The sequence below is a fragment of the Rhizobium sp. 05L429 genome (genome assembly GCF_056397645.1).
Window position 1 is genome coordinate 173,015 of record NZ_JBFTNV010000009.1, and the last position, 44,994, is coordinate 218,008.

The 44,994-nt window shown below is 59.9% G+C and carries 38 protein-coding genes (1 of these 38 running past the window's edge); 28 read left to right on the plus strand and 10 right to left on the minus strand.

The features are described 5' to 3' along the window. On the plus strand, window positions 1-342 hold the 3' portion of the coding sequence (locus AC1DNW_RS12265) for an alkaline phosphatase family protein (protein ID WP_113311985.1). Its footprint begins 1,203 nt before the window's first position; 342 of the gene's 1,545 nt are visible here — the last part of the coding sequence; its start codon lies off the left edge, out of view; the stop codon is at window positions 340-342. 6 nt (window positions 343-348) lie between these two features. Here the strand turns inward: AC1DNW_RS12265 and AC1DNW_RS12270 are convergent, their stop codons facing one another. After that, window positions 349-852 carry a DUF1993 domain-containing protein gene (locus tag AC1DNW_RS12270; RefSeq protein WP_113311986.1) on the minus strand — a complete coding sequence of 168 codons (504 nt, stop codon included), beginning with the start codon at window positions 850-852 and terminating at the stop codon, window positions 349-351. Between the two features lie 388 nt (window positions 853-1,240). Between AC1DNW_RS12270 and AC1DNW_RS12275 the strand changes: the two genes are divergently transcribed. The 3 genes from AC1DNW_RS12275 to AC1DNW_RS12285 all read left to right on the plus strand — a co-directional run bounded on the left by AC1DNW_RS12275 (window position 1,241) and on the right by AC1DNW_RS12285 (window position 4,840). Next, a complete protein-coding gene (locus AC1DNW_RS12275) occupies window positions 1,241-2,170 on the plus strand; it encodes a sugar ABC transporter substrate-binding protein (protein WP_477852829.1) in 930 nt (309 codons plus the stop codon). 69 nt (window positions 2,171-2,239) lie between these two features. Continuing rightward, entirely contained in the window at window positions 2,240-3,781 is a 1,542-nt protein-coding gene (locus AC1DNW_RS12280; RefSeq protein WP_477852831.1) for a sugar ABC transporter ATP-binding protein, read from the plus strand. Window positions 3,782-3,814: 33 nt separating this feature from the next. Then, on the plus strand, window positions 3,815-4,840 hold the full coding sequence (locus AC1DNW_RS12285) for an ABC transporter permease (protein WP_477852833.1): 1,026 nt from the start codon (window positions 3,815-3,817) through the stop codon (window positions 4,838-4,840). Window positions 4,841-4,896: 56 nt separating this feature from the next. Here AC1DNW_RS12285 and AC1DNW_RS12290 read toward each other — a convergent pair whose 3' ends face one another. After that, complete coding sequence (locus AC1DNW_RS12290) at window positions 4,897-5,448, minus strand: NUDIX hydrolase (protein WP_113300765.1); 552 nt, start codon at window positions 5,446-5,448, stop codon at window positions 4,897-4,899. A gap of 216 nt (window positions 5,449-5,664) precedes the next feature. Between AC1DNW_RS12290 and AC1DNW_RS12295 the strand changes: the two genes are divergently transcribed. The 10 genes from AC1DNW_RS12295 (at window position 5,665) to AC1DNW_RS12340 (ending at window position 23,033) form a co-directional block, all read left to right on the plus strand. Then, entirely contained in the window at window positions 5,665-6,723 is a 1,059-nt protein-coding gene (locus AC1DNW_RS12295; protein WP_477852835.1) for a dipeptidase, read from the plus strand. Window positions 6,724-6,768: 45 nt separating this feature from the next. Beyond that, window positions 6,769-8,409 carry an ABC transporter substrate-binding protein gene (locus tag AC1DNW_RS12300; protein ID WP_477852836.1) on the plus strand — a complete coding sequence of 547 codons (1,641 nt, stop codon included), beginning with the start codon at window positions 6,769-6,771 and terminating at the stop codon, window positions 8,407-8,409. 21 nt (window positions 8,410-8,430) lie between these two features. Then, on the plus strand, window positions 8,431-9,498 hold the full coding sequence (locus tag AC1DNW_RS12305; RefSeq protein WP_113300762.1) for an ABC transporter permease: 1,068 nt from the start codon (window positions 8,431-8,433) through the stop codon (window positions 9,496-9,498). After that, window positions 9,495-10,430 (plus strand): ABC transporter permease, encoded by a 936-nt coding sequence (locus tag AC1DNW_RS12310; protein ID WP_113300761.1) that lies wholly within the window; start codon window positions 9,495-9,497, stop codon window positions 10,428-10,430. Before AC1DNW_RS12305 ends, AC1DNW_RS12310 begins: the two co-directional genes overlap by 4 nt. After that, the gene (locus AC1DNW_RS12315) at window positions 10,427-11,260 is read left to right on the plus strand and encodes an ABC transporter ATP-binding protein (protein WP_113311989.1); all 834 of its coding nucleotides are present in this window, start codon (window positions 10,427-10,429) and stop codon (window positions 11,258-11,260) included. Before AC1DNW_RS12310 ends, AC1DNW_RS12315 begins: the two co-directional genes overlap by 4 nt. Then, window positions 11,257-12,006: an ABC transporter ATP-binding protein gene (locus AC1DNW_RS12320; RefSeq protein WP_113311990.1), complete on the plus strand. Its 750-nt coding sequence runs from the start codon at window positions 11,257-11,259 to the stop codon at window positions 12,004-12,006. The genes AC1DNW_RS12315 and AC1DNW_RS12320 overlap by 4 nt, the downstream gene beginning before the upstream one ends. 162 nt (window positions 12,007-12,168) lie before the next feature. Continuing rightward, window positions 12,169-12,357: a hypothetical protein gene (locus AC1DNW_RS12325; RefSeq protein ID WP_113311991.1), complete on the plus strand. Its 189-nt coding sequence runs from the start codon at window positions 12,169-12,171 to the stop codon at window positions 12,355-12,357. 129 nt (window positions 12,358-12,486) lie between these two features. Continuing rightward, window positions 12,487-12,651: a hypothetical protein gene (locus AC1DNW_RS12330; protein ID WP_477852839.1), complete on the plus strand. Its 165-nt coding sequence runs from the start codon at window positions 12,487-12,489 to the stop codon at window positions 12,649-12,651. Window positions 12,652-13,190: 539 nt separating this feature from the next. Beyond that, window positions 13,191-21,710, plus strand: coding sequence for a glycoside hydrolase family 94 protein (locus AC1DNW_RS12335; protein WP_477852840.1), 8,520 nt, complete (start codon window positions 13,191-13,193; stop codon window positions 21,708-21,710). A 99-nt stretch (window positions 21,711-21,809) separates the two neighbouring features. Further along, entirely contained in the window at window positions 21,810-23,033 is a 1,224-nt protein-coding gene (locus AC1DNW_RS12340; RefSeq protein WP_113311993.1) for an OpgC domain-containing protein, read from the plus strand. Window positions 23,034-23,126: 93 nt separating this feature from the next. Here the strand turns inward: AC1DNW_RS12340 and AC1DNW_RS12345 are convergent, their stop codons facing one another. Further along, window positions 23,127-24,092, minus strand: coding sequence for a magnesium and cobalt transport protein CorA (locus AC1DNW_RS12345; protein ID WP_477852842.1), 966 nt, complete (start codon window positions 24,090-24,092; stop codon window positions 23,127-23,129). A 203-nt stretch (window positions 24,093-24,295) separates the two neighbouring features. Between AC1DNW_RS12345 and AC1DNW_RS12350 the strand changes: the two genes are divergently transcribed. Both AC1DNW_RS12350 and AC1DNW_RS12355 read left to right on the plus strand, forming a co-directional pair. Continuing rightward, a complete protein-coding gene (locus tag AC1DNW_RS12350; protein WP_113311995.1) occupies window positions 24,296-25,066 on the plus strand; it encodes an FAA hydrolase family protein in 771 nt (256 codons plus the stop codon). Between the two features lie 185 nt (window positions 25,067-25,251). After that, window positions 25,252-25,491, plus strand: a complete 240-nt coding sequence (locus tag AC1DNW_RS12355) for a hypothetical protein (protein ID WP_113300753.1) — start codon at window positions 25,252-25,254, stop codon at window positions 25,489-25,491. Window positions 25,492-25,616: 125 nt separating this feature from the next. Here the strand turns inward: AC1DNW_RS12355 and AC1DNW_RS12360 are convergent, their stop codons facing one another. Continuing rightward, entirely contained in the window at window positions 25,617-27,380 is a 1,764-nt protein-coding gene (locus tag AC1DNW_RS12360) for a glucan ABC transporter ATP-binding protein/ permease (RefSeq protein WP_113311996.1), read from the minus strand. Between the two features lie 320 nt (window positions 27,381-27,700). Between AC1DNW_RS12360 and AC1DNW_RS12365 the strand changes: the two genes are divergently transcribed. The 3 genes from AC1DNW_RS12365 to AC1DNW_RS12375 all read left to right on the plus strand — a co-directional run bounded on the left by AC1DNW_RS12365 (window position 27,701) and on the right by AC1DNW_RS12375 (window position 32,762). After that, window positions 27,701-28,441 carry a LuxR family transcriptional regulator gene (locus AC1DNW_RS12365; RefSeq protein WP_477852857.1) on the plus strand — a complete coding sequence of 247 codons (741 nt, stop codon included), beginning with the start codon at window positions 27,701-27,703 and terminating at the stop codon, window positions 28,439-28,441. Window positions 28,442-28,558: 117 nt separating this feature from the next. Continuing rightward, complete coding sequence (gene pyc, locus AC1DNW_RS12370) at window positions 28,559-32,023, plus strand: pyruvate carboxylase (protein WP_477852844.1); 3,465 nt, start codon at window positions 28,559-28,561, stop codon at window positions 32,021-32,023. Window positions 32,024-32,189: 166 nt separating this feature from the next. Further along, on the plus strand, window positions 32,190-32,762 hold the full coding sequence (locus AC1DNW_RS12375; RefSeq protein ID WP_113302049.1) for an NAD(P)H-dependent oxidoreductase: 573 nt from the start codon (window positions 32,190-32,192) through the stop codon (window positions 32,760-32,762). A 43-nt stretch (window positions 32,763-32,805) separates the two neighbouring features. On the opposite strand, the gene AC1DNW_RS12380 is transcribed toward AC1DNW_RS12375, so the two are convergent. From AC1DNW_RS12380 to AC1DNW_RS12395, 4 genes are all read right to left on the minus strand, one after another. Then, a complete protein-coding gene (locus tag AC1DNW_RS12380; protein ID WP_113311998.1) occupies window positions 32,806-33,567 on the minus strand; it encodes an amino acid ABC transporter ATP-binding protein in 762 nt (253 codons plus the stop codon). Further along, window positions 33,564-34,244: an amino acid ABC transporter permease gene (locus AC1DNW_RS12385; protein WP_113302047.1), complete on the minus strand. Its 681-nt coding sequence runs from the start codon at window positions 34,242-34,244 to the stop codon at window positions 33,564-33,566. Before AC1DNW_RS12385 ends, AC1DNW_RS12380 begins: the two co-directional genes overlap by 4 nt. A 104-nt stretch (window positions 34,245-34,348) precedes the next feature. Continuing rightward, the gene (locus tag AC1DNW_RS12390; RefSeq protein ID WP_113302046.1) at window positions 34,349-35,122 is read right to left on the minus strand and encodes an amino acid ABC transporter substrate-binding protein; all 774 of its coding nucleotides are present in this window, start codon (window positions 35,120-35,122) and stop codon (window positions 34,349-34,351) included. Window positions 35,123-35,276: 154 nt separating this feature from the next. Further along, on the minus strand, window positions 35,277-36,146 hold the full coding sequence (locus tag AC1DNW_RS12395) for a DMT family transporter (RefSeq protein ID WP_113312005.1): 870 nt from the start codon (window positions 36,144-36,146) through the stop codon (window positions 35,277-35,279). Window positions 36,147-36,356: 210 nt separating this feature from the next. On the opposite strand from AC1DNW_RS12395, the gene AC1DNW_RS12400 reads away from it, so the two are divergent. The 3 genes from AC1DNW_RS12400 (at window position 36,357) to ispG (ending at window position 39,742) form a co-directional block, all read left to right on the plus strand. Beyond that, window positions 36,357-37,133: a DeoR/GlpR family DNA-binding transcription regulator gene (locus tag AC1DNW_RS12400; protein WP_113311999.1), complete on the plus strand. Its 777-nt coding sequence runs from the start codon at window positions 36,357-36,359 to the stop codon at window positions 37,131-37,133. 72 nt (window positions 37,134-37,205) lie between these two features. Then, the gene (locus tag AC1DNW_RS12405) at window positions 37,206-38,399 is read left to right on the plus strand and encodes an MFS transporter (RefSeq protein ID WP_113302044.1); all 1,194 of its coding nucleotides are present in this window, start codon (window positions 37,206-37,208) and stop codon (window positions 38,397-38,399) included. A gap of 95 nt (window positions 38,400-38,494) precedes the next feature. After that, entirely contained in the window at window positions 38,495-39,742 is a 1,248-nt protein-coding gene (ispG, locus tag AC1DNW_RS12410) for a flavodoxin-dependent (E)-4-hydroxy-3-methylbut-2-enyl-diphosphate synthase (RefSeq protein WP_477852846.1), read from the plus strand. A 58-nt stretch (window positions 39,743-39,800) separates the two neighbouring features. Here the strand turns inward: ispG and AC1DNW_RS12415 are convergent, their stop codons facing one another. After that, window positions 39,801-40,715, minus strand: coding sequence for a polyprenyl synthetase family protein (locus AC1DNW_RS12415; RefSeq protein WP_477852848.1), 915 nt, complete (start codon window positions 40,713-40,715; stop codon window positions 39,801-39,803). Window positions 40,716-40,849: 134 nt separating this feature from the next. Between AC1DNW_RS12415 and mtgA the strand changes: the two genes are divergently transcribed. From mtgA to AC1DNW_RS12440, 5 genes are all read left to right on the plus strand, one after another. Further along, window positions 40,850-41,587, plus strand: coding sequence for a monofunctional biosynthetic peptidoglycan transglycosylase (gene mtgA / locus AC1DNW_RS12420; RefSeq protein ID WP_113302041.1), 738 nt, complete (start codon window positions 40,850-40,852; stop codon window positions 41,585-41,587). A gap of 98 nt (window positions 41,588-41,685) precedes the next feature. Further along, the gene (locus tag AC1DNW_RS12425) at window positions 41,686-42,408 is read left to right on the plus strand and encodes a DUF1868 domain-containing protein (protein WP_477852849.1); all 723 of its coding nucleotides are present in this window, start codon (window positions 41,686-41,688) and stop codon (window positions 42,406-42,408) included. 12 nt (window positions 42,409-42,420) lie between these two features. After that, window positions 42,421-43,068, plus strand: coding sequence for a glutathione S-transferase family protein (locus tag AC1DNW_RS12430; protein ID WP_113312003.1), 648 nt, complete (start codon window positions 42,421-42,423; stop codon window positions 43,066-43,068). A gap of 155 nt (window positions 43,069-43,223) precedes the next feature. Next, window positions 43,224-43,409, plus strand: a complete 186-nt coding sequence (gene rpmF, locus AC1DNW_RS12435) for a 50S ribosomal protein L32 (protein ID WP_003543812.1) — start codon at window positions 43,224-43,226, stop codon at window positions 43,407-43,409. Between the two features lie 143 nt (window positions 43,410-43,552). Next, complete coding sequence (locus AC1DNW_RS12440; RefSeq protein WP_477852851.1) at window positions 43,553-43,960, plus strand: hypothetical protein; 408 nt, start codon at window positions 43,553-43,555, stop codon at window positions 43,958-43,960. On the opposite strand, the gene phaR is transcribed toward AC1DNW_RS12440, so the two are convergent. Then, window positions 43,955-44,527: a polyhydroxyalkanoate synthesis repressor PhaR gene (gene phaR, locus AC1DNW_RS12445; RefSeq protein WP_477852852.1), complete on the minus strand. Its 573-nt coding sequence runs from the start codon at window positions 44,525-44,527 to the stop codon at window positions 43,955-43,957. The genes AC1DNW_RS12440 and phaR overlap by 6 nt on opposite strands. Window positions 44,528-44,760: 233 nt before the next feature. On the opposite strand from phaR, the gene AC1DNW_RS12450 reads away from it, so the two are divergent. Continuing rightward, the coding region (locus AC1DNW_RS12450) for a thiolase family protein (protein ID WP_477852854.1) at window positions 44,761-44,994 on the plus strand (234 nt) is incomplete at its 3' end.

Here is a 44,994-nt window from a genome sequence, read left to right on the forward strand (position 1 = left end):
AAGGCACAGAGGTGGCGGGATGCGGCCTTCTGGGAATTCGATTTCCGCGACATCGCCCATGGCGAAACGGAGCGGCATTTCGGCCTTGGGTCGAACGAATTGAACCTCGCCGTCATCCGGGACAAGCGGTTCAAATACGTGCATTTCGCCGCATTGCCGACGCTGCTCTTCGATCTGGTCACGGATCCGATGGAACTGCGCAACATCGCTGACGATCCGGCCTATGCGTCGGTAAGGCTCGGTTATGCAGAACGGCTGCTGTCGCTTCGGGCGCGGCATCTCGATCAAACGCTTGCCTATACCGAACTGACGGAAAAAGGGCCGGTGACGCACCGGCCCTGATCAGGCTCAGAAGTTTCCGAGGAAATCCCGCTTGCCAACGGGTGCACCCTGGTTGCGCAGGATGGCATGTGCCGTCGTCACGTGGAAATAGAAATTCGGCAATGCGAAGAGGGCGATGTATTCGAGGCCGGGAACAACCGAGCCGTTGCGGCCTGGCACGGTGATATCCTTGACGTCGCTTCCTTCCAGAGCCTCTGAAGAGAAGCCGGCGAGATAGGCTTCGGTTTTCGCCATACGTTCGCGCAATTCGGCGATCGTCGTTTCATTGTCCTCGAATTTAGGCGCTTCGGTTGCCGTCAGGCGGGCGAGCGCAAACTTGGCGCTGTCACTGGCACGCTGGTACTGGCCGGAAAGCGGCAGCATATCCGGTGCCAGCCGCGCGTTTACAAGAATGGCGGGGTCGATCTTCTTTTCCACGGCATAGGCTTCCGCCTTATCGAGATAGGTTTTCAGGCTGGCAATGCCGCGCTGGAACATGGGAACGGTGAGGCGATACATCGAGATGGACATTTGTTCTGTCTCCAAAAATCTTCAAATAAACGGCCGGTGTGCGCAAGCCGTTCTGGGCTCCGACTAGATGGGGATCTCTACGGCTTTCACAATAAGTGTCTGTGACGGTTCCTCTGCCATCATGGCCGGATTGCAACGGGCCGATCACGCCAAATCGCTGTTGGCGACGGCTTCCTCCAGCGATGGTGCCCGAAAACGGCAAAGAGGCTTGACGCCGTTTCGATAAAATGGAATGAATATTCCGCAAAACAAATTTTACGGTTTGTTTGTTCCGTTTTGGCGGAGCTGCCACGGGAGAGGCAGCGCGGGATTGAGGCCTGCGGACGGATGTCCAAGGCCCCGGCGTGAGGAGGTTGCAGCCGGGCACCGCTTTGTGGAGGGAATACACATGAAGAAGTTCATCCTGAGCACCGCAATGGCGCTCGTCCTGTCGACGGCCGCACATGCGGAAACCGTCGGCGTTTCAATGGCCAAGTTCGACGACAACTTCCTGACCGTTCTGCGCAACGGMATGACAGATTATGCGAAGACCTTGAGCGGCGTGACGCTGCAGGTCGAAGACGCACAGAACGACGTTTCCRAGCAGCAGAGTCAGATCCAGAATTTCATCGCTTCCAAGGTCGACGCAATCATCGTCAACCCTGTCGATACCGATGCGACGACGGCAATGTCGAAGCTTGCGGCAGATGCCGGCATTCCGCTGGTTTACGTCAACCGTCAGCCGGTCAATGTCGATACGCTGCCGGACAAGCAGGCTTTCGTCGCATCCAACGAGCAGGAATCCGGCACGCTGGAGACGAAGGAAATCTGCCGCATTCTCGGTGGCAAGGGCAAGGCCGTCGTTATCATGGGCGAGCTTTCCAATCAGGCCGCCCGCATGCGCACCCAGGACGTCCATGACGTCATCAAGACCGACGAGTGCAAGGGCCTGGAAATCGTCGAAGAGCAGACGGCGAACTGGGATCGTACCCAGGGCTCCGACCTGATGACGAACTGGCTGTCCAGCGGCATTGAATTCGATGCCGTCATCTCCAACAACGACGAAATGGCGATCGGCGCCATCCAGGCGTTGAAGGCGGCTGGCAAGGACATGACCAAGGTCGTCGTTGGCGGTGTCGACGCCACGCAGGACGCACTTGCGGCCATGCAGGCAGGCGATCTCGATGTGACGGTGTTCCAGGATGCCGCCGGCCAGGGCAAGGGCTCGCTCGATGCGGCGCTCAAGCTCGCCAAGGGCGAGAAGGTCGAGAAGAAGGTCTACATTCCCTTCCAGCTCGTGACGCCTGACAACGTCAAGGATTTTGTCGCCAAGAACTGAGGCGAACGCCAGGAGGGATGCGGGTAAAGCCCGCGTCCCTTTCACCTGCCCGTATCCGGAGGAGATCTTATGGCCGTCAGCCCGACAACCATGGCTGCCGTTCGCGCGAGCGGTGCAATTCCGAATGCGGAATATCTCTTGAGCGCCGAGGGCGTTCGCAAGGAGTTTCCGGGTGTCGTCGCACTTGATGACGTGCAGTTTCGCCTGAAGCGCGCCTCCGTGCATGCGCTGATGGGTGAAAACGGCGCCGGCAAATCGACATTGATGAAGATCCTGGCTGGCATCTATACGCCCGACAAAGGCGAGATTCGGCTGAAAGGGGTCGAAATCCAGCTGAACTCTCCGCTCGACGCGCTGGAAAACGGTATCGCGATGATCCATCAGGAGCTGAACCTGATGCCGTTCATGACGGTGGCTGAAAATATCTGGATACGCCGCGAACCGAAGAACCGTTTCGGTTTCGTCGATCACGGCCGGATGCACCGCATGACCGAGGAGCTTTTTGCCCGGCTCAATATTGCGATCGATCCCGAGATCGAAGTCCGATACCTCTCCGTCGCCAGCCGGCAAATGGTCGAGATTGCCAAGGCGGTTTCCTATAATTCCGACGTGCTCATCATGGACGAGCCGACTTCGGCGCTGACGGAGCGTGAAGTCGAGCATCTTTTCCGCATCATCCGCGATCTCAGAGCCCAGGGCATCGGCATCGTCTACATCACCCACAAGATGAACGAGCTCTTCGAGATCGCCGACGAGTTTTCTGTGTTCCGCGACGGCCGGTATATCGGTACGCATGCCTCGACCGAGGTCACCCGCGACGACATCATCCGTATGATGGTCGGGCGCGAGATCACGCAGATGTTCCCCAAGGAGGAGGTACCGATCGGGGAGGTCGTGCTTTCCGTCAAGGACCTCTGTCTCAACAGGGTCTTCCGCGACGTCTCCTTCGAAGTGAGAGCCGGCGAGATTCTCGGTGTGGCAGGATTGGTCGGCTCCGGGCGTTCGAATGTCGCCGAAACGCTTTTCGGTGTAACGCCGGCAAGCTCCGGCACGATCGAGCTCTTTGGCAAGCCCGTGACGATTTCTTCGCCGACTGCCGCCATTCGTCACCAAATGGCGTTCCTGACCGAGGATCGGAAAGATACGGGCTGCCTGCTGATCCTCGATATTCTCGAGAACATGCAGATCGCTGTCCTGCAGGACAGATACGTCAAGGGCGGTTTCGTGCAACAGCGCGCGCTCGAGGCGACCTGTGAAGACATGGCGAAAAAGCTGCGGGTGAAGACGCCCAACCTTTACGAGCGTGTAGAGAACCTTTCAGGCGGCAATCAGCAGAAGGTGCTGATCGGACGATGGCTGCTCACCAATCCGAAGATCCTGATTCTCGATGAACCGACACGCGGCATCGATGTCGGCGCCAAGGCTGAAATTCACAGGCTGGTCACTGAAATGGCGCGCAATGGCGTCGCGGTCATCATGATCTCGTCGGAAATGCCTGAGGTGCTCGGCATGAGCGACCGCATCATGGTCATGCACGAGGGGCGCGTGACCGGTTTCCTCAATCGCGACGAAGCAACGCAGATCAAGGTGATGGAACTGGCTGCGCAGTGATGCGCTCCAGCACCCGTCCAAGGGAGGTTTGACATGACAACCAAGGCAGCAGAGGGCACGGCTCCGCTCGCAACCCGACAAAGGCGACGACGCATGCCGCCGGAACTGAGCATATTCCTGGTGCTTGTCGGTATCGCGCTCGTGTATGAAATCCTCGGCTGGATCTTCATCGGCCAGAGCTTCCTCGTGAATTCGCAGCGCCTGACGATCATGATCCTGCAGGTCTCMGTCATCGGCATCATCGCCGTCGGCGTCACGCAGGTCATCATAACCGGCGGCATAGATCTTTCGTCGGGCTCGGTCGTCGGCATGACGGCGATGATTGCAAMAAGCTTTGCCCAGTCCTCCACCTGGGGAAGGGCCGTCTTTCCCTCGCTGACGGACCTGCCTGCTTTCGTGCCGATCGTCGTAGGCCTGCTGATCGGGGCGACAGCCGGTCTCGTGAACGGCGCGCTCATCGCCTACACGAAGATCCCGCCGTTCATCGCAACGCTTGGAATGTTCGTTTCTGCGAGGGGCGTGGCGAAGTGGTACACGAAGGGACAACYGGTCTCCGGGATCACCGAGCAGTTTCATTTCATCGGAACGAAAGCATGGCCGGTTGTCGTCTTCCTGGTCGTGGCTCTGATCTTCCACATTGCGCTCCGCTACACCCGCTATGGGAAGTTCACCTATGCCATCGGCGCCAATCCCCAGGCGGCGCGCGTTTCCGGCATCAATATCGAGGCGCATCTCGTCAAGGTCTATGTGATCGCGGGATTGCTGGCCGGCCTTGCCGGTATCGTCACGGCGGCGCGCGCTGAAACCGCACAGGCGAGCATGGGCGTCGGTTATGAACTCGATGCGATCGCAGCGACCGTCATCGGTGGCACGTCGCTCACCGGCGGCGTCGGGCGAATTACCGGCACGGTCATCGGCACGGTCATTCTCGGAGTAATGACCTCGGGCTTCACCTTCCTGCGCGTCGATGCCTACTATCAGGAGATCGTCAAAGGCGTGATCATCGTCGCTGCCGTCGTGGTCGACGTCTACAGGCAGAAGAAACGGTCCAAGCACTGATCCGGAAAAGGGGGCTTCGGCCCCTTTTCACTGACTTAGATATGGAATGCCCGTCGTCAGGGCGATGGATCCCCGGTTTCCGATTTTCTCAAATACCGTGTGAGTTTCTCGCGATCACCCAAAATCATCTCGGAAGGAATTTCCGCCGGGTAGAAGAGGCAGGCTTCCAGTCCTTCCGCGACAGCATCATCTGTTGGCTCCGGGAGTTCTTCCTCATGCATCCGGGCTTCAAAGACGGCGAGAAGGAAGTCGAAGGTTTCGCCTTGTGGTGAGATAAACTTTTTCCGCTCAACTTCGGTCAGATAAGGCACATCCAGAGACACGCCGATCTCTTCGACTATCTCACGTCGAAAGGCGACCGAGAAATCCTCGCCTTCTTCGACCGTTCCGCCGGGCAGAGCCCAGCCTGCATGCATACCGCTTCGCTTGACCAAGACGATCTCGCCTTTGGCGTTGCTGATGATGCCGATCGCTCCACCCAACGCCCGGCGGGAAAAATGCTTGTGTTTCTGCGCCTGAAAATCGGCCTCCGATAATGGTTGATCGGCGCCGGTCAATCGAACATTCGGGTATTGCCGAGTAAGGCCGTCGAGAATTTCTTGATCCATATTGATGCCTTTGGGATCGTTGGCAAAAAGGGCATTCCGCCGAGATTAGGCCGGCGGAGCGCAAATCACGAAGACATTGCCGATTTCACCACTTTCTGCATCAAGAAATTGCAGTGCATCCATATTGCGCATAGGTGAAAAAATAGGTGGCGCTTTCTGTCAGCTTTTCTATTCTTGCCGCTTCGACCCGCCCGTTCGGGCAGCGCAGGAAGACAAATGCAACTCGTATTCGACGGCCACAACGACGTTCTCCTTCGGCTCTGGACACATGCGAAAGACGGAAGCGATCCGATTGCGGAATTCGCCAACGGCACGACGGCAGGCCATATAGATGCTCCCCGTGCGAAGGCGGGTGGTCTGGCGGGCGGCCTCTGCGCCATCTATATTCCATCGGGCGATCTGGTCTTTGCCGATCCCGATGCGAACGGCCATTACGCGACGCGGCTTGCCGCTCCTCTCGATCCACTGCCGTCGCTTGCGATCGGCACAGAAATGGCAGCGATCGCGCTCAGGCTCGACCGTGCCGGTGCCTGGCGGCTCTGCCGCTCGGTGAAGGACATCCGCAAGGCGATGGCGGAGGGCATTTTCGCTGCCGTCATGCATATCGAAGGCTGCGAGCCGATCGGCGCCGATCTTGCTGCGCTCGAAGTCTTCCATGCGGCCGGCCTGCGCTCGCTCGGCCCAGTCTGGAGCCGCCACAATATTTTCGGCCATGGCGTGCCCTTCGCCTTCCCAAGCTCGCCGGATACGGCGCCTGGCCTGACGGAGGCCGGGTTCGCGCTGGTGCGCGAGTGCAACCGTCTCGGCATCATGATCGACCTCGCCCATATCACCGAAAAGGGTTTCTGGGACGTAGCGAAGACGAGCGACCAGCCGCTCGTGGCAAGCCATTCCAACGTCCATGCGCTGACACCGGTCGCGCGCAACCTCACCGACAGGCAGCTCGATGCGATCCGCGAAAGCCGCGGTCTCGTCGGCGTGAATTATGCCACCGCGATGTTRCGGGCGGACGGCCGTTCCGACGTCRCCACGCCGCTTTCCGACATGGTCAGGCATATCGACTACCTCGTGAACCGGGTCGGAATCGATTGCGTGGCGCTCGGTTCGGACTTCGACGGCGCTACCATTCCGGAGGAAATCGGCGATGCTGCCGGTAATCAAAAGCTGATTGTCGCTCTTCGGCAAGCTGGCTATGGTGGGGAGGAACTGGCGAAGATGGCCAGCGAAAACTGGCTTCGCATCCTGGCTTCGGCGTGGAGGGAAGAGGACGTCTGAAACCAAATAACACTTTGTAATCAATCAAAAACAGGGGAACAGACCATGATGATTACCAAACTGAACCGCAGCTTCCGCCTTCTTTCCGCCGGGGCTGCCCTTTCGCTCCTGATGGTGGCGGCACCTGCTGCCTTTGCAGAGACGCCGAAGGATACGCTCGTCGAAGGTTTTGCCATCGACGATATCATCTCGATGGATCCGGGCGAGGCTTTCGAGCTTTCGACAGCTGAGGTTACCAGCAACACCTATAGTCTGCTCGTTCGTCTCGACATGAACGATACGTCGAAGATCAAGGGCGACCTCGCCGACAGCTGGACCGTTTCCGATGACGGCCTGACTTATACATTCAAGCTGAAACCGGACCTGAAGTTTGCTTCCGGCAACCCGATCACCGCCGAAGACGTTGCCTGGTCCTTCGAACGCGCCGTCAAGCTCGACAAGAGCCCAGCCTTCATTCTCACCCAATTCGGCCTGACCGGCGACAACGTGACCGAAAAGGCAAAGGCTGTCGATCCGGCCACCTTCACCTTCACCGTCGACAAGCCTTATGCGCCGAGCTTCGTGCTGAATTGCCTGACAGCAACCGTTGCCTCCGTCGTCGACAAGAAGCTGGTTCTCGATCACGTGAAGCCGGTGACCGTCGATGCCGACCACAAGTACGACAACGATTTCGGCAATGAATGGCTGAAGACGGGTTATGCCGGCTCCGGTACCTACAAGCTGCGTGAGTGGCGCGCCAACGAAGTCGTCGTCCTGGAGCGTAACGACAATTATTACGGCGATAAGGCGAAGCTTAACCGCGTCATCTACCGCTACATGAAGGAAAGCTCTGCCCAGCGCCTGGCGCTGGAGGCCGGTGATATCGATATCGCCCGCAACCTCGAGCCTGGTGATCTCGACGCCGTTTCCAAGAATGAGGATCTGGCGACCACCAGCGCACCGAAGAGCACGGTCTATTACGTCRGCCTCAACAGCAAGAACGAGAACCTGAAGAAGCCTGAGGTCCAGGAAGCCTTCAAGTATCTGGTCGATTACGATGCGATCGGCGCAACCCTCATCAAGGGCGTCGGCGAGATCCATCAGACTTTCCTGCCGACCGGTCAGCTCGGTGCGCTGAACGACACGCCTTACAAGCTCGACGTCGCCAAGGCGAAGGAATTGCTTGCCAAGGCTGGCCTGCCGGATGGCTTCTCCGTCACTATGGATGTACGCAACACCCAGCCGGTCACCGGCATTGCCGAATCCATCCAGCAGACGCTCGCCCAGGCCGGCGTGAAAATGGAAATCATCCCCGGCGACGGCAAGCAGACGCTGACGAAGTTCCGCGCCCGCACCCACGACATGTATATCGGCCAGTGGGGATCGGACTATTTCGATCCGAACTCAAACGCCGATACTTTTACCTCCAACCCGGACAATTCCGACGCGGGCACGGTGAAGACGCTAGCATGGCGCAATACGTGGGAAGCGCCCGAGCTTGACAAGGAGACGAAGGCTGCCCTGCTCGAGCGTGACGCCGCCAAGCGCGCTGCCATGTATGAGGATGTCCAGAAGAAGTTCCTGGCCAACAGCCCCTTCGTCATCATCTTCCAACAGATCGAAGTGGCCGGCTATCGCAAGAGCCTTAACGACTTCAAGCTGGGGCCTAGCTTCGACACGAACTATGTAGGCCCGATCGCGAAGTGATGAGCCAGCCAGGCTGATCCCGTGAGCATCATTGAAACAAGACAGGAAGCGCGGCCCCGCAAGGGCCGTGCACTCTCCTTTGCGAAGGCGCTGGGGCGTTTCCTCTTCGCCGCCGCTACCACCTATCTCGGTCTTCTGGCCGTCACTTTCTTCATCGGCCGAGTCGTGCCGATCGATCCCGTGCTCGCCATTCTCGGCGATCGCGCGCCGACCCATGTCGTGGAACGTGTTCGCCGGGAGATGGGCTTCGACCTACCGCTCTACGAACAGTTCTACATCTATCTGAAAGGCATTCTATCGGGCGATTTCGGCAATTCCGTCCTGACCACCAATCCGGTCATGGTCGATATTCGCCGCGTTTTCCCGGCGACTCTGGAGCTTGCCACCGTCGGCACGATCATCGGTTCCATCATCGGCGTGCCGCTTGGCGTGCTCGCCGCCGTTCGCCGCGGCAGCATTGCCGACCAGGTTGTGCGTGTCGTCGGTCTTGTCGGCTATTCGGTGCCGATCTTCTGGCTTGCGCTGATTTCGCTCGTCATCTTCTACGCGCAGCTGCGTTGGGTGGCCTTTCCCGGCCGTATCGATATCGTTTATGAATACAGTTTCACGCCGGTCACCGGTTTCTATCTCCTCGACAGCGCGTGGCAGGGGCAGTGGGATGTCTTCTATGACGTCTTCCGACACATCATCCTGCCGGCCTCGCTGCTTGGCTATTTCTCGCTCGCCTATATCAGCCGCATGACCCGCAGCTTCATGCTGAACGAGCTGTCGCAGGAATATGTGGTGGCAGCCCGCGCCAAGGGCCTGTCGGAGACGCGGGTGATCTGGGGCCATGCCTTGCGGAACGCGGCGGTGCCGCTCGTGACCGTCATCGCGCTTTCCTATGCCGGCCTGCTTGAGGGCTCGGTGCTGACGGAGACGGTCTTCTCCTGGCCCGGCATCGGCCTTTACATCACCAACTCGCTGCAAAACGCCGATATGAACGCCGTGCTCGGCGGGACGATCGTCATCGGCACGGTCTTTGTCGGCATCAACCTTATCTCCGATCTTCTCTATCGGATACTCGACCCGAGGACGCGAAACCGATGACGGTTCCGACCACGCCTTCCATGCCCCTGAGCCGCCGCGAGTGGTTGCTGTCCGATCGGCCGCAGTCGCGCATGCAGGCCCGGCTGGGCCGCGCCTATATCACCTGGCGGCAATTTACTGCGAACCGGCTCGCCGTCGTCGGCCTGCTGATCATCGTGGCGCTGCTGTTGATTGCCGCCTTTGCCAATGTCATCGCCACGCACAATCCCGTTGTCGGCGATCTCAAGAATGCGCGCCTGTTGCCGCCCGGCAGCACCGGCTACCTGCTCGGCACCGACGATCAGGGCCGCGACATCTTCTCGCGTCTGGTCTATGGCTCGCGGCTGACGCTGCTCGTCGTGGTGCTGGTCGCCGTCATCTCTGCGCCGGTCGGCCTCATCGTCGGTACGGTATCGGGCTATACCGGCGGATGGGTGGATGCGACGCTGATGCGCATTACCGATATCTTCCTTGCCTTTCCGAAGCTCGTGCTGGCGCTTGCCTTCGTCGCGGCCCTCGGCCCCGGCATCCAGAATGCCATCATCGCCATCGCCATCACCTCCTGGCCGCCTTATGCGCGCATCGCCCGCGCCGAGACGCTGACCGTCCGGCGGTCCGACTATATCTCGGCGGTCAAGCTGATGGGGGCTTCGCCGCTACGAATCATCGTCCGGCACGTCATGCCGCTCTGCATCTCCTCGCTGATCGTGCGCGTGACGCTCGACATGGCGGGCATCATCCTGACAGCGGCCGGCCTCGGTTTCCTTGGTCTCGGCGCACAACCGCCGTTGCCGGAATGGGGTGCGATGATCGCTTCCGGCCGCCGCTTCATCCTCGACCAATGGTGGGTCGCCGCCATGCCCGGCATCGCCATCCTCGTCGTCAGCCTCGGCTTCAACCTTCTGGGCGACGGCCTGCGCGATGCGCTCGATCCGAAGGAGGCCGGCCAATGAGTTCGCTTCTGACCGTCGACAACCTTCGCGTCAGCTATCCGACCCGCACTGGCGTCATCGAGGCCGTGCGCGGCGTCTCCTTCACGCTCGGCAAGGAGCGTCTCGGCATCGTCGGCGAATCTGGCTCCGGCAAGTCGCAGACCGGCCGCGCCATAATGGGGCTGACGCCGAAACACGCTGTTGTCACCGCCGACACGCTGGATTTTAGTGGCCTCGATCTGACGAAGGCATCAGCCTCGGAGCGGCGCAAGCTGCGCGGAAAACGCATCGCCATGATCCTGCAGGATCCGAAATATTCGCTCGATCCCGTCATGACCATCGGCAAGCAGATCTGCGAGACGCTACGCACGCATGAGAGGGTCGGCAGAGGCGAGGCGCAAGACCGCGCGCTCGACATGCTGGAAGCGGTGCAGATCCGCGATCCCAAGCGTGTGTTCGATCTCTATCCGCATGAGGTTTCGGGCGGCATGGGCCAGCGCGCAATGATCGCCATGATGCTGATCGCCGGGCCGGAGCTTTTGATCGCCGACGAGCCTACTTCGGCGCTCGACGTTACGGTTCAGCTCGATGTGCTCAGGATCATGGATCGGCTGGTGTCCGAACGCGGCATGGGGCTGATCTTCGTTTCCCATGATCTGAGGCTCGTCTCCTCTTTCTGCGACCGCGTCATCGTCATGTATGCCGGCCGCATCGTTGAAGAGATAGCCGCGTCCGAGCTTCACAATGCGAAGCATCCCTATACGCAGGGCTTGCTCAATTGCATGCCGCAGATCGGCCAAAACCGCCATCCTTTGCCGGTTCTCGACCGCAAGCCGGAGTGGGCAGCATGAGCACAGCTCTATCCGTCGACCATCTCGGCGTCGTCTACGACCATTTCCATGCCTTGAAGGATGTGAGCGTTTCGATTGAAGGCGGTGAGTCCTTCGGTCTCGTCGGCGAGTCCGGCTCGGGCAAGTCGACGCTGCTGCGCACCGTTGCCGGGCTTGCACCTGTTAGCGAGGGGGCGATCCACATCCATGGTGAGGTGCTTAAAGGTTCCAAGCGCAGCAAAAGCTTCTACCGGAGCGTGCAGATGGTTTTCCAGGACCCTTATGGCTCTTTGCATCCGCGTCAGACCATTGATCGGCTGCTTCTGGAGCCGCTTGCCATCCACGCTATCGGCGACAGCGAGAAGCGTATAGCCCGCGCGCTCGATGAAGTCGGCCTCGGCAACGGCTTCCGCTTCCGCTATCCGCACCAGCTTTCCGGTGGCCAACGGCAGCGTGTGGCGATTGCCCGCGCTCTCATCGTCGAACCGTCGATCCTGCTGCTCGATGAGCCGACTTCGGCGCTCGATGCCTCCGTCCAGGCAGAGGTTCTCAATCTTCTGGAGCAGATTCGGCGGGACCGGAAACTCACCTTCGTTATGGTCAGCCACGATCTCGGGGTCATCACCCACATGTGCGAGAGGCTTGCGGTGATGCGCGGCGGTGCCGTCGTTGAACGGTTGACCTCGGCCGAACTTGCCGCCGGGAGCGTTCACGAGGACTACACGCGAAATTTGATGGTGGCCAGCAAAGGTTTCGTGAAAGCTTGAAAGCCAGTGTTTTCAAGCCTTTGAAAAATCTCGCGCAGCGACGGCGTTAAGGATAATGATTCCCTAAAAGACGACCATTCGACTAGACTATTGACAGCTGCCTTGGTTCTGTCATGATCCCGTTAACGACCGTTAGCTTTCGTGATCGATGGAGGTTGAGGCATGTTCTTTCTCGGTGGGATGACCATGGGTTACCTCGATCCGCCTATTAAGGCCGAGCGGAGGGAAACTGCCTCCGTCACCATTCCGGCGGAAAAAGATCGCCGATTGATCGAAACATCCCCTAATGCACCCCAGGGCGAAAACGCCGCCGAGCGTTCCTGGATCTGGGCATGGCGTACGCTCTGCTGAGCGAAAGCCTGGGTGGATTTTCTCTTCCGTCTGCTCTGGACGGAAATTTATCTCTACCTACCTTATAGAGAATAAGAATAAGAATGCGAGCTGGCAGTCCGGCCGCAAACAAACAGACGGAGGCGACACATGGCAAATCTGGGTATTTCGCATACTCATGTGCACCAGTACKGATCCGTGCCGGCCAAGAAGCCGGTCACCACGCGGCACAAAATCCAGACCGCGGTCCACGCAACGATTTTCACGGCGGCATTTCTTTTCGTCGTCGCAATGGTGTGTGGCGTCGTCGGCTGAGACCAACGACCTTCATTTGATCGATTATTTCTCCATACGGAACAATTGGAGTGCGCCGGCATTCTCCTGACGCTTTGGTGTTCACATAAGGAGAGTGGCCTTGCGGGGGTACCCTACTTTGGCCGATCGGTATCCGATCCCGGTCCTCATCCTTCTCTATCTGTTCCATGCAATCTTACCCATCACGAAATCTAGGCGTGAGGCGTTGATGACGCCGGGAACGCCGTTCAGGCGCATGGATATCGTCCATGGGCCTTTTCATGMGGCTGATCTAGAGCGCGGAAACGGATCCTTTCACTTGAATTATCGCTGATGTGTCCAACTTTTCTGAATGGCTTCGCAGGGGCTCGGGCAACCACGACCATTCGAAAATTCACGTCCGAAACGGGTCTGTCCGTTGCTACAAAGCGCGCCGACCGTCCGTTTATCTCGCTTTTCCCGGGCTTCGAGGATGACTGGTCTGTTCATGCGAGAGTCATCACAAGCAGTGCAGAACCTAGCTAAAATCATAGTGTTTTTTTGGATCCAGAACCGAACCCATGGCCATTTCCAGTCCGTCTCCGAGCCTGTCGCGCGCGCCCGAGAAGAAGCAGATCGACCATAGTGACTCGATCCGTTCGACCTACCTGTCCAACGAGGACATCAGGGTCATGGGTGAAAGCGTCGCCTGTCGCACCGTGAGTGAACTGCCAGGCTTCGCACCGTTCGATTTCTTTGCGCGCCACAAGGAGAATGAGAAGGAAATCCTGCGCGTCTATCGCACGACCGCGACCGACGTCGAGGCCGGAGAGACGATCACGCCAGCCGCCGAATGGCTGCTCGACAACCATTACATCGTCGAGGAAGCAATTCAGGAAGTCCGCCGCGACTTCCCGCGCCGATTCTACCTCGAGCTGCCGCTGATGAAGGTTGGCGGTGTCGACGTCCCGCGAACACTCGTGCTTGCCTGGCTCTATGTTGCCCATACCCACGGCACCATGTCGCAGGAAAGCCTGACTACGCTGGTTGAGGGTTTCCAACAGCACGAAACTCTCAAGATCGGTGAGCTCTGGGCGCTGCCGTCTCTGGTGCGCTACGTGCTGGTTGAAAACCTTCGCCGTATTTCGAGCCGCGTCGAGCGTAGCCGCCATATGCGTCGCCGTGCCAATGAGGCGGCCGATGAACTGGTGCGCCTTGCCGACACGGCAAAGGCTGCGGCCTACCTGAAGACGCTGGAGGAGCTTGCCGAGGACAACACCTTCTCGACCCAATTCCTCTATCGCATGCGTGACGGCTCGCAGACATCGAGCTTGGCGATCTCCTGGCTMGACGAGCGCTTAGAAAAGCTCGGGCGTGATAGCGAAGAAGTGACGATGGCGGAGCATAGCCGCCTCTCCGCCGGCAATGTCACGATGGGCAACATCATCCGCAGTCTGCGGGAGATCAACGATGCGGAATGGTCGGTCTGGGTCGAGCAGGTCAGCCATGTCGACAGGCTGCTCTGGGATCAGTCCGACTACGGCGACCTCGACTCCGGTTCGCGCAACAGCTATCGCAGACAGATCGAAAAGCTCGCCAGGCGCTCGCCGTTGAGCGAGGTGCAAATCGCCCAGCTCGCCGTCGACATGGTGGCTGAGGTCAGGCATTCCGGCGAGGCGCAACCGCATGAGCCTGATATCGGCGGCTTCATTACGGGTGCTCAACGTCTGAAACTCGAAGCGCGCGCGAATTACCGCCCAACATTGCCGCAGCATGTCGTCCGCGCCGTACGCAAGTTCAATTGGATGGCGATCGCCGTTCCGGTCGCGCTGATCACCATCATCGCCATGGCTGTTGTCGGCGGGTTCATGGCCAATGCCGGAATGGCACCGATTGAAATCGCCCTGCTGCTCATCCTGTTCTCTTTGCCGGCCTCGGAAGGTGCGAGCGGCCTCTTCAATACCGTGCTCTCCTTCTTCGTCACGCCGGCGCGGCTCGTCGGCTATGAGTTCAAGCGGGGTGTGCCGGAGGATGCGCGCACGCTCGTCGTCGTGCCTTGTCTGATTTCCAATCGCGACAGCGTGGACGAGATGGTGCGCAATCTCGAGGTCCATTATCTCGCCAATCCGCGCGGCGAAATCCACTTTGCGTTGCTCAGCGACTGGCCCGACAGCGATGTGGAGGAAAGCTCCGCTGATCTGGAAGTGCTGGAATATGCGCGCCGCGAGGTTGCCAATCTCTCAGCCCGTTATGCCTATGACGGCAGGGCGCGCTTCCATCTTCTGCATCGCCGCCGCCTCTACAATCCATCCGAAGGCGTATGGATGGGCTGGGAGCGCAAGCGCGGCAAACTCCACGAGCTGAACCTGCTGCTGCGCGGCGACCGCGACACGACCTACCTGCCAGGCGCCAATACCGTGCCTGCCGATATCAAGTACGTCATGACGCTCGATGCCGATACCCGCCTGATGCGCGATACCGTCACCAAGCTCGTCGGCAAGCTCTATCACCCGATCAACCGCCCGGTCATCAACCCGGAAACTGGTCGAGTCGAAAGCGGTTATGGCATTCTGCAGCCGCGGGTGACGCCGTCGCTGACGACGGGCAAGGATGCGTCGGTCTTCCAGCGCGTCTTTTCAATCAACCGCGGTCTCGACCCCTATGTCTTCACGGTTTCGGATGTCTATCAGGATCTTGCCGGCGAGGGCACGTTCACCGGCAAGGGCCTCTATCACGTCGATGCCTTCGAGGCTTCGCTGAAAGGTCGCATTGAGGAGAATTCGGTGCTCAGCCACGACCTTCTCGAAGGCTCGATGGCGCGCTGCGCGCTCGTCACCGATCTCGAACTCGTCGAAGACTTCCCGGTCCGCTATGAGGTCGAGACCTCGCGGCAGCATCGCTGGGCCCGCGGCGACTGGCAGCTCCTGCCCTATATGCTCAATCCGAAATCCGGCGTCACCGCGCTCGGCCGCTGGAAGATGTTCGACAATTTGCGCCGGTCGCTGACACCGATCGCCTGGTTCTTCGCTTCCGTGCTCGGCTGGTATCTGATGGAGCCGTTCGGCGCGCTGATCTGGCAGATTCTGCTGATCTTCTGCCTGTTCGTGGCGCCCACCCTGTCGCTCATCAATGGCATCATTCCGCGTAGCAGCGATATTGTTGCCAGCGCTCATCTCCATAACGTCTGGTTGGATATCACGGCCGCCAATGCGCAGGTGGCGTTGCGTATCATCTTCATCGCCGACACTGTCTGCATGATGACGGATGCGATCAGCCGTTCGCTGTATCGCCTGTTCGTCAGCCACAAGCTGATGCTCCAGTGGCGTACCGCGGCCAGCGTCCAGGCGGGCAAGCAGGGCACCATTTTCTCCTATTATGGAGCGATGTGGCATGCGCCGGTCCTTGCGGTCCTGGCGATAGGTTTCGCGGCGCTGTCAGGTAACGACGCCTTCCTCGTCGGCATTCCTTTCGCGTTGCTCTGGATCCTTTCGCCCGCCGTCGCCTGGTATGTAAGCCAGTCGGCCGAAACTGAAGATCGTCTTGACGTGCCGGATGACGTCTCCAGCGAGTTGCGAAAGATCGCGCGCCGCACCTGGCGCTACTTCGAAATCTTCACGACGGCGGAGCAGAACTACCTGCCGCCTGACAACGTGCAGGAAACGCCCCATGTCATCGTAGCGGCGCGTACTTCGCCCACAAATATTGGCGTCTATCTCCTGTCCGTCATTTCCGGGCGTCATTTCGGCTGGTTCTCCTTCGAGGAGACGATCGAGCGCCTGGAGCAGACTATTGCCACGGTCGACCGTATGGAAAAGTTCCGCGGCCACCTCTTCAACTGGTATCACACCGATACGCTGCAGACGCTGGGGCCCCGCTACGTTTCGGCGGTCGACAGCGGCAATCTCGCCGGCCACCTGATTGCCATTTCTTCAGCTTGCCGCGACTGGGCGGAAGCACCCTCGGCACATGTCCAGGGCAACCTCGACGGCGTTGGCGACACGGCCGGCATTCTCGATGAAGTTCTGGCCGACCTGCCTGACGACCGCAAGACCGTGCGGCCGTTGCGCCGCCGTCTCGAAGAGCGTATCGCCGGCTTCCAGAATGCACTTGCCGCCGTCAAGCGCGAGCACGAGTTTGCCTCGATCCGTGTCATCAACCTTGCGGTCCTGGCGCGCGACATCCAGAACCTTGCAGGCAACCTGCATCACGAGGTGAAGTCGAAGCAGACGGAAGAGGTCACGTTGTGGGCGGCCTCGCTGGTCAAGGTCTGCGAGGCACACATTTCCGATAGTACCTTCGACCTTTCCAATATCGATGCGCTGCGCCCCCGCCTGGCCGCGCTTCGCGACAAGGCCCGCGATCTGGCGTTTTCAATGGATTTCGCCTTCCTGTACCGCCCGGAGCGCCGCCTGCTGTCGATCGGCTACCGTGTGGAAAGCGGCGAGCTCGACGCGGCCTGCTACGATCTTCTGGCTTCAGAATGCCGGCTTACCTCGCTCTTCGGTATCGCCAAGGGCGACCTGCCGACCGAGCATTGGTACAAGCTTGGTCGCCAGGTCGTGCCGGTCGGCTCGCGCGGGGCACTGGTCTCCTGGTCCGGCTCGATGTTCGAATATCTGATGCCGCCGCTCGTCATGCAGGAGCGCGGCGGAGGCATTCTCAACCAGACCAATAATCTCGTCATCATCGAACAGATGAATCATGCCCGCAAGCTTGGTACGCCGTGGGGCATCTCGGAAGCGGCTTTCAATGCCCGCGACCATAACCTCAACTATCAGTACACGAATTTCGGTGTACCGACGCTCGGCCTTAAGCGCGGTCTCGGCCACAATGCCGTCATCGCGCCCTATGCCTCGCTGCTCGCCAGCCAGTATCGTCCGGAGGCTTCKCTTGAAAACCTCCAGAGGCTTCGCGAGCTCGGTACTCTCGGCAAGTTCGGCTTTCATGACGCCGTCGACTTCACGCCGACACGCGTACCTGACGGCAAGAAGTGTGCAGTGGTCTACAACTACTATGCCCACCACCATGGCATGTCGATTGCGGCTGTCGCCAACGTCGCCTTCGACGGCATGTTGCGCGAACTCTTCCACGCCGATCCGGTCATCGAAGCGGCCGAACTGCTGCTACAGGAAAAAGCGCCGCGCGACATCCCGGTGATGAGCGGCAAGGATGAATCCGATACGCCCGCCAGCATCCAGGACGAATTGATGCGGCCTGTCATCCGCAAGATCGCCGATCCTGCATCGCGCGACCGTGAGCTCGTTTTCCTGTCGAACGGCCACTATTCCCTGATGCTGACGGCGACGGGGGCGGGTTATGCCCGCTGGAACGGTCTTTCCGTTTCCCGCTGGAAGCCCGATCCTACCGAAGACCGCTGGGGCAATTTCATTTTCCTGCGCGATACGGTGACCCACGAGTGGTGGTCGGCAACCGCGGAACCGAAGAGCGTCGACGGCGAAAAGACCTGGGTGGAATTCGCTGACGAGAAGGCCGTCTTCAGCAAGGTACTCGGCGATCTCATGAGCGAGGTCGAATGCATCGTCGCCACCGAGCATGATGCCGAAGCCCGCCGCCTGACACTGTTCAATATGGGCGCGGAAGACCGTTTCATTGAAGTGACCTCCTACCTCGAGCCGGTCATAACATCCGACGATACGGACAATGCGCATCCGGCTTTCGCCCGCATGTTCGTCAGGACGGAGATCGACAAGCGTGGCGACGTCGTCCGCGCCGAGCGTAACAAGCGCGATCCGAACGAGGCGAACATGAACATCGCGCATTTGATCGTCGACAATGCCGGCGATACGCGCCACACGGAATTCGAAACCGAGCGGCGCAAGTTTCTCGGCCGTGGCCGCAGCCTTGCGAACGCCGCCGCCTTCGATCCAGGCATGACTCTTTCAGGCACCGACGGCTTTACGCTGGATCCCGTCCTGTCGCTTCGCCGCAGGGTGCGCGTGCCGGCCGGCAAGAGGGTCAGCGTGATCTTCTGGACGATCGCAGCACCTGATCGTGCCGAGGTGKACAAGGCCGTCGACCGTTATCGCCATCCGGACGCTTTCAGCCACGAACTCGTGCAGGCCTGGACGCGCACCCAGGTGCAGATGCGCCATGTCGGTGTCAGCTCACGACAGGCGGCCGCCTTCCAGCATCTCGGCCGCTACCTTGTCTATCCCGACATGCAGCTTCGTGGCGACGATGGTGTCGTCCGGACTGGCCTGCAGTCGCAGTCGGCGCTCTGGCCACTGGCGATTTCGGGCGATTTCCCGATCTTCACGCTGCGCATCGATGACGACATGGATCTCGGAATCGCCCGTGAAGCACTGCTGGCACAGGAATATCTGCGTTCACGCGGCGTGACTGCAGATCTCGTTATCATGAACGAACGGGCCTCTTCCTATGCACAGGATATGCAGCACGCGCTCGACGCCATGTGCGAGGGCGTGCGCCGCATGGGCCAGGCTGACGGGCTGCGCCAGCATATCTTCGCGGTCCGCAAGGACTTGATGGAAGACAGCACCTATCAGGCGCTGATCGCCGCTTCGCGCGTGACGCTGCATGCCAAGAATGGCAAGGTGATCGATCAGATCAATCGCGCCCTCATGCTGTCTACGCCCGTCAAGGAAGAACCGGAGGACGCCGACAGGGCCGAGCGCGCGATGACGCCAGTCAAGCGCTTACAGCCTCTGTCGGCGCCGGCTATCCAGACCGTTGCCATCGAGGAGGAAGGCGATCTCGACTTCTGGAATGGCATCGGTGGCTTTGCCCGCGACGGCCGCGAATATGTCGTGCGCCTGCCGGGCGGACACGCGACGCCGCAGCCATGGATCAATGTCATCTCGAACGACCGGTTCGGCTTCCATGTGTCGGCGGAAGGTGCCGGTTTCACCTGGAGCGTCAATTCGCGCGATTACCAGCTTACCCCCTGGTCGAACGATGCAGTCATCAACCGTTCCGGCGAAGCCCTCTATATAGCGGATCGCGAAAGCGGTGCGATCATGACGCCATTTGCAGCGCTTTCCCGCCGCAACGACATTCGTTTCGAAGCACGCCACGGTCTCGGCTACTCTACCTTCTCCAGCACGCAGGACGGGATCGTGCTGGAAGTGACGCAGACGGTGCATCGCGAGAAGCCGGTAAAGCTGCAGCGGCTGCGCCTGCGCAATGCCGGTTCGGCAAGCCGCAAGCTCCGGCTCTACGCCTATGTCGAATGGATCCTTGGGAATAATCCACAGAAGACCGCTTCCTTCATCCTGTCGAAACGTGACGAGGAGACAGGGGCGTTGTTTGCGACAAATCCCTACAGTATCGACTATTCGGGCCGAACTGCCTTCTTTGCCGCAAGCGAGCCGATTTCGAGCTTCTCGGCAAGCCGTCGCGAGTTCATCGGCAAAACCGGAACGATTGAGGCGCCTGTCGCAGTGACTGCAGCAGCTGCTCTTTCGGGCTCCGCGGACCTCGACGGCGATCCGGCAGCTATCCTTGCGATCGATATCGAGCTCGGTGCCGACKAAGAGCACGAGGTCACTTTCCTCTTGGGTGATGCGCCCACAGAAGAGGAGGCGCGCGCCCTGCTTGCCGATATTCGAAAAGGCTCGTTCGATGAGGCAGTACAGGCGAACCGGGGCTTCTGGCAGGAATTCATCGGCAAGCTGCAGATCTCGACGCCGGATCACGGCATGAACAATCTCGTCAACACCTGGCTGCCCTACCAGAGCCTCGGCTGCCGCATCATGGCCCGCACCGCCTTTTATCAGGCGAGCGGCGCCTTCGGCTTCCGGGATCAGTTGCAGGATACGCTCGCCTTCGTGCTGCAGCAGCCAGACATCGCGCGAGGCCAAATCATCAATGCCGCCTCGCGCCAGTTCCGGGAGGGCGACGTGCAGCACTGGTGGCTGCCGGGAACGGGCGCCGGCGTGCGCACCATGATTTCCGACGATGTCGTGTGGCTCGCCTATGCGATCGATCATTATTGCAACGTCAGCGGCGACAAGAGCGTGCTCGACGAGCAGCTGGCCTTCCTCGAAGGCCCGGCTCTTTTGGAAAGCCAGCATGATTCCTTCTATAAGCCCGAGATTTCCGAGGATACGGCGAGCGTCTACGAGCATGCCGCGCTGGCGCTCGATCTTGCCATTGGCCGCAAGGGAACGAACGGCCTGCCGCTCTTTCTCGGCGGTGACTGGAATGACGGGATGAATCGCGTCGGCATCGACGGCAAGGGCACGAGTGTCTGGCTCGGCTGGTTCCTTGCCGGCGCGCTGCGCTCCTTCATTCCTTATGCTGAGGAGCGGGGCGACAAGGACCGCGCCGAGCGCTGGAAGATGCATCTCGTCGAGCTCAAGAAAGCGCTTGGGAGCGCGGCCTGGGATGGTGGCTATTATCGCCGCGGCACATTCGACGACGGCACGCTGCTCGGCTCGAAGGAAAGTCTGGAATGCCAGATCGATTCGATCGCTCAGTCCTGGAGCGTCCTGTCAGGCGAAGGCGATCCAGAGCGAGTTACCAAGGCGATGGATGCGGCGCTCGATCAGTTGGTGGATGAAGACGCGCGGATCATCCGGCTCTTCACGCCGCCTTTCGAGAAGTCGCCCAGGGATCCCGGCTATATCAAGGCCTACCCGCCCGGCGTTCGCGAGAATGGCGGCCAATACACACATGCCTCGGCCTGGCTGGTCATGGCGCTGGCCGAATTGAAACGCGGTGATGATGCCCTGCGTTGCTTCCAGATCCTCAATCCGATCACCCATTCGCTGGACAAGGCGGCAGCCGAACGGTACCGCGTCGAGCCCTATGTCGTGGCGGCCGATGTCTACGGACACGAGCCCTATGTCGGGCGCGGCGGCTGGACCTGGTACACGGGCTCCGCCGGCTGGCTCTACCGCGCGGCGGTAGAAGGCATTCTCGGTATCCGGCTAAAGGGTGGAAAACTATACGTTCGCCCGTCGCTTCCTTCCAATTGGGACGGGTTTGCGGCAGAGATCGAACGCGGTGGACGCAAATACCGCATTTCGGTCTCAAAAGCGTCCAATGCTGACGGTTACACTCTGTCAATCGACGGCATCGAAGTCGCCAATCCCCACGAGGGATATCCGGTCGGATAACAGCAATCTCCAAGCTGACTTTCCGGCGATTCGCGCGGCCAAAGGGGGAACCCTTTTGGCCGGCGTAGCGTTTGCAAAACGGATAACAGGAGAGACACCATGGCAGGTATGCCGACCAAAGCCATTGGCGCCCAACGAAACTCCATATCAGTGGCGGCGTCCAAGCGTGACACGAGGCTTGATGTGATTCGTGGTCTTGCTCTCATCACGATCTTCATCAATCACGTTCCGGGGCAGATTTTCGAATATATTACGACGAAGAACTTCGGCTTTTCGGACGCCGCGGAAGCCTTCGTGCTGATCTCGGGCATTGCGGTCGGCCTTGCTTACGGCTCGCGCTTCAAGGCGGGCAAGCGGCTGGAGATGGCGATCAAGGCGGCAAAGCGTGCTTTCACGCTCTACCTCGCTCATATGATCACCACCTTCGTGACGCTGGCGCTCTTCATCTGCGGGGCCTGGCTGTTCCACCGGCCGGGGTTGTTGGTCGAGATCAACATTCTGGCGGTGCTTATGAATCTGAAGGAGGGCATTCCGGCGCTGCTCCTGCTCGGTCATCAGATCGGCTACAACAATATCCTGCCCATGTACGGCGCGCTCATGCTGATGGTGCCGTTGATCCTGCTTCTGAACGAGAGAAGCACGCTGCTGGCGCTTGCCGTCTCCGGTACGGTCTGGCTGCTTGCGGGCATCTACCAGATTGCGCCGCAGAACATGCTGTTCGAGGGAGACTGGTTCCTCAATCCCTTCTCCTGGCAGTTCCTGTTCACGATCGGCATCGTCTCGATGATGCATGTCAAGCGTGGCGGCACGCTTCCCCGGCATCCGCTGCTTTTCGCGCTGGCACTGGCCTATGTCGTGCTTTCGTTTGTCTGGGTTACGGCTCGCCTCTGGGATCTCGGAAATTATCTTGCAGCTCTCGGCCTGCCTGCGGTGCTGACCGGTTTCGACAAGACCTTCCTGTCGCTGCCACGCTTGTTGCATGTGCTGGCGCTCGCCTATCTGGTGATCAATATTCCTGTCGTATCGCAGGCTTTTCGCCGCCCGGCCGATCACCCATTGACGATCCTCGGCAGGCACTCGCTGAACATCTTCGTCGCCGGCACCATCCTTGCGATGGCCGGGCAGGTACTGCTCTACATCACCAATCGCGACCAGATCATCGGCCCGATCTTCGTACTTGTCGGCATCGCGGCACAGTTCGCCTATGCCTATTACCTGGAAGATAAACGTGAGCAGGAGAAGGCTCGGCCTCTCGCCGGCGGTGCCGTTCCGGTGCCGGTTCGCGTCAATCGCGCGATGGATAGCCAGGGCAAGCGTCAATAGGCAACGACATCTTTACGATATTGTTAAGCTGGCGGCCGAGGAGGCAGCCGGCTTTCCTTTTATGCGCGGGCCCGGCTTTTGATTGTACAAACTTTACAGCCAGCCTGATTTTCTGAATCGCCAGAAGAGGATGCTGCACAGGCCTAAAATGACGGTGATGACGACGTAATAGCCGTATTCCGTCTTCAGTTCGGGCATGTTGGCGAAGTTCATGCCGTAGATGCCTGCGATGGCGGTCGGCACTGCCGCAATGGCAGCCCAGGCTGCGAGCTGGCGAGTGATCACGCCTTGCCGCTGCTGTTCMAATAGATTGCTGGCTTCGAAGACTGAGGTGATGACGTCCTTCAGCCCGCCAGTCGTGGTTTCGACGCGCCTGATGTGATCGTTCACGTCTCGGAAATATTTTCGCGTCTCGCTATCGATGCAGGGCAGATCGAGATGGACCAGCTTCCCGCACACTTCCGACATGGGTCMGAGTACGCGTTGGAAGCGGATAATCYGGCGCCTCAACTGGAAGAGCCTCTTGATTTGCTCGCGGCTGAGGAAGGCATCCAGCATTCGCCGTTCCATCTCCAGCACCCGATCCTCGATCGCCTGGACGATAGGAAGATAGCCGTCGACGATGAAATCCAGCACGCCGTGAAGCACATAGTCGGGACCGTTCTTGAGCGTCTCGGGTGCGGCTTCGAGCTGTTTGCGAAGGGCGCCATGACCGCGATCGGAACCGTGCCTGACGGTGATGACATGATTGTCACCGACGAAGATCGCTGTCTCGCCATATTCGATAGCGTCGTCCTCCAGATGGGCGGTTTTGGTGATGAGGAAGAGCTGCTTGTCGTAGATATCGAGCTTCGGAACCTGGCTGGGGTTCAGGGCATCCTCTACCGCCAGATGATGGAGACTGAAGGTTTTCTGCAGAGCAAAAAGTTCTCGCTCCTCCGGATCGTGGAGGCCGACCCAGACAAACTCGTTTTTTCCCGCTGGTACGGTGCCGGTTTCGATGTCGAAGGATCCTGCCCGCTGACCATCGCGGTACAAGTACGAGGCAACAATGCTCATTTACACTCCGCTCGATCATGCGTCTGCGATCCCGGTCATCTCGCGGCGCTCCAGGAGGAATGTGCAGCCCCAGGCCGGAACGACAAGACCTCGCGCATCACTATGAGATTTTGATTTTTTAGCCGCCCATCACGAATGGAATGGCTACGTGTGTCGATCCATTTTTGCTCCCAAAGGCAACGCCAATGATAGGGAGCACGAGGATGTACTTCGAACTCAAGGATGCCACAGCAGATATCCTTGCCAAAAGCCGTCGGCACAACGAACTCTGCGATCTGCCGCTCGACCTGATTTCCTCCGATCGCGAGGCCTATGACATACAGGCGACTGCGCAGGACGCGCTGGGTTTCGAACGCAAGGGTTATGCGCTTGTCGGAACGAGCGAGGAATCGCGCCGCACTCTCGGTCTTGCAAGACCGATTTATTCCGACATTCCCGCCTCCGCGCTGTTTGCAGGCACGAAGGAATTCCGGCTGCCGCAGGGCACGATTGGTGTCCAGTGCGAACTGGTCTTCACGATGCTGCGGTCCTATCCGGACGCTGGCGAGCCGATCAACCTCACCACTGCCGCCGACGCGGTGCTCAATTGCCGCCCTGCTATCGGCATCCTCGGACGGCGCACGCGGCGGGTCTTCACGGGAGACAGAGCAGCGATTGCCGATTTCGGTCTGCATGTCGCAACCATCTGCGGTGATCATGCCGGTGCGATGACATCAGCTGATCTCGCCGGCATCGACATCACTACCTTCCTGTTCAAGCAGACGGTCTTTGCCGGGAGATCGGCCTCGGTCATGGGCAATCCGCTCAATGCCGTCGTGTGGCTGGCGGACCAGCTTTCGGCGAACGGCAGCCAGCTTCAAGTCAACGATATCGTCGCGACGGGATCGTGCACGACCATCCTTCAGGTCTGGCCCGGCCAACATCTGGCGGCCGATTTCGGACCACTTGGACAGGTCGAATGCATCTTTAAGTGACATGCATTTCAAACGGAAGGACAGATTATGAGGCCGCAGCGAAAGCCATTCATTGTCGAGATCAAGAGGACGAAACCGTTTTGCCGCAAACTKGCTCCGGTTGAAGCCAATCCTCGGGATGCCGCGATGCAGGGAGGGACGAAGACGACTGTCGGCTTGGCCATCCGGCGCGAGGGGCGTGGCTGATGGTCAGCAGGAACGTCCCTCACGAATATTTCCTGCTCGCCATCGCAAAGGCAGAAGGCCCTGTCGTCGGTCATTTTCGCGGCAAACCGATTTCTGCCGTGGTCATCGACCGGAACGGTGGCCGCTATCGCTTTGTCGGCGTTGCCGCCAGAGACGGCCGCGGCAGGCTGGATGTCATGTCGCTCAAACAGGGCGAATGGATCCTTGCGCCTGATCTGGTCTATACGGAAGCGGCTTAGAGGATCGCTTCTTGCCGAGAATGACAAGCGGGCCTGCCCACGGCGATCCACAGGCAAACCCACGCAACAAAAAAGCCGGAAGAGCGGTGCCCTTCCGGCTTTTCATCGTGTTCTTGCGACGCCGATCAGGCGGCTTCGGTCGTATGGGCCTTGCGGACTTCGTCGTCCGTCAGGATGCCGCTGGCGCGCAGCAGGGCGGCGAAGCGACCATTGGAGTGGCTCAGTTCATCGAAGCTGCCATGCTCGACGATGCGGCCATTGTCGAGGAACAGCACCATATCCGCCTCGCGGACCGTCGAGAGACGGTGAGCGATGATGAAGGTCGTGCGGTTCTGGCGCAGGTTGTCGATCGCGGCCTTGACGCGGGCTTCGGTCTCGACGTCGAGCGCGGAGGTCGCTTCGTCCAGCACCAGGATCGGCGCATCCTTGAGAATGGCGCGGGCGATCGCGATACGCTGGCGTTCACCGCCGGAGAGCTTGTTGCCGCGTTCGCCGACATGCGTGTCGTACTGCTCGTCGCGGTTTTCGATGAAGTCGGACGCGGCGGCGGCTTCGGCGGCGCGGCGCATATCCTCTTCCGAGGCATTCTCGCGGCCGAGGCGGATGTTGTCGCTGATCGAGCGGTTCAGAAGGCCGGCATCCTGGAAGACGGTGGCGATATAGCGGCGCAGCGACTTGCGCGTGACCTTGCTGATATCCGTACCGTCGACGAGGATCTTGCCACCCTGCGGATCATAGACGCGCTGGAGCAGGTTGACGAGCGTCGTCTTGCCGGCACCGGTCGGGCCGACGATGGCAACCGTCTGGCCAGCCTTCACCTTGAAGGAGACGTTGTGCAGCCCCTGCGAGCTATTGGCGAAGCCGAAGGAAACGTCACTGAACTCGACGTCGCCCTTGACGTCCTTGATCTCGCCGTTGCCGGCCGGCTCTTCGCGCTCCCGAACGGAATCCTCCAGGGCGTAGAAGTCTACGAGCTTGGAACGGGCCTCGAAGATCTGCGTGGCGAACTGGCGCATCAGGTCCAGGCGGGCGATCAGCAGATTGGCGAAGCCGATGAAGGCGATGACGTCGCCGACGCGCAGTTCGCCATTCTGGACAAGCAAGGTGCCGATGACGAGCACGATCATCATGGCGATCGTCGAAGCCATGCGGTTCAGCGCACTGGCAATTGCCCACCAGTCGAGCACCGGATACTGCGCCTGCAGCAGACGGTCGGCGAAGGACTTCAGCGCACGTGTCTCGGCATCGATGCGGTTATAGCTATGCAGCACCGAGACGTTGCTGATGGAATCGCTGACGTGGCCGAAGACGGTATGATAGTGGTTTTCGACCGAAGCCTGGCCGTCCTTGGTTCGGCTCATGACCACACGGCCGATGAGCCAGTAGGCAATACCGAGCACGATCAGGACCGCGGAGAGACGCAGATCCATGGACATGGCGGTCGGGATGAGCAGGCCAAGCGCAATAACCGTCGAAAGATGGTTGCGCATGAACTCCAGCCACAGGCCGAACAGGGTTTCGCAGGCGCGCAGCAGCGTGTGCAGCGCATTGGACGTACCCCGCTGCTGGTGCCAGGCGAGCGGCATGGAGATGATACGGCCGAACGCCTCCGTCAGAAGCGTCGCGCGACGGCCATGGGCCAGCCTGTCGGCTTCGCGTGCCACGAGGACGAAGGCAATGGTGTTGAAGACCGCAAAGGCGGCCCACATCATGAGGATTGGCTTGACCTCGCCCTTGCCGGAAATCGCATCGATGATACGGCCGAACAGGATCGGCTCGGCGATGGTAATGGCCGCCAATACGATGTTCGCGATAACGACGAGGGATACGCGGAGCTTGTAGGCGCCGAGATAGCGCAGAGCCCTTGCATAGACCTTGAATAATGACACGTCGGAACCTCTTTTTGCATCTGCGAAAAACGGGATGGTGCGATGCTACGAAAATCTACCTGAACCGACGATTAACAGGATATTCAGTTTTGGAATCCGGCTTCGAAATTCGCGTGTCTGGCGCGATCGTAAAGTGCGATAAATGACCATGGTTTTGAAATTGTTGCTTAGGCATACATCGCGACAATTTGCGCTTGCATTCGCTGGAGGGTCTAGCGCACCATCCAATTTGCGGACTGCAATTTTTAGGAAAGACCGTTCAACGGCGGGTTAACGGACCTGCTCCGGCGGTCTCGTTGGTCCGGGCAAGGGGCATTTTTGTGCAAATTCATTCTTTAATTCAATTGCTTATTATTCTTGAGGAAACTTCCGACAGCCAACACGTGGTCGACGAACTTGAGCAGGTGATCCGCTCGAGCGGATTCGATTTCTACGGCCTGCTTCGCCACCCCAAACAGGGAGACAACCCGTGGGGTGTGACTATGGCCAGCCGGTGGCCGGACAGCTGGCCACACGTTTACGCGGTAAAAAAATACGTGCTCGTCGATCCGACCGTGCGGTATCTTGCCCATGCGCAGCGGCCTTTCCGCTGGCGCGACGGCATGGCGGCTTTCCGGGATGATCCGCATCAGCGCCGCATGGAGCAGATGATGGTCGATGCCTATGGCCATGGACTGGAGGACGGCTATATCTTCCCGATCTATGGGCGAAACGGTATCCTCGGCAGCCTCAGCATCGGCGGCAAGCCAATTGAGCTTTTGCCGGCAGAGATCGCGCTTTTCGAGGCGATCGCCCGCAAGGCTTTCTGGCGGCTGCTTGATATGCAGGGCGAGGCTGCGGCGCTGGAAACGGTGCCGTTCAGCGACACGCAGCTGACCCGGCGCGAAATGGAAATTCTCCACTATCTCGCCGAAGGCATGACCTCGATGGAGATCAGCAAGCATCTGAAGATCTCCAACCATACGGTCGACTGGTATATGAACGGCCTGCAGGACAAGMTGAAGGCTAAGAACCGGCAGCAGGCGGTGGCTCTGGCCTTCCGATATGGGTTGATCACCTGAGATCCAGAGAAATTCTATTTCGTCACGGCAAGGGAAATTGAACTTTCTGTAACAGCGCGTTAAGAATTCTTTTCGCGGGTGCAGCATGGCCCGTTTCCGTGCTTTGAGGAGAGTACATTGCCCATATCGAAGATCCTTGTCGCCAACCGTTCCGAAATCGCCATCCGCGTATTCCGCGCGGCTAACGAGCTCGGGATAAAAACGGTCGCGATATGGGCTGAAGAAGACAAGCTGGCGCTACATCGCTTCAAGGCCGACGAGAGCTATCAAGTCGGCCGCGGTCCGCATCTCGCCCGCGACCTTGGGCCGATCGAAAGCTATCTTTCGATCGACGAGGTGATCCGTGTCGCCAAGCTTTCAGGCGCCGATGCGATCCATCCGGGATACGGCCTGCTTTCGGAGAGCCCGGAATTCGTCGATGCCTGCGATGCTGCAGGCATCACCTTCATCGGCCCGAGGGCCGATACGATGCGTCAGCTCGGCAACAAGGTGGCGGCGCGCAACCTTGCCATTTCCGTCGGCGTTCCAGTCGTTCCGGCCACGGAGCCACTGCCCGACGACATCAAAGAAGTCGCGAAGATGGCCGCTGCGATCGGCTATCCCGTGATGCTGAAAGCCTCCTGGGGCGGCGGCGGACGTGGCATGCGTGCCATCCGCGCCGAAGCCGATCTCGCCCGCGAGGTGACTGAGGCCAAGCGCGAGGCAATGGCCGCCTTCGGCAAGGACGAGGTCTATCTCGAAAAGCTTGTGGAACGCGCCCGCCACGTCGAAAGCCAGATCCTTGGCGATACGCACGGCAATGTCGTGCATCTCTTCGAGCGCGACTGCTCCATCCAGCGCCGTAACCAGAAGGTCGTCGAGCGTGCTCCGGCTCCTTATCTGTCCGAAGCGCAGCGGCAGGAGCTCGCTGCCTATTCGCTGAAGATCGCCGAGGCGACGAACTACGTCGGGGCCGGCACCGTCGAATACCTGATGGATGCCGACACCGGCAAATTCTACTTCATCGAAGTCAACCCGCGCATCCAGGTCGAGCACACGGTCACTGAAGTCGTGACCGGCATCGATATCGTCAAGGCGCAGATCCATATCCTCGATGGCTTTGCCATCGGCACCGAGGAATCCGGTGTGCCGAAGCAGGCCGACATCCGCCTCAATGGCCATGCGCTGCAGTGCCGTATCACGACGGAAGATCCCGAGCACAATTTCATTCCGRATTACGGCCGCATCACCGCCTATCGTTCGGCATCGGGCTTCGGCATCCGCCTCGACGGCGGCACATCCTATACCGGCGCAATCATCACCCGCTACTACGACCCGTTGCTGGTGAAGGTGACGGCCTGGGCGCCGAACCCGCTGGAGGCGATTTCGCGAATGGACCGCGCACTGCGCGAATTCCGTATTCGCGGTGTTGCCACCAACCTGACCTTCCTCGAAGCGATCATCACGCATCCGAAGTTCAGGGACAACACCTATACGACGCGCTTCATCGACACGACCCCGGAACTCTTCCAGCAGGTCAAGCGCCAGGACCGCGCCACCAAGCTTTTAACCTATCTCGCCGATGTCACCGTCAACGGCCATCCCGAGGCGAAGGATCGCCCGCGGCCATCGGAGGATTCCGCCAAGCCGGTCGTGCCCTATATCGATGGCGGCAAGATCCCCGATGGTACGAAGCAACTCCTCGACCAGCTCGGTCCGAAGAAATTCGGCGAGTGGATGCGCGAGCAGAAGCAGGTGCTGCTGACCGATACGACGATGCGCGACGGTCACCAGTCGCTGCTCGCCACCCGCATGCGCACCTATGACATTGCTAGGATCKCCGGCACCTATGCTCATGCGCTGCCGAATCTCCTGTCGCTGGAATGTTGGGGTGGCGCGACTTTCGACGTCTCCATGCGCTTCCTGACGGAGGATCCGTGGGAGCGTCTGGGGCTGATCCGCKAGGCGGCTCCCAACCTTCTGCTGCAGATGCTGCTGCGTGGCGCAAACGGTGTCGGCTACAAGAACTACCCTGACAATGTCGTCAAATATTTCGTCCGCCAGGCGGCCAAGGGCGGTATCGATCTCTTCCGCGTCTTCGACTGCCTGAACTGGGTGGAGAACATGCGCGTGTCGATGGATGCCGTTGCCGAGGAGAACAAGCTCTGCGAGGCGGCGATCTGCTACACGGGCGATATCCTCAATTCCGCCCGGCCGAAGTATGACCTGAAATATTATACGGACCTCGCCGTCGAGCTCGAAAGGGCCGGTGCGCATATCATCGCGCTCAAGGACATGGCGGGCCTGCTGAAGCCGGCTGCCGCAAAGGTGCTGTTCAAGGCGTTGCGCGAAGCGACCAGCCTGCCGATCCATTTCCACACGCACGATACGTCGGGCATTGCCGCCGCTACGGTTCTTGCTGCCGTGGATGCCGGCGTCGATGCCGTCGATGCGGCGATGGATGCGCTGTCAGGCAATACGTCGCAGCCCTGCCTCGGCTCCATCGTCGAGGCGCTGCGCGGCTCCGAGCGCGATCCGGGCCTCGATCCCGAATGGATCCGCCGCATCTCCTTCTATTGGGAAGCGGTTCGCAATCAGTACGCGGCCTTCGAGAGCGATCTGAAGGGGCCGGCTTCGGAGGTCTACCTGCACGAAATGCCGGGCGGCCAGTTCACCAACCTCAAGGAACAGGCCCGTTCGCTCGGTCTCGAAACCCGCTGGCACCAGGTCGCTCAGGCCTATGCGGACGCCAACCAGATGTTCGGCGATATCGTCAAGGTGACGCCGTCGTCCAAGGTCGTTGGCGATATGGCATTGATGATGGTCTCCCAGGATCTGACGGTGGCCGACGTCGTCAGCCCGGACAGAGAGGTCTCCTTCCCTGAATCGGTGGTCTCGATGCTGAAGGGCGATCTCGGCCAGCCGCCGTCAGGATGGCCGGAAGCGCTGCAGAAGAAGGCGCTGAAGGGGGATCAGCCCTATACGGTGCGCCCAGGCTCGCTGCTTGACGACGCCGATCTCGACGCGGAGCGCAAGACGATCGAGACCAAGTTGGAGCGTGAGGTGAGCGACTTCGAATTCGCCTCTTACCTCATGTATCCGAAGGTCTTCACTGATTTCGCATTGGCTTCGGATACCTACGGCCCGGTCTCGGTGTTGCCGACGCCCTCCTATTTCTACGGCCTCCGGGATGGCGACGAACTCTTTGCCGATATCGAAAAAGGCAAGACGCTCGTCATCGTCAATCAGGCGATGAGCCAGACAGACAGCCAGGGCATGGTCACCGTCTTCTTCGAGCTCAACGGCCAACCGCGCCGCATCAAGGTGCCGGACCGGGCGCATGGTGCGTCGGGCGCCGCTATCAGGCGCAAGGCGGAAGCCGGCAGTGCGGTTCATGTCGGTGCGCCGATGCCAGGCGTCATCTCGCGCGTCTTCGTCGCAGCTGGACAGACGGTCAACGCCGGCGACGTGCTTGTTTCCATTGAGGCGATGAAGATGGAAACGGCGCTGCATGCGGAAAAGGACGGCACGATCTCGGAAGTCTTGGTCAAGGCCGGCGACCAGATCGACGCCAAGGATCTGCTTGTCGTCTATGCCGGATAAGAAATGGACGGACGATCGTTTCCGACATCACCCGATTGTGTGCGATCGTGTCGTTAAAGAGCTGATTTTTCTATGAGTTAGCAGCCTTCTCACCTTGCCGGGTGAGGAGGCTTTCTCATAGACTCAGCTCCCATCATCGCCCCCAAGACCAATCAGGGATCATCTCATGAGCAAATTGAAGATTGCCGTCGTCGTCGGCAGCACGCGTATTGGCCGTTTCGCCGAACATCCGGCCAAGTGGATCGCCGAGCTCGTCGGCCAGCGTTCCGATCTCGAGGTCGAAGTTCTCGATCTTCTCGACTACCCGATGCATTTCTTCGGCGAAGCGCGCGCCACCACGGCGGAAAGCGAAACCGCCGAGCGCTGGAAGAAGAAGCTGCGCGAATTCGACGGCTTCATATTCACGGTCGCCGAATATAACCATGCTCCGACGGCTGTTCTGAAGAACGCGATCGATCTCGGCGATTTCATCCAGAAGCCGGTCGGCTTCGTCGGTTACGGTGGCGTCGGCGGCGCACGCGCCGTCGAGCAACTTCGTCTGGTCTTCGTCGAAATGAGTGCAGCTTCTGTCAGGACGGGGGTTCACATCGCGTTCAGCGAATATCTTGCCGTCCTGAAGGAAGGCAAAAGCCTCGGCGATTATGCCCATCTGAATGAAGCCGCCAAGAACCTGCTCGATCAGCTGACCTGGTGGGGCAATGCGCTGAAGGCAGCACGTGCCGTCGTCACAGCCGCCTGATCGCAGTTTCAGCAATGCCGGGATCTCGCATCCCGGCATTGCCTCAGATATCGTAGGTGTGGGCGGCGTTGATGGTGGAGATGAAGCGCTTGGTGCGTTCCTTCTCCGGCGTATTGAAGATCGCCCTGGCACTGCCCGTTTCCACCACGCTGCCGGCCTCCAGAAAGACCACGTCATTGGCGATCTTCGAGGCGAGGCGGAGATCATGGGTCGCCATGACCATGGTCGTGCCTTCGCGGGCAAGCTGGCCCAGCACGTCGACCACTTCCGCTGAAAGTTCGGGATCGAGCGCCGAGGTCGGTTCGTCGCAGAGCAGGACGCGCGGCGAAGGCGCCAGGGCGCGGGCGATCGCCACACGCTGCTGCTGACCGCCCGAAAGAGTCGAGGGCCAGGCATCGGTCTTGTGCGCCATGCCGACCTTCGTCAGCAGCTCCATGGCGTGTTCGCGGGCCTTCGCCTTCGGCCATTTCAGGACCGTGACCAGACCTTCCATGACATTTTCGATCGCCGTCTGATGCGGGAAAAGCTGAAAGTTCTGGAAGACCATGCCGGTCTGCCGGCGGATCTTCTGGATTGCCTGCCAGCCRACACGCTTGCCGGGGGAGAAAGAGAGCGTTTCCTCGCCGAGGCGGATGGTGCCCGCGCTCGGGATTTCCAGGAGGTTGATGCAGCGAAGCAGCGTGCTCTTGCCGCCGCCGGACGGGCCGACGAGAGCCGTGACGCTGCCTTCTGGAATGCGGATGCTGATGTCCTTCAGGATGATTGCGTCGCCGAAGCGCTTTTCGATCTTGGAAAGCTCGATCATGCATTTGCCTCCAGCATGCCGCCGTAGCGCGCGAAACGGCGTTCCAACCTCTGCTGCAGCGTCGAAAGCACGGAACTCAAGGCGAGATAGATCAGCGCCGCTTCGATATAGAGGATCAGCGGCTCGTAGGTGGTCGCGACGATGCGCTGGGCGGCCTGAAAAAGCTCAGGCACTGTGATGGCAGCTGCAAGCGAGGTATCCTTGACCAGCGAAATGAAAGTGTTCGACAGCGGCGGCACTGCAACGCGGGCGGCCTGCGGCAGGATGGTGCGGCTCATGGCCTGGCGCCAGTTCATGCCGATCGAATAGGCCGCTTCCCACTGGCCCTTGGGCACGGAGGAGATGACGGCGCGGATGATCTCGGAGCTGTAGGCGCCGATATTCAGCGTGAAGCCGATCAGGGCCGCCGGAAAGGCATCGAGCAGGATGCCGATGCTCGGCAGGCCATAGAAGATCACGAAAAGCTGGACGAGCAGCGGCGTGCCGCGGATGACCCAGACATAGAAGCGGGCGATGGCCGCAACAGGTCCCGGCCCGAACAGACGCCCAATCGCCGTGATCAGCCCCAGAATCAGGCCGAAGGCGAAGGAAAGCAGCGTGAGGGGGATGGTGAAGATCAGCCCCGCCCAGAGGAGCGAGGGGAGCGATTCCGCCATCAGTTGGAGCCAGTGCGGCAAGGGCGTCTCCTCAAGAAAAGACGCGTCCGGCGAGGGTCCGCCGAACGCTTTTTCATGCAGCTATAAAGGATATGGCGGCGGCGCGAAACCGCCGGTATCGGGACTTACTTCGAAACGTCCTGGCCGAAGTATTTGTCGGCGATCTTCTTGTAGGTGCCGTCAGCCTTGATGTCGGCGAGCGCCTTGTTGATCCCTTCGAGCAGTTCCGGCTCGCCCTTGCGGATGATGATGCCGGAGTAATCGGCATTTTCCTGCTGGGCGACGATCTTTACCGGAGCGTCCGGCTTGTGCTTCTTGAAGTCGAGGAAGGACAGGCTGTCGTTGATCGTGGCATCGGCACGCTTGGTCAGGACGAGCTGGATCGACTGGTCGAAGCCGTCGGTCCCAACCAGTTCGGCGCCCGCTTCCGTGGCGATCTTGCCGAAGTTGCTGGTCAGCGACTGAGCGGACTTCTTGCCCTTGAGATCGGCGAAGGACTTGATGCTGTCGTCGCCGTCACGAACGATCAGAACTGCCTTCGAAGCGATATAGGGCTCGGAGAAGTCGTACTTCTGCTTGCGGGCGTCGGTGATGCCGACCTGGTTGATGACGGTGTCGTAGCGTTTGGCGTCGAGGCCGGCGATAAGGCCGTCCCACTTGCCTTCGACGAACTCGGCCTTCACGCCGAGCTTGGCTGCGACTGCTTCGCCGATCTCGACGTCGAAGCCGACGAGCTTGCCGCTTTCGTCATGATAGGTGAACGGGGCGTAGGTGCCTTCCGTGCCGATCTTGAAGACGCCGGCAGACTTGATGGCGCTGAGGTTTTCGCCGGCATGAGCAGGCAGCAGGGCTGCGGCCTGAATGAGCGCGGCGGCGGCGACGGTTTTCAACCAGTTCATTGTTTTATCCATCCTTGGGAAGATCGTGTTCGGATGGCCGATACATCGCAGAAAATTACCGTTACGGAAGCGTAGAAAACTGYAAATAAAAGCGGCAACTGCGAATATTTTTCTCAAGCCGCCCTTCTAGTCCATAAATCGGCAGAAACCGGTATCAGGCCGTGGCGCGGTGGCGCAATTTTTCGCTGACGATGATGATGAAGCCGGCGCCGAGGATCATGACCGCGCCGACCACGACATTGTGCGTGGGTATATCGGCCCAGATCACGTAGCCGAGGATGAAGGCCCATACCAGCGACGTATATTCGAACGGTGCGAGCACCGAGACGGGGGCCTGGCGCATACCTTCGAAGAGGGCGAATTGCGCGCAGCCGGCGACGACGCCGGTACCGATAAGCAGGCCAAGTTGCGTGAGGGTCGGGGTCTGCCAGGTATAGATGACGGCGATACCGGTCATGATGAGGAAGAAGACGTTCGAAACGGCAAGCTGAATGATGGTCTTCTCATGCAGCGAGGTTTTGCGCAGCAGAACCATGGCCGAAGCCCAGAGCACGGCTGCCTGCAGCGCCAGATAGACCGGCCAGGAGATCGCGAGCCCGACCGGATTGCAGGCGATGAGCACGCCAACGAAGCCGACGCCGACGGCAAGCCAGCGGGCGGGCGTGACCTCTTCCTTGAGAATGAACCAGGCCAACACGGTGCCGACGACGGGGGCTGCGTAATAGAGTGTTGTAACCTCGGCGAGTGGCAGGCGGCTTGCGGCGGTATAGTAGGAGAGCCAGGCGCAGAGCAGAAGGATGCTTCGGGCGATCATCGGCTTGATGATCGGCGAGGTGACAGCCTGATGGACGAGATTGCCGCGGCCATAGGCGAGGCAGCCGACGAGGATAGTGAAACTGCGGAAAAACAGGATCTGCCAAACGGGGATCGTTGATGTCAAAACCTTGACGATCGCGTCATGGAAGGTGAACGCCATATAGGCTGATGTCGTGAGCACGATGCCCAAGCTGACGGAGTTTTTCACGGGAGTRCACCAGAGGCGGGAGATGCTGGCAGGAATCAGGAATGTCTGATCGATATTCGCGCCCTCCGAACCGGTCAATAGGCCAGATTTCGCCTTGCTGCTGGAGCTTTGTTTCATGACGTCAGAAAACGTGTGACCGTGCATATTGCCTGCACGATTATCAGCGTTTATGCATGATTGCAGATTTTGATAGATTAATCCGGTAGGAACATGCAGGATTTCCTGTTGCGAGAACGTCAGAGTGTGATTTCCGAGCGGCTCAAGACGCATGGTCGTGTGTTGGCAACGGAACTCGCACTCGAATTTGGAGTGTCTGAAGATACGGTGCGGCGTGACCTGCGCGAGATGGCTGCAGCAGGGCTCTGCGAGCGGGTCTATGGCGGGGCATTGCCGGTTTCGCCGGCACGCGGAAGCCTGACCCAGCGCATGAGCTTTGCTGCCGACCGGAAGCAGGCGCTGGCGCGCGCCGCTGCAGGCGAAATTGCCCCGGGCACGATGGTTTTCTTCGATGCCGGCAGTACCAATCTGGCAATTGCCAAGGCATTGCCGGCTGACTTTCCACTGACGGCAGCAACGAATGCGCCGGCGATCGCTGCGGCGCTGATCGAAAAACCTGAAGTCAACCTCATCCTGATCGGCGGTTTGGTCGACCGCCAGACCGGCGGCTCGCTCGGTGCCAAGGCCCTGCGCGACATGGAGCAGCTTTCGCCCGACCTCTGCATTCTGGGTGCCTGCGGCGTCGATCTCGAGGCGGGGCTGACAACGTTCGGCTTTGAGGACGCGGAGTTCAAGCGGTTCGCCACGTCAAGAAGCAAGCGGGTGATGGTGGCAGCGACATCGGAAAAATTCGGTACAGCAGCGCCGCACAGCGTTTTGCCCATCGCCCATTGCGAATGCCTTGTCGCGGAGCACGACGCGGATGCTGTCATGCTTGGGGAATACCGAGCACGCGGATGCCGAACGATTATTGCGGACAAGACGGCCTGAGGCTGTCGGCGCCAGGAATGGGGCCAGTAACGGGAATTGGGCGGCAAGCCCGATGAGAGGAAAGACAGGGAAATGGACAATAATGTGAGCGCAGCACCGGGGGTACGGAGCGGCTTCATCACCAGGAGCAGGGCGGCGGTTTCGCTGCTCTTTCTCATGAATGGTTTCGTCGTCGGCTGCTGGGCGCCGAAGATTCCCGATTTTGCCGAACGGCTTGGGCTTACCAAGTTCGAACTCGGACTGATGATCCTCGTCTTCGGTTTCGGCTCACTGGTCATGATGCCAATCGCCGGCGCGCAGATCGCCAAGCATGGTTCACGTGTTGTCGTGCGGGTGCTCGCCGTCTGTTTGCTGCCAATGCTTCTGGCGCTGACGCTGGCTCCCAACGTCATCACAGGGGCGATCTCGCTCTTTCTGTTCGGCGGTTTCATGGGCGCGATGGACGTGGCAATGAACGCTAATGCCGTGGCGGTGGAAAAATCCATGCGCCGCGCGATCATGTCGTCCTGCCACGCTTTCTGGAGCCTTGGCGGGTTGCTTGGCTCTGGCCTCGGCGGCCTGGTGATCTCCAAGCTCGGCATTCTCGGCCACGCGGAACTGGCAACCGTGCTTGCCGCTATTCTCCTTGCCGCCGCTTGGCCGATGGTGCTTGCCGATCCGCCGCATCCCGATGCCAAGAAGGAGAAGACGAAGTTGCCGATGGTGCCGCTGCCGTGGCTGCTCGGTCTTATGGCGCTGTTCTGCATGGTGCCGGAGGGAGCGATCCTCGACTGGGGTGCGCTTTATCTCAGGCAGGAAATGGGTGCGTCGGTCGCCCTCTCCGGTCTCGGCTTTGCGGCCTTCTCGGCGGCCATGGCGACCATGCGCTTTGCCGGCGATCTGGTCCGCGATCGTCTCGGCGGGGTCAAGACGCTGCGCATCTGCACGCTGTTTGCCATCGTCGGCATGCTGCTTACGAGCCTTGCGCCGGATGCCGAAATCGCCATCCTCGGCTTCGCGCTTTGCGGTATCGGTATTTCCAATATGGTGCCGATCGCTTTTTCGGCGGCGGGCAACATCCCCGGCTTGAAGCCCGGCATCGGCATCTCAGTCGTCACGACCATGGGCTATTCCGGCATGCTGGTGGCGCCTTCGGTGATCGGCTTCGTGGCCGAGCATGTGGGCTTTGCGGCTGTCTTCATGGCGCTGCCGGTGCTGCTGCTCGTGGTTCTCGCATTCTCTAGGCTCGCGCATTATGCCGATGGAGTCTCCGGCGGCGGCCACTGAKCCGCCTCCAATCAAAAGTGATATACGGGGCGGTTGACAAGCTCGCGGGCTTGATCCACCTGAAAGGCTCTGTTTTCCGGGTGTAAGAGCTCTTCATGTCTGCTTTCGATTTCGATCCGAAACCACGCCGCGCCTMTGTTGCCGTCGATGTCGGCGGTGTCATCGTCGRCGGAGGTGCGCCTGTCGTCGTGCAATCCATGACGAATACCGACACGGCGGATGTGGATTCCACGGTGGCCCAGGTCGCCGCACTCCATCGCGCCGGTTCCGAGCTTGTCCGCATCACTGTCGACCGCGACGAGAGTGCGGCCGCCGTGCCGAAGGTCCGCGAGCGCCTGCTGCGCCTCGGTTTGGATGTGCCGCTGATCGGCGACTTCCACTATATCGGCCACAAGCTGCTTGCGGATCATCCGGCCTGCGCCGAAGCGCTGGCGAAGTACCGCATCAATCCCGGCAATGTCGGCTTCAAGGACAAGAAGGACAAGCAGTTCGCCGAAATCATCGAGATGGCGATCCGCTACGACAAGCCGGTGCGCATCGGCGTCAACTGGGGTTCGCTGGACCAGGAACTGCTGACGCAGCTCATGGACAAGAACCAGGCCGAGGGCTCGCCGCTTTCGGCCCGGCAGGTGACGCACGAGGCGATCGTGCAGTCGGCGCTGCTGTCTGCGCAGCTTGCCGAAGAGATCGGCCTGCCGCGCAACCGCATCATCCTGTCSGCCAAGGTCAGCCAGGTYCAGGATCTGATCGCSGTCWATTCCATGCTYKCCGAACGTTCCRACCAYGCCCTGCATCTCGGCCTCACCGAAGCCGGTATGGGCACCAAGGGCATCGTCGCCTCTTCGGCTGCGATGGGCTATGTGCTGCAGAACGGCATCGGCGATACGATCCGCATTTCGCTGAGGCCGGAGCCGAATGGTGACCGCACCCGCGAAGTGCAGGTGGCGCAAGAACTGCTGCAGGTCATGGGTTTCCGCCAGTTCGTGCCTGTTGTTGCGGCCTGTCCGGGCTGCGGACGTACGACGTCGACGGTGTTCCAGGAGCTCGCGCAGAACATCCAGAACGACCTCCGCAAGAACATGCCGGTCTGGCGTGAGAAATATCCGGGTGTGGAAGCGCTCAACGTCGCCGTCATGGGCTGCATCGTCAACGGACCTGGTGAGAGCAAGCATGCCGATATCGGCATTTCGCTGCCCGGTACCGGTGAGACGCCGGCGGCTCCTGTCTTTATCGACGGCAAGAAGGCGCTGACACTGCGCGGCCCGAATATCGCCTCGGATTTCGAGGCGCTCGTCATCGACTATATCGAAAAGCGTTTCGGTCAGAAGACGGCAGCGGAGTAATCACTCCGCTTTTCGACGACCTCCGGTGGCAGGCTGATAGCGCTGCCTTTTCTCTGTCTCAGTTCTGACGTTCGGCTACGAAATGGGCAGTGGCGATCAGCACTGCGGCGCGTTCGCCATATGGGGCGAGCAGGGTTTCCGCGTCTTCGACGTGCTGGCGCAGTTGCGTCTCCGCCCATTCCATGCCGTGAAGAGCCACCAGCGTTCCTTTGCCGCGAGCGGCATCCTTGCCGGTCGCCTTGCCCATCGTCTTGATATCGGAGTTCAGGTCGAGAATATCGTCGGCAAGCTGGAAGGCGAGGCCGATCTTCTCGCCGAAGCTGCGCAGGCGCTGCCGGTCCTCGGCCGAAGCGCCGGCGATAATGGCACCGGCCTCGCAGGCGAAACGGATCAGCGCGCCTGTTTTCATCGCCTGCAGGCGAATGATGCCGGCTTCGTCCGGCGCCTGCTTTTCCGCGGCAAGGTCGAGTGCCTGTCCGCCGGCCATGCCGCCGAGGCCAGCGGCGCGGGCGAGCGCCACAACGAGTTCCGTCCTGCTGCGGTCCGGCAGGTCCGTTTCCGGCGCCGCGATGATGTCGAAGGCATAGGTCAGCAGGCTGTCGCCGGCCAGAATGGCGGTCGCTTCATCGAATTTGATATGCACGGTCGGCTTGCCACGGCGCAGGGCGTCGTCGTCCATCGCCGGCAGATCGTCGTGAACGAGAGAATAGCAATGGATGCATTCGAGTGCCGCGCCGACGCGAAGCGCGGCCTGCCTATTGCCGCCGAGAAGTGCTGCGCTTTCAACGACAAGGAAGGGGCGCAGGCGTTTGCCGCCATTCAGGACGGCGTAGTGCATGGCGCTGCGCAGGAGGTCGGGACGGGCGATCTCGTCGGATAGTACGGCAGGAGAGAGCAGGAGATCGAGCAGTGCCTCGATCTCGGCGGCACCGCTTTTCAACCGCGTCTCGAATGTTTCCCGCTTAGCGTCCATGCGCGCTCTTTGACACGACGCAACGGCAGCTGGCAACGGAATTGTCGATCACCGCGTCAAGATTTCCGCTGCACTCTGGCAATGCGGGTTTTCAGGCGGTATGACAACGACGAGGGCGAAATCGGACTGGGACATTGGATATAGCGCCGCAGACAGAGGAGAGCGTCGAGGCGCCGGTTCGCCGGCGCTGGTTTGGAGACCGCCAGGTGCTGAAGCGCATTGTTCTTGCCGTTCTGGCGGTGCTGCTTTTGCCCTATATGCTGATCCTCCTCTATCTGCTGCCCTTCATCCATCCGGTTTCAACGCTGATGCTGCGTGATCTCGTGCTTTTGCGCGGTTATGACCGGCGGTGGGTGTCGATTGACGATGTTGCGCCTGTTCTCGTGCAATCGGTGATGATGTCGGAAGACGGGCAATATTGCTTTCACGGCGGTGTCGATTGGGGCGAGATGCGTATGCTCGTCGAAGATACGCTAAAGGGCCAGGAGACGCGCGGCGGCAGCACCATTCCCATGCAGACGGCAAAGAACCTCTTCCTCTGGAACAGCCGCTCCTTCATCCGCAAGGGGATGGAACTGCCGCTGGCGGTCGGCTCCGATTTCGTCTGGTCGAAGAGGCGGCTGATGGAGATCTATCTCAATATCGCCGAATGGGGGCCGGGCATCTACGGCATCGAGGCGGCTGCGCAATATCACTTCAAGGTGCCGGCTTCCAAGCTCACGCGCCGGCAGGCCTCGTTGCTTGCAGTTTCGCTGCCGAACCCGATCGATCGCAATGCCGGAAAGCCCGGGCGAGGGCTGCGCAGGCTTGCAGGGCTCATCGAACGACGGGCCCAGGGCTCGGGTGATTACATCAAGTGCATCTATGATTGACATCAGAACTTGTCGTTGGAAGCGGCAAGCGTCATCTGACATTCTTGGTCCTGCCATATCGGCGAGTGCGGTCCCAACCAGAGCCCTTTGAGTCGCCCATGACCACGACGACACTTTCGCCCGAACTTCTTCAGTATTCCAAGAGTCACAATTCGTTTCCGCCGGCGCATTTGGGCACCCGCTACCGCAAGGTCGGCGGTTTCCTGCCGGARCAAGGCAACACCATCGTCTGCCATCCTGTTAAGGGGTCGAAAACGCAGCKGGCGCTGATCGAGGCGCGCGAAAAATATCTGGCTATGCCCGAGGCACCGCAATTCCTCTTCACGCCGATTACCAGTATCCACATGACGCTCTTCGAAGGCGTGATCGAGGGGCGCCGCAAGCAGGATTACTGGCCGGGCGACCTTTCGCTCGACACGCCGATCGACGACATGACCGAGCTTATGGCCGCACGGCTGGAAGGCTTCTCCATATTCGAGCCCTTCAAGGTTGCGATTGTCGAGGCCCGCCCGTCCGGCCTGCTGGTCGAAGGCGCKACGGAAGAGGACCGCGAGGTGATGCGCGCCTGGCGCGATGCGATGGCCGATCTTCTGGGCTTTCGTCAGCCGAACCATGAGGATTACAAGTTCCACGTGACCTTCGCCTACGCGATCGAACGGCTGGAAGACGAGGCACTGCCGCGCTGGCAGGTCATGCTCGATGAGGTGACGGAGGATATCCGCCGCAGGGCGCCGGTGTTCGAGATGATGCCGCCGGCTTTCTGCATGTTCGAGGATATGAACCACTTCCACGAACTGCTGATCTTCGATTTCGAACCCTGACAGGAACGCACCATGGACAAGCTGACGCTCACCATCGCCAACAAGAATTACTCCTCCTGGTCCTTCCGACCATGGATGGCGCTGACGGGCGTCGGCATCGATTTCGAAGAGGTGCTGATCCCATTCGACTATCCTGGTGGGAATCCCAACATCAAGGCGGTCTCGCCGAGCGGCCATGTGCCCTTGCTGCAGCACGGTGCGCTGAAGATCTGGGAATCCTTCGCGATCATCGAATATGTAGCCGGTCTTTATCCCGATGCCGGGTTGCTGCCTGGGGATCGTGCCGAGCGGGCGCTTGCCCGTTCGGTCTCCATGGAGATGATGTCGAGCTTCCGGGCGCTGCGCAGCGCCTGCCCGATGAATATTCGCCGGCCGAAGGGCAAGATCGCGCTGCCTGACGAGGTTTCCGCCGATATCGGCCGCATCGAGACCATCTGGCGCGATCTTCTCCGAAAAACCGGGGGGCCGTTCCTCTTTGGCGAATTCAGTGGGGCAGACGCGATGTTTGCACCCGTCGTCAACCGCTTCGACATCTATGATCTTGTTAGCCACGACGATACACTGGCCTATATGGGTGCGATGAAGGCGCATCCGGCCTGGCGGAAGTGGGAGGAAGCGGCCCGCGCCGAGCCGTGGATCGTGCCGGAAGACGAAGTCTGAGTGGAGAATCCGAGGTAGCGCAAAAAATACATGTGGGGACTGGTCAAGGCCACCCCTTGCATGTATAAGCGCGCAAAATTCCGAAATCGCGACATGTCCGTTTCGGCCGCCAGTCTGGCCGTGGGAATGTTTTGCCCGCAAGTGGAGTAAAAGAAATGGCTGTACCGAAGAGAAAAACGAGCCCGTCCAAGCGCGGCATGCGCCGTTCGGCTGATGCGCTGAAGGCTCCGACCTATGTCGAAGACAAGAATTCCGGCGAACTGCGCCGCCCGCATCATATCGATCTGAAGACCGGCATGTACCGCGGCCGTCAGGTTTTGACGCCGAAGGAAAGCGCATAATTTCTGTTCGGCTTGTCCGATAAAGTTTTAAAGGCCGGCTCAATGCCGGCCTTTTTCTTTTCAAGATATTATAATCTTCGATGCCTTGAAGTGAGACGGTGATATCAGGCAGTATTCCCTAGAGATCGGGGAGAATTTTCTGCATGATTGCCACAATACCGCTGATGGTTATTCCATTTATTCTTTACAATCTGGCGATGGTGGGCGTGATGGGTGGTGGCGGAATTTCATCGCTCCAGCATGACGTGATCATGCTGTCGATGCTTTCGGGCGMAATCTGGAGCATGGCGCTCGGCGATCTCTTCATCGTCGTGGCGCTCGTCGTACTCTTCTTCGAGATCCTGAAAGCGACCCGGAACGGTTCCGGCAGCCTCATCAATCACATGCTGTCGATGCTGGTCTTTATCGCCTTCCTGGTCGAGTTTCTTCTCGTCCAGGATGCGGCGACCCAGGTCTTCTTCATCCTGATGACCATCGCGCTGATAGACGTGATCGGCGGCTTTGCGGTGTCGATCCGCAGCGCCGGCCGAGACGTTTCGATCGGCCTATAGGCTGTCGAGCTTGTTCTGCAGCGCGCGAAGCTGTTCCTTCAGCTCGTCGATGTCCTTGGCCTCCGCCTTGCGGGTTTCCTTTGGCGGCGGCGTCATGAAGGGTGAGAACATCTGCATGGCCTGCTGGAACATCTCGGTGTTCCGGCGGACCTGATCTTCGACCATCTGCATGGGAAGCTGCAGGTTCTTGCCGAGCGGCGTTTCGCCAAAGGCTCGGTTCACCTGCTCGCGGATTTGCACCTGCTGCTCCGTGAAGGCGCGCATGGAATGTTCGAGGAAGCTTGGAACGACCATCTGCATCTGGTCGCCATAGTAGGTGATCAGCTGACGCAGGAAGGGGATCGGAAGCAGTGTGTTGCCGGTCTTCGATTCCTGCTCGAAAATAATCTGGGTCAGTACCGAATGCGTGATGTCGTCACCGCTTTTGGCGTCCTGAACGGTAAAATCCTCCCCCTTCTTTAYCATCTCCGCCAGKTCTTCCAGCGTCACATAGGTGCTGGTGCCTGTATTGTAGAGGCGGCGATTGGCATATTTCTTAATTACGATCTGACCCTCGGTCTTCGCCATATCAGTCTCCCAAACCCCGTCTGATTGTATGGATACTCCCCCACCAGAGACTGTAGACGCAAAAGAAGGGCGGTGACAATCTCTTTGTGCGATGCGGCAAGCCCTTTCCCTGAACGGATAAATCCATTCGAGGGCGCTGYAGCAAATGGTGGAACGGTCTTGGCATTTGACTTGGGCCTGCAGCTTTGTCAGTTTCCACTTATATGTGTGACGAGAAACGAGGAAACCCACTCATGAGCAGCTCATCCGTCGTCATCGCCAGCGCAGCGCGCACCGCTGTCGGTTCCTTCAACGGTGCTTTCGGCACGGTTCCCGCTCACGAACTCGGGGCGGCGGCCGTCAAGGGCGCGCTGGAGCKGGCAAATGTTTCCCCTGAAGAGGTGGACGAGGTCATCCTTGGCCAGGTCCTGCAGGCTGGCGAAGGCCAGAACCCGGCTCGCCAGGCGGCGATGAAGGCCGGCGTTCCC

Excerpts from the sequence above, each read along its gene's own strand:
- AC1DNW_RS12355 (WP_113300753.1), top strand. The coding sequence starts at position 25,252 with ATGGTCAGCAGGAACGTCCCTCACGAATATTTCCTGCTCGCCATCGCA.
- AC1DNW_RS12320 (WP_113311990.1), top strand. The coding sequence starts at position 11,257 with ATGAGCACAGCTCTATCCGTCGACCATCTCGGCGTCGTCTACGACCAT.
- AC1DNW_RS12415 (WP_477852848.1), bottom strand. The coding sequence starts at position 40,715 with ATGGACGCTAAGCGGGAAACATTCGAGACGCGGTTGAAAAGCGGTGCC.
- AC1DNW_RS12280 (WP_477852831.1), top strand. The coding sequence starts at position 2,240 with ATGGCCGTCAGCCCGACAACCATGGCTGCCGTTCGCGCGAGCGGTGCA.
- AC1DNW_RS12375 (WP_113302049.1), top strand. The coding sequence starts at position 32,190 with ATGAGCAAATTGAAGATTGCCGTCGTCGTCGGCAGCACGCGTATTGGC.
- rpmF (WP_003543812.1), top strand. The coding sequence starts at position 43,224 with ATGGCTGTACCGAAGAGAAAAACGAGCCCGTCCAAGCGCGGCATGCGC.
- AC1DNW_RS12270 (WP_113311986.1), bottom strand. The coding sequence starts at position 852 with ATGTCCATCTCGATGTATCGCCTCACCGTTCCCATGTTCCAGCGCGGC.
- AC1DNW_RS12290 (WP_113300765.1), bottom strand. The coding sequence starts at position 5,448 with ATGGATCAAGAAATTCTCGACGGCCTTACTCGGCAATACCCGAATGTT.
- AC1DNW_RS12350 (WP_113311995.1), top strand. The coding sequence starts at position 24,296 with ATGTACTTCGAACTCAAGGATGCCACAGCAGATATCCTTGCCAAAAGC.
- AC1DNW_RS12310 (WP_113300761.1), top strand. The coding sequence starts at position 9,495 with ATGACGGTTCCGACCACGCCTTCCATGCCCCTGAGCCGCCGCGAGTGG.
- AC1DNW_RS12315 (WP_113311989.1), top strand. The coding sequence starts at position 10,427 with ATGAGTTCGCTTCTGACCGTCGACAACCTTCGCGTCAGCTATCCGACC.
- AC1DNW_RS12400 (WP_113311999.1), top strand. The coding sequence starts at position 36,357 with ATGCAGGATTTCCTGTTGCGAGAACGTCAGAGTGTGATTTCCGAGCGG.
- AC1DNW_RS12405 (WP_113302044.1), top strand. The coding sequence starts at position 37,206 with ATGGACAATAATGTGAGCGCAGCACCGGGGGTACGGAGCGGCTTCATC.
- AC1DNW_RS12390 (WP_113302046.1), bottom strand. The coding sequence starts at position 35,122 with ATGAACTGGTTGAAAACCGTCGCCGCCGCCGCGCTCATTCAGGCCGCA.
- AC1DNW_RS12340 (WP_113311993.1), top strand. The coding sequence starts at position 21,810 with ATGGCAGGTATGCCGACCAAAGCCATTGGCGCCCAACGAAACTCCATA.
- AC1DNW_RS12325 (WP_113311991.1), top strand. The coding sequence starts at position 12,169 with ATGTTCTTTCTCGGTGGGATGACCATGGGTTACCTCGATCCGCCTATT.
- AC1DNW_RS12430 (WP_113312003.1), top strand. The coding sequence starts at position 42,421 with ATGGACAAGCTGACGCTCACCATCGCCAACAAGAATTACTCCTCCTGG.